This window comes from Paenibacillus sp. LC231 (genome assembly GCF_001860525.1).
Taxonomy (GTDB): Bacteria; Bacillota; Bacilli; order Paenibacillales; family Paenibacillaceae; genus Paenibacillus_AQ.
Window position 1 is genome coordinate 690079 of sequence record NZ_JFOM01000015.1, and the last position, 57671, is coordinate 747749.

At 50.1% G+C, this 57671-nt stretch carries 48 protein-coding genes and 1 riboswitch (2 of these 49 only partly in view); of the genes, 34 read left to right on the forward strand and 14 right to left on the reverse strand.

Annotated features, from left to right (window positions below; all coding sequences use genetic code 11):
- From AK95_RS13150 to AK95_RS13165, 4 genes are all read left to right on the forward strand, one after another.
- A protein-coding gene (locus AK95_RS13150; protein WP_071220390.1) for a protoporphyrinogen oxidase crosses the window boundary here: on the forward strand, positions 1-342 show its final stretch. The gene continues 1056 nt to the left of window position 1, outside the view; the window shows 342 of its 1398 coding nt (coding positions 1057-1398); its start codon lies beyond the left edge, outside the window; the stop codon is at positions 340-342.
- Positions 339-902, forward strand: a complete 564-nt coding sequence (locus AK95_RS13155) for a DUF1697 domain-containing protein (RefSeq protein ID WP_071220391.1) — start codon at positions 339-341, stop codon at positions 900-902. The genes AK95_RS13150 and AK95_RS13155 overlap by 4 nt, the downstream gene beginning before the upstream one ends.
- Positions 903-1470: 568 nt before the next feature.
- Positions 1471-2649, forward strand: a complete 1179-nt coding sequence (locus AK95_RS13160; RefSeq protein ID WP_071220392.1) for an IS110 family RNA-guided transposase — start codon at positions 1471-1473, stop codon at positions 2647-2649.
- A gap of 588 nt (positions 2650-3237) precedes the next feature.
- On the forward strand, positions 3238-8460 hold the full coding sequence (locus tag AK95_RS13165; protein WP_071220393.1) for an S-layer homology domain-containing protein: 5223 nt from the start codon (positions 3238-3240) through the stop codon (positions 8458-8460).
- A 102-nt stretch (positions 8461-8562) separates the two neighbouring features.
- Here the strand turns inward: AK95_RS13165 and abnA are convergent, their stop codons facing one another.
- From abnA to AK95_RS13180, 3 genes are all read right to left on the reverse strand, one after another.
- Complete coding sequence (gene abnA / locus AK95_RS13170; RefSeq protein WP_201259386.1) at positions 8563-9513, reverse strand: arabinan endo-1,5-alpha-L-arabinosidase AbnA; 951 nt, start codon at positions 9511-9513, stop codon at positions 8563-8565.
- Positions 9514-9802: 289 nt separating this feature from the next.
- A complete protein-coding gene (locus tag AK95_RS13175; protein WP_071220395.1) occupies positions 9803-11032 on the reverse strand; it encodes an aminopeptidase in 1230 nt (409 codons plus the stop codon).
- Positions 11033-11158: 126 nt separating this feature from the next.
- Positions 11159-11530 (reverse strand): MerR family transcriptional regulator, encoded by a 372-nt coding sequence (locus AK95_RS13180; protein WP_071220396.1) that lies wholly within the window; start codon positions 11528-11530, stop codon positions 11159-11161.
- Positions 11531-11736: 206 nt separating this feature from the next.
- On the opposite strand from AK95_RS13180, the gene AK95_RS13185 reads away from it, so the two are divergent.
- A complete protein-coding gene (locus AK95_RS13185; protein WP_162487572.1) occupies positions 11737-13323 on the forward strand; it encodes an MDR family MFS transporter in 1587 nt (528 codons plus the stop codon).
- 110 nt (positions 13324-13433) lie between these two features.
- Here AK95_RS13185 and AK95_RS13190 read toward each other — a convergent pair whose 3' ends face one another.
- The 3 genes from AK95_RS13190 to AK95_RS13200 form a co-directional block, all read right to left on the reverse strand.
- Positions 13434-14255, reverse strand: a complete 822-nt coding sequence (locus AK95_RS13190; RefSeq protein ID WP_071220398.1) for a carbohydrate ABC transporter permease — start codon at positions 14253-14255, stop codon at positions 13434-13436.
- A gap of 16 nt (positions 14256-14271) precedes the next feature.
- Entirely contained in the window at positions 14272-15231 is a 960-nt protein-coding gene (locus tag AK95_RS13195; RefSeq protein ID WP_071220399.1) for a carbohydrate ABC transporter permease, read from the reverse strand.
- 81 nt (positions 15232-15312) lie between these two features.
- A complete protein-coding gene (locus tag AK95_RS13200) occupies positions 15313-16569 on the reverse strand; it encodes an ABC transporter substrate-binding protein (RefSeq protein WP_071220400.1) in 1257 nt (418 codons plus the stop codon).
- Between the two features lie 439 nt (positions 16570-17008).
- Between AK95_RS13200 and yqeK the strand changes: the two genes are divergently transcribed.
- From yqeK to AK95_RS13235, 7 genes are all read left to right on the forward strand, one after another.
- Complete coding sequence (gene yqeK / locus AK95_RS13205; protein ID WP_162487575.1) at positions 17009-17644, forward strand: bis(5'-nucleosyl)-tetraphosphatase (symmetrical) YqeK; 636 nt, start codon at positions 17009-17011, stop codon at positions 17642-17644.
- A 22-nt stretch (positions 17645-17666) separates the two neighbouring features.
- Positions 17667-18398, forward strand: coding sequence for a metallophosphoesterase family protein (locus tag AK95_RS13210; RefSeq protein ID WP_071220401.1), 732 nt, complete (start codon positions 17667-17669; stop codon positions 18396-18398).
- A gap of 288 nt (positions 18399-18686) precedes the next feature.
- Positions 18687-20117: an SWIM zinc finger family protein gene (locus AK95_RS13215; RefSeq protein WP_071220402.1), complete on the forward strand. Its 1431-nt coding sequence runs from the start codon at positions 18687-18689 to the stop codon at positions 20115-20117.
- A 26-nt stretch (positions 20118-20143) separates the two neighbouring features.
- Positions 20144-22006: a HEAT repeat domain-containing protein gene (locus AK95_RS13220; protein ID WP_071220403.1), complete on the forward strand. Its 1863-nt coding sequence runs from the start codon at positions 20144-20146 to the stop codon at positions 22004-22006.
- Positions 22007-22022: 16 nt separating this feature from the next.
- Positions 22023-23126: an ATP-binding protein gene (locus tag AK95_RS13225; RefSeq protein WP_071220404.1), complete on the forward strand. Its 1104-nt coding sequence runs from the start codon at positions 22023-22025 to the stop codon at positions 23124-23126.
- On the forward strand, positions 23105-25477 hold the full coding sequence (locus AK95_RS13230) for a DUF5682 family protein (RefSeq protein ID WP_201259380.1): 2373 nt from the start codon (positions 23105-23107) through the stop codon (positions 25475-25477). The genes AK95_RS13225 and AK95_RS13230 overlap by 22 nt, the downstream gene beginning before the upstream one ends.
- 3 nt (positions 25478-25480) lie before the next feature.
- Positions 25481-26692, forward strand: a complete 1212-nt coding sequence (locus tag AK95_RS13235; RefSeq protein WP_071220406.1) for a VWA domain-containing protein — start codon at positions 25481-25483, stop codon at positions 26690-26692.
- A 167-nt stretch (positions 26693-26859) separates the two neighbouring features.
- Here the strand turns inward: AK95_RS13235 and AK95_RS34515 are convergent, their stop codons facing one another.
- Complete coding sequence (locus AK95_RS34515) at positions 26860-27036, reverse strand: hypothetical protein (protein WP_201259381.1); 177 nt, start codon at positions 27034-27036, stop codon at positions 26860-26862.
- A 237-nt stretch (positions 27037-27273) separates the two neighbouring features.
- On the opposite strand from AK95_RS34515, the gene pxpB reads away from it, so the two are divergent.
- From pxpB to AK95_RS13255, 4 genes are all read left to right on the forward strand, one after another.
- Complete coding sequence (gene pxpB, locus AK95_RS13240; RefSeq protein WP_071220407.1) at positions 27274-27993, forward strand: 5-oxoprolinase subunit PxpB; 720 nt, start codon at positions 27274-27276, stop codon at positions 27991-27993.
- Positions 27990-28994 carry a 5-oxoprolinase subunit C family protein gene (locus AK95_RS13245; protein WP_071220408.1) on the forward strand — a complete coding sequence of 335 codons (1005 nt, stop codon included), beginning with the start codon at positions 27990-27992 and terminating at the stop codon, positions 28992-28994. Before pxpB ends, AK95_RS13245 begins: the two co-directional genes overlap by 4 nt.
- Before the next feature lie 6 nt (positions 28995-29000).
- Positions 29001-29759 (forward strand): LamB/YcsF family protein, encoded by a 759-nt coding sequence (locus tag AK95_RS13250; RefSeq protein ID WP_071220409.1) that lies wholly within the window; start codon positions 29001-29003, stop codon positions 29757-29759.
- A 65-nt stretch (positions 29760-29824) separates the two neighbouring features.
- Positions 29825-30463 carry a pyroglutamyl-peptidase I gene (locus tag AK95_RS13255; protein WP_071220410.1) on the forward strand — a complete coding sequence of 213 codons (639 nt, stop codon included), beginning with the start codon at positions 29825-29827 and terminating at the stop codon, positions 30461-30463.
- Positions 30464-30633: 170 nt separating this feature from the next.
- Here AK95_RS13255 and AK95_RS13260 read toward each other — a convergent pair whose 3' ends face one another.
- The 3 genes from AK95_RS13260 to AK95_RS13270 all read right to left on the reverse strand — a co-directional run bounded on the left by AK95_RS13260 (position 30634) and on the right by AK95_RS13270 (position 34489).
- Complete coding sequence (locus AK95_RS13260) at positions 30634-31035, reverse strand: immunity 7 family protein (RefSeq protein ID WP_071220411.1); 402 nt, start codon at positions 31033-31035, stop codon at positions 30634-30636.
- 19 nt (positions 31036-31054) lie between these two features.
- Entirely contained in the window at positions 31055-33163 is a 2109-nt protein-coding gene (locus tag AK95_RS13265) for a restriction endonuclease fold toxin (RefSeq protein ID WP_235613093.1), read from the reverse strand.
- A 192-nt stretch (positions 33164-33355) separates the two neighbouring features.
- Entirely contained in the window at positions 33356-34489 is a 1134-nt protein-coding gene (locus AK95_RS13270; protein ID WP_071220412.1) for a phosphodiester glycosidase family protein, read from the reverse strand.
- A gap of 234 nt (positions 34490-34723) precedes the next feature.
- Between AK95_RS13270 and AK95_RS13275 the strand changes: the two genes are divergently transcribed.
- From AK95_RS13275 to AK95_RS13285, 3 genes are read left to right on the forward strand one after another with little or no spacing between them, the layout of a single operon-like run.
- Positions 34724-35092: a GntR family transcriptional regulator gene (locus AK95_RS13275; RefSeq protein ID WP_009591066.1), complete on the forward strand. Its 369-nt coding sequence runs from the start codon at positions 34724-34726 to the stop codon at positions 35090-35092.
- Positions 35092-35982, forward strand: coding sequence for an ABC transporter ATP-binding protein (locus AK95_RS13280; RefSeq protein ID WP_071220413.1), 891 nt, complete (start codon positions 35092-35094; stop codon positions 35980-35982). Before AK95_RS13275 ends, AK95_RS13280 begins: the two co-directional genes overlap by 1 nt.
- Positions 35979-36662: a hypothetical protein gene (locus AK95_RS13285; RefSeq protein ID WP_071220414.1), complete on the forward strand. Its 684-nt coding sequence runs from the start codon at positions 35979-35981 to the stop codon at positions 36660-36662. The genes AK95_RS13280 and AK95_RS13285 overlap by 4 nt, the downstream gene beginning before the upstream one ends.
- 17 nt (positions 36663-36679) lie before the next feature.
- On the opposite strand, the gene AK95_RS13290 is transcribed toward AK95_RS13285, so the two are convergent.
- On the reverse strand, positions 36680-38005 hold the full coding sequence (locus tag AK95_RS13290) for a voltage-gated chloride channel family protein (RefSeq protein WP_071220415.1): 1326 nt from the start codon (positions 38003-38005) through the stop codon (positions 36680-36682).
- Between the two features lie 72 nt (positions 38006-38077).
- A riboswitch (Fluoride riboswitch) is annotated at positions 38078-38138 on the reverse strand.
- Positions 38139-38370: 232 nt separating this feature from the next.
- Between AK95_RS13290 and AK95_RS13295 the strand changes: the two genes are divergently transcribed.
- From AK95_RS13295 to AK95_RS13310, 4 genes are all read left to right on the forward strand, one after another.
- Positions 38371-39426 (forward strand): FecCD family ABC transporter permease, encoded by a 1056-nt coding sequence (locus AK95_RS13295; RefSeq protein WP_071220416.1) that lies wholly within the window; start codon positions 38371-38373, stop codon positions 39424-39426.
- Positions 39426-40460 carry a FecCD family ABC transporter permease gene (locus AK95_RS13300; RefSeq protein ID WP_071220417.1) on the forward strand — a complete coding sequence of 345 codons (1035 nt, stop codon included), beginning with the start codon at positions 39426-39428 and terminating at the stop codon, positions 40458-40460. The genes AK95_RS13295 and AK95_RS13300 overlap by 1 nt, the downstream gene beginning before the upstream one ends.
- Before the next feature lie 94 nt (positions 40461-40554).
- Entirely contained in the window at positions 40555-42270 is a 1716-nt protein-coding gene (locus tag AK95_RS13305; RefSeq protein ID WP_071220418.1) for an ABC transporter ATP-binding protein, read from the forward strand.
- A gap of 33 nt (positions 42271-42303) precedes the next feature.
- A complete protein-coding gene (locus AK95_RS13310; RefSeq protein WP_071220419.1) occupies positions 42304-43302 on the forward strand; it encodes an ABC transporter substrate-binding protein in 999 nt (332 codons plus the stop codon).
- A gap of 168 nt (positions 43303-43470) precedes the next feature.
- On the opposite strand, the gene AK95_RS13315 is transcribed toward AK95_RS13310, so the two are convergent.
- Complete coding sequence (locus tag AK95_RS13315) at positions 43471-43875, reverse strand: winged helix-turn-helix transcriptional regulator (protein WP_071220420.1); 405 nt, start codon at positions 43873-43875, stop codon at positions 43471-43473.
- Between the two features lie 191 nt (positions 43876-44066).
- On the opposite strand from AK95_RS13315, the gene AK95_RS13320 reads away from it, so the two are divergent.
- The 3 genes from AK95_RS13320 (at position 44067) to AK95_RS13330 (ending at position 47140) form a co-directional block, all read left to right on the forward strand.
- On the forward strand, positions 44067-45272 hold the full coding sequence (locus AK95_RS13320) for an MFS transporter (RefSeq protein WP_071220421.1): 1206 nt from the start codon (positions 44067-44069) through the stop codon (positions 45270-45272).
- A 109-nt stretch (positions 45273-45381) separates the two neighbouring features.
- Positions 45382-46227: an aldo/keto reductase gene (locus tag AK95_RS13325; RefSeq protein ID WP_071220422.1), complete on the forward strand. Its 846-nt coding sequence runs from the start codon at positions 45382-45384 to the stop codon at positions 46225-46227.
- A gap of 118 nt (positions 46228-46345) precedes the next feature.
- The gene (locus AK95_RS13330) at positions 46346-47140 is read left to right on the forward strand and encodes an SDR family NAD(P)-dependent oxidoreductase (RefSeq protein ID WP_071220423.1); all 795 of its coding nucleotides are present in this window, start codon (positions 46346-46348) and stop codon (positions 47138-47140) included.
- A gap of 26 nt (positions 47141-47166) precedes the next feature.
- Here the strand turns inward: AK95_RS13330 and AK95_RS13335 are convergent, their stop codons facing one another.
- Positions 47167-48027 (reverse strand): AraC family transcriptional regulator, encoded by an 861-nt coding sequence (locus AK95_RS13335; RefSeq protein ID WP_071220424.1) that lies wholly within the window; start codon positions 48025-48027, stop codon positions 47167-47169.
- A gap of 192 nt (positions 48028-48219) precedes the next feature.
- Between AK95_RS13335 and AK95_RS13340 the strand changes: the two genes are divergently transcribed.
- Both AK95_RS13340 and AK95_RS34770 read left to right on the forward strand, forming a co-directional pair.
- Positions 48220-49638 carry a beta-L-arabinofuranosidase domain-containing protein gene (locus AK95_RS13340; protein WP_235613094.1) on the forward strand — a complete coding sequence of 473 codons (1419 nt, stop codon included), beginning with the start codon at positions 48220-48222 and terminating at the stop codon, positions 49636-49638.
- Positions 49639-49653: 15 nt separating this feature from the next.
- A complete protein-coding gene (locus tag AK95_RS34770; protein WP_235613095.1) occupies positions 49654-50100 on the forward strand; it encodes a hypothetical protein in 447 nt (148 codons plus the stop codon).
- An 83-nt stretch (positions 50101-50183) separates the two neighbouring features.
- On the opposite strand, the gene AK95_RS13345 is transcribed toward AK95_RS34770, so the two are convergent.
- Positions 50184-51617: an MDR family MFS transporter gene (locus AK95_RS13345; protein ID WP_083397612.1), complete on the reverse strand. Its 1434-nt coding sequence runs from the start codon at positions 51615-51617 to the stop codon at positions 50184-50186.
- 238 nt (positions 51618-51855) lie between these two features.
- On the opposite strand from AK95_RS13345, the gene AK95_RS13350 reads away from it, so the two are divergent.
- The 6 genes from AK95_RS13350 to AK95_RS13375 all read left to right on the forward strand — a co-directional run.
- On the forward strand, positions 51856-52233 hold the full coding sequence (locus AK95_RS13350) for a winged helix-turn-helix transcriptional regulator (protein ID WP_071220426.1): 378 nt from the start codon (positions 51856-51858) through the stop codon (positions 52231-52233).
- 185 nt (positions 52234-52418) lie between these two features.
- Entirely contained in the window at positions 52419-52952 is a 534-nt protein-coding gene (locus AK95_RS13355; protein WP_071220427.1) for a hypothetical protein, read from the forward strand.
- A 1-nt stretch (position 52953) separates the two neighbouring features.
- Positions 52954-53823: an aminoglycoside phosphotransferase family protein gene (locus AK95_RS13360; RefSeq protein ID WP_235613096.1), complete on the forward strand. Its 870-nt coding sequence runs from the start codon at positions 52954-52956 to the stop codon at positions 53821-53823.
- A 256-nt stretch (positions 53824-54079) separates the two neighbouring features.
- Positions 54080-55087 carry a LacI family DNA-binding transcriptional regulator gene (locus AK95_RS13365; protein ID WP_071220429.1) on the forward strand — a complete coding sequence of 336 codons (1008 nt, stop codon included), beginning with the start codon at positions 54080-54082 and terminating at the stop codon, positions 55085-55087.
- 41 nt (positions 55088-55128) lie between these two features.
- Positions 55129-56925, forward strand: coding sequence for an L-fucose isomerase (locus tag AK95_RS13370; RefSeq protein ID WP_071220430.1), 1797 nt, complete (start codon positions 55129-55131; stop codon positions 56923-56925).
- Between the two features lie 12 nt (positions 56926-56937).
- Positions 56938-57671, forward strand: the 5' portion of a protein-coding gene (locus AK95_RS13375) for a ribulokinase (RefSeq protein ID WP_071220431.1). It continues 943 nt past the right edge of the window; 734 of the gene's 1677 nt are visible here — the first part of the coding sequence; the start codon lies at positions 56938-56940; the stop codon falls past the right edge of the window.

A 57671-nucleotide genomic window follows, 5' to 3' on the forward strand; every position in this document is an offset into this window, starting at 1 on the left:
CGGTTATTGATGCGATTGTTCTACAAGAGCTCCAATCCGCATTATGAGGAGCTGATCCAGTTATCCGATGAAGAATTGAAACAGATCGGGATGGGGGATATCAGCCAAAGCCTTGGCATTAAGGCTGAGCCGATCTCTTGTGAAGTCACCAAATGGCATGACAATATGCCGAATTATCATTTGAAGCACCGGCAAATCGTGGAATCATTAGAACAGAAAATGGATGACCTGTATCCAAACGTTATTTTGGCGGGATGCTCCTATTATGGAGTGGGGATACCGGATTGCATGGCGAACGGGGAGAAGACGGCAGGTCTGATTCTGGAAAGGATGCTTGGATGACAATCTATATTGCGTTGCTTAGAGGGATTAACGTAGGCGGACACAATAAAATCAAGATGGCCGATTTAAGAAAGATGCTTGAATCTATGGGACTAGCTCGCGTGCAGACCTACATCCAGAGCGGAAACGTACTCTTTGAATCCGGGGAATCCAAGGAAACGCTGCGCGTTCAAATGGAGCAGGGCATACTTGAAACGTTCGGCTTCCCGATATCGGTGATCCTTAGAACCTCCGAGGAAATCGAGGGGATCGTTCGGAACTGTCCATTTTCGGAAGAAACGCTGCGTCAAGCGGAGGCAGCATCGGAGTTTGAGAGTCTTTATGTTGCCATGCTGACGGAAGCGCCTGCTGCTGAAGATGTGGAGAAATTAAAGCTTTATGTGAACGAAAAGGAAATCTTCGAGGTGATCGGTGAAGAGGTTTACTTGCTGTTCAAGGAAAGCGTTCGGAATTCCAAGCTGGCGGTTCAGTTGTCGAAGCTCGGCGTTCCGATGACGATGCGGAATTGGAAAACGATGAACAAGCTGGTACAACTGTCCCAGACGATGATGAGTGTGTGAGCAGCCGCAATCATTTAAACAAATGAAGGGGTACATAGCTGATCTCCATATTCGAAAGAAAGTTCGGGTCAAAAGTGTTTCACTTCCCGAGAACCGGGTAAATATAGAACAAGTGGGAAGTGGTATTGTCAATCGACGGACGGAAGAACATCATGTCATTCCGAAAGGCAGTTGATTCGCCATGAACACTCGTAAAAGGAGAAGGAGAGCGAAGTTTCTTCGATTCTTTTCTGGTAAGGCACCCTAGCAATTGGAAAATTGCTGCATAATGAGTAACAAAATCGCTTCCCACTGATAAGGATCCTGCGATATCATTCGCGGGGTCTTTTTCGTATTATTAGGTCAGCCAGAGATTTCTGGTTGGCCTTTTTTCTTAGGTGCATTAAGATGGCGGTAGCCGGGAGAACGTGGGTCTTTTAGGGGCGTAGACCCCGTCAAAAAAACTGTTTTCCTACTACCCCAATGACCATGTTTGAGCTGGTAGAGGCTTTGACCTCGCATCACAAGCGAAGCTATGGGTTTGGAACCATCGTAGGAAGTGCCGGTGAATACGAATTGGGAGGTTATTATGGAACCTGTTGTCGGCGTTGACGTAGCCAAGGGATTCAGTGTGGTACAAGCGTTTTTAAAGCGAAATGAGCCGTATGGGAAGATGATTAGCATCTCGCATGGAGAGGGTGGATTTAAGTATTTGGGGGAGGTACTTGCAGAGCTGCAGACAAAGACAATGCAGCCTCCGGTCGTTATTCTTGAAGCGACAGGTCATTACCACCGCGGACTTGCCACCTATCTAGAGCGCAACGGATGGACATATTTCATCGTCAACCCATTACAAGCAAAACGAGCGAAAGGAACACAGTTGCGCAAGGTAAAGACAGATGCTGCAGATGCCTGGCATTTAGCCGAGATGTATTATCGGGGAGACGTTACCGCGCATCGAACTTGGGATGAGGCATTTAGAGAGCTTCAACATGTCACCAGGCAACATGAGTTTGTGACGGGGATGTATGTGCAAGCGAAGTTAAACATGAGGGCCTTGCTGGATCAAGTTTTTCCAGCGTATGAGAAGGTATTTCGCGATCTATTTTCTGTGACATCTCTCAACGTGCTGGCCCGTTGTCTGGAAGGTCAAGTCGAGAATCTGCATGAGGTCATTCAAAAAGGCGTAGGAAGGTCACATTCACGAAAATGGATGGAAGCTAAGGTGGAACAACTCGAGGAAGCACTGTCTGATTGGAGCGAACAGCCAAGAAGTCATTCTCAAACTTTCGTTTTACGCGGGATGGTTGACTTACTGCTTGCATTTTCAGAGCAACTGAGCGAACTGGAGAAGCAGATCAATGAAATGGCAACGAGTCTTCCAGAGGTCGAATTGGTGAAAAGTATACCGGGAATAGGAGATAGACTTGCAGCCGCGATTGTCGCTGAAATTGGAGACGTTAGGCAGTTTAAAGAAGCGAAACAACTTGTTGCTTTTGCTGGATTGGATCCTGGGATATTCAGTTCGGGGAAATTCACGGCAAGTAGTTCAAAAATTACGAAGCGTGGCTCAAAGAGGCTTCGTCGTGCTTTATATTTAGCCGTACAGTGCGGTATTCGTGGAAGAACTAATCCCAAAATATGGGATTATTACGATAAAAAACGAAAAGAGGGCAAACCCTACAAGGTGGTCGTGATCGCTTGCGCCAACAAGCTTCTCCATCACGTATACGCCATCCTTAGTAAGAGCCAGCCCTATCAATCCTAATATTCCAATATCCAAATTTATCCGAAACCTTCACGCCAATGAAGGTTTTTTGTCTTGCTTAAAAATAGTATATCAAGAAGATCGCCAATCACCAACACCAAATCCTTGACAAGTATTAGCTGGTTTTTGTGCAGAATAAGCACAAACTGCATCCTATGAGATAGGATGATGACCAATGCTTGCTCAAAGATGAAACGGATAAGAAATGAATAGACCGGAAGTAATGATCTTTAAACGCCATGCTGGTTCCGTTTGTGGATCTTGAGATATGGATGCTTACTTAAGATATAGTGATGAAGGTCTGTTCGGATATTATCCTATTTTACTAGAAGGCTAGCTGATTTCCGGGACTTGCGTATCATTTATCAGATTTTACATAAAGTGGTTTAAAAAACGAAGGGAATATGCAATTATTGATCTTAGGAGGTGACGTGCTAAATGGATCTCTCAAGGGAATAGCCTAAATCTGGTAGAGTGAGGGATTTGATATTGAAAGCGCTTTAATTAAAATTTGGAGATCCCATGGAGACCTGGAGAATTGGGAAACTGAATTGATTGTTCAAAAAATCATTTCTAGGAGGTTTTCCATTGTCTAAGATCGTCCTGAATCGATGTATATCCTGCTTCTTGATCCTCTGTATCGTGTTGTCGGCCTCGTTTACCGGATTTGCAGGACAGGCTTCAGCCCAGTCATCCACCGCGTCTACCAACGTGCCTGAACTCCTGATCACCGAGCTTGTTCCTGATTCCACGAATGTAGGAACCGCCGACGGATATGAATTTATTGAAGTATATAACAATACCGATCAAGACATCGATTTCAGCCATTACAAAATTCGTTATCGTTACTTGGAGAGTGATACCCTTTGGGCTCATGTACCCGATGAGGTGATGATTCCATCCAGAGGCACGCTGGTGTTCTGGATCATTAATGCTCAGAACAGCAAATCCACGATTGCTGATTTTAATAAAAACTACGGCACCAACCTGATTGAAAACACCGATGTTGTCAAAATATTCTCAGGCGGCATGTCCAATTCACGCATGCGGGAGCTCGTGGTTGTGACAAATACCGGCCGTCCCATCGTGTCCGCATTTTACAATGACGGGGAGGTTCATAACGCCGCCGATCAGGGGATCTTCTATAAGTATCCCGAAGATGGCAGCCTGAAGATGCAGCGGATCTCCCAGCTGGAGCATAAGGCTACGCCGGGTTCGCTGCAGCATTCCGAGGTGCCTGCGGAGCCGGTACATATTGATGTGGCCAAGGAACCGACGGTCACTAACCGGACGACAACAACCAATGTGGAGCCGGGAGAAAATCTGGAGATTACGGCAGAAGCGCACGATGATCGTATGGTTACTTCACTTGCGCTATCTTATCGAGTCGATGGACAGAACGATTACAAGGTTGTACAGCTTCAGGAAGGGAAGCAAGGCCTTCGTCATACGATTTCTTATCTGGAGCTGCTGGGACACACCAAGCTGGAGTACTTTTTCACGGTGTCCAACACCTTTAAGAAAGTAGAGAGTCCTAAATATGAAGTCGACCTCACGGGGGACGGGGCCAGCGCCAGCCTGAATGTTGACGATCAACAGACCGTCACCGGGATAACGTATATTCGGGGTGCGGCTGACGGGGCAGCGCCTGCGGATCTCGAGCTTCATATCGACGGGCAGCCGGTTCAAGGTACAGCCGTTATGGAGCATTCCGCTTATTTTGTTTTTGAAGGCGATGGTATTGACGATGGGATCAACACGGTGACCGTAGGCAAGAACGTTCTGTTCAAGACCGAGCCTAATATTGACGGTTATCAAACCATCGTTGTCCCCATCGAACCGCAATGGCTGACAAGCGGCACAAACGAAATTACCCTGCGGGCCGGCGATAATGAGAAGACCTATTTCGAGGATGACAAGCCGACGGGAAACATGGATGATTTTAATGTCCGCAATGTGCGGCTGTTGTTAGGAGACGGAACAGAAATTCGGGATCCGCAATTTAGCGATCCTGCGCTTATCCACGACCTAGGTGACGATGGACGGTTTCTGCCATTTGTAACGTTTCAATTTGATATTTCTCCCGATAAGGCAAAAGCCCTGTCTTACGCATGGGATACCACGACGGTTACAGACGGGCAGCACAAGGTTGATTTGATTGTAAAGGGTAAGTCTGAAGTAATTGCCAACATACAGGTAGATAACAATGGACCCGAAATTAACGTGACTGTTGAAAAAGGCAAGAGCTATAAGGGAAGTATTCCCATTGATGTGACTGCACAGGACAGCGTATCCGGCGTTGAACAAGTGGAGGCACTGCTAGATGGTCGAGCCATCCAGGTGCCATACGATACTTCATCGTCCGAGCTTGAACCAGGCGTCCATAAGCTGGACATTCGGGCAGTGGACAAGATTGGCAACATCTCGGAACGTACGGTAACGTTTAACACCGCACCGGAGCATCCGAATGCACCCGAATTGGTCTCACCTGCAGATATGGAGAGCGGAACCGGGTTATCGCCGGAGCTTAAGGTTCAAGTCAGCGATCCATCGGATGACGAGCTTGAGGTCTCCTTCCATCAGGCATATCCGTATCATGCATTAAGTGGCGATCGGGTAAAATTATCCAAGAACGCCTCGGATGAAGAGCCTCCTAAGGATAGATTCCCGACTGGCGAAACCGCGCTGACCGAAGAGGAATTGAAGCTGGTAGCTGAATCCAACGATCAATATGTCACGGTGGATTCCACGTCCCAGTTCCCTTATATCCGGTTTGAGGTAGAGCTGGAGCATGCCGTGGAGCCGGGTGACCGTGTTGAAGTTACTTGGGAAGGACATACGGTGTCGGGCCGCAAGGTCACAATGTATGCGTGGAACCACAACCTGAACAAGTGGACGGAGATCACCAAACATATTGCCCAGTCTGAAGATGATTTTACCCTTCGAGGCGAACTGTCGGCAGCAGACTACGTACAAAGCAGCAAAGTGGATGTCATTGTACAGGATGAAATCCCTTCACGTGAGGATTATGATTACACTTTTGTATGGGTATCGGATACCCAATTCTTAACGGAGCTGTACCCGCATATTCAGCAGAAGCAATTCAAATGGATTGTCGATTCCATCGATGATATGAACATCAAATATTTGTTCCATACCGGTGATATCGTGAACGACCCGACAGCTGAGTATCAATGGAAACGTGCCGATGATTACATGAAGATGCTGGAGGATGCAAATCTGCCGCATGGCGTGCTCGCCGGGAATCATGATGTGGGAAGCTACGATTGGGACTACACGACCTACAGTCAATATTTCGGGGAGAACCGTTACAAGAATCAGCCATATTACGGAGGTTCCTACAAGGACAATCGCGGACATTATGACCTTGTGTCCGTTGAAGGCAACGACTTTATCATGATGTATATGGGATGGGGCGTTGAAGACGAGGACATCCAATGGATGAACGAGGTTCTCGCAGAATATCCGGACCGTATCGCATTTCTGAATTTCCACGATTACATGCTCGCGAACGGAACTCGTTCCGGTATAGGCAACAAATTGTACAAGGAAGTTGTCGTACCGAATCCCAACGTGGTTGCCGTTCTAAGCGGCCATTACACGGGAGCCAGTCTGCTTAAAAATGAATTGGATGATAATGGTGACGGCAATGTGGACAGAACCGTCTATCAGATGCTGGCAGACTATCAAGGACATGCCGATGGCGGCAGTGGTTACTTGAGACTGCTGCATTTTGATAAGGAAAGCAATCAGATTTATGTGAATACGTATTCGCCATACTTGGATAAGTACAATTATTATACGAATGGCTCGGATGAATTCATGATGAACCTGGATCTTGAACCGAAATTAAAGCGGGTAGCAACGGATTCAATCCAAGTGAATCATCTAAGAGGTGAGTCCATAGGTACACCGCAGAACGTAGTTAGCGGCACTGAGGTTGTTCAGCAATGGGCAGGACTGCAATCCGATGGAACCTATTCGTGGTATGTAGTCGCACAAGACAAATTCGGAGGTAAAACCCTTTCGGATGTGTGGACATTCACGACAGATGGCGGGAATCTCAATGCTCCGACCAACCTGAAAGCACTGGATGTGACATCGTCAACGGTGCAAATCGGTTGGGATCCCGTGAACAGTCAAGACCAACAAGCCATGAAATATAATGTATATCAGGACGGGGAGCGCGTAGCAACTGTCACGGATAGCGTATATGAAGCGAGAGGGCTGACCCCGGACACGGTGTATGAATTCAAAGTAACCGCCGTGGATAAGGAAGGCATGGAATCGGCTCCGAGTGAGATTTTAACGGTCATCACTCAAGCCGTAGAAATTCCGGGAGCACCAGTGTGGACAGCCGGGGAGCTTGAATTTTCGGACATCACCTCAAACGGTGTATCCATGAGCTGGCCGGAGGCGACCGCAGATGATGGCGTGGATGGATATCGTGTATATCTGAAAGGGCGGAATGAACCGGTTGTTACCGTGACAAATGATGTGTATTCGCATACCGCTTCCGGTTTGGAGCCGGACACCCGATATCATTTTACCGTAAAAGCCTATAACGCTGCGGGAGAGAGCGCCGGACTTCATAAGTCGGTTACAACACCGGCAGCAGCAGTAGACAAGAACGAGTTAATCGGATTAATCACATCGGCACAGCAAAGGCTGGACGAAACACGGGAAGGCACATCGCCGGGGCAGTATCCAGCTGAAGCAAGGTCAACACTCCGTGCTGCCATTGAAAGAGCGAGCGCCATAGCGCAGCAGGGTCAGGCAACTGCCAAGGAAGTACAGGACGCGATCAGTGCTCTGCAAGCCGCGATCCGTACCTATAACGCTTCGGTGGTACCTTCAACGGAGAACCCGCCATCATCGGGATCAGAGTCGGGATCGGGATCCTCTGGAGGCCATGTATTATCTGGAGACAACCGTCTAAAAGGACTTGAAGTGATCATCGGCGGCAAAGCAGCGGAACTCACCCCTGCATTTAATGAGAACACGACAGAGTACCGACTTGAGACGGAAGCCGAATCTGTGCAGCTCCGTGTGGATGCGGCGCATAACAAGGCAACAGTCCTTCTGGGGGAAGAATCCCTGAAGAAGGATCAGGTTATCGAGCTGAAGGAAGGGGATAACCTGTTGAAGCTGGTGATTCGGGCTGAGAACGGTACGACCCGAACTTACCAGATCACCATTCATCGTAAGGCGAAGCCGGAGACCGAAGAACCGAAGCCGGAGCCAAAGCCAGTGATGTTAACCGACATCGCGGGACATTGGGCTTCGTCGGCGATAGAGGAAGCCGTTCAGCTCGGTATCGTTGACGGCTATCCGGATCATACCTTTAAGCCGGACCGGCAAGTAACACGCGCTGAATTCATGGTAATGATGGCCAAAGCATTAAATGGACAAGGGGATGCTGGGAAGTTGAATTTCAAAGACAGTTCCCTCATCGGATCCTGGGCGCTTAATGCGATTCAATGGGCTGTATCCGAGAGTATTGTGAAGGGATATCAAGACGGCACATTCAGACCGAATCAACCTGTCAACCGTTCTGAAATGGCTGTCCTGATCACACGTTACCTGGGCCTTGCCTTACCAGAAGCAGAAACGGAATTCCTTGATCAGCAAGCCATTCCGGCTTGGGCAGAGAAGGAAATCGCTGCCGCCACCGCGGCTGGCATCGTGAATGGGCGCTTAGGTAACCGGTTCGCCCCACGGGAATCCGCGACCCGGGCGGAAGCCGTCATGATGATTCTTCGTATGTTGGATAACATGGAGAAGAAGTAAGAAATAAGAACGGATAAGAGGCTGACACTAGAGCTGGAGCTTTAGTGTCAGCCTCTTTCGGGTGGATGTCTAAGGAAGATTCATATTATGGGTATGGAGCAGTCAATAAGTTGGCCAGCCCTGGGAATCCCAGTTCAAATCATTGATGAGCAGCTTCGGCGTGCCGTTATCGGTTGCGTCATACGCATGTCTAATAATGAGGTTATTATAGACATCCTGATGTCCGGGACCCTTCCAGACTGCATTCCCGCTGTCCATAATCGTGCCACCGCCATTCATCATGCTGGTACCGTTCTTGTCCACGTATGGACCTGTTATGCTGGTGGAACGGCCATAAGCGATTTTGTAGGTGCTGTTGACCCCCTGGCAGCAGGAATCGAAGGAGGCGAACAGATAATAGTAACCGTTTCTATAAACGATGGTAGGCGCTTCAACGGCCCCTCCGTTGTTCGGGCGTGAGGCAATGGAATACAGGTTTCCGGTCGGTTTCATTGTATTTGCATCAAGCCTGGTCAGCTTGAGTCCGCTCCAGAATGAGCCGTAGGCCAGCCACGGATTGCCGTCCTTATCAATGGTCAGCGTCGGATCAATCGCATTGTAATTATTGGTGGAGGTCGTTCGCGTGACGAGACCGTCATCTCGCCAATTGCCGGAGGAGATGCTGCTCGTGGAAGCCAGGCCGATAGCGGATGTGTTGGAACCGAAGGAGGAGATCGAATAATAGAGCCAGTAGCGGCCGTTGAAATATTCAATATCGGGCGCCCATAGATCGTTGGTGCTTTGGTTTGGCACATAGGTTTTCCACCAGGACAGCGGGGAAGCAAATACCTGGTTCGATCTGGTCCAGTTCGTGCCGTTGGTCGATTTCAGCAGTTGGATGCCCTGACCGGTAGAGAAAGTGTACCATGTGTTTCCTTCCTTAATGATGGTTGGGTCATGTACAACAATATCGCCGCTCAGGTTCCAGAATGCACCAAAAGCGGACTGCGTGCCTGCTGTGCATAAACTGATGGCAAGCAAAAGCGAGGTAAGCCATTTCCCTTTTTGTTTCATCATTGTTCTCTTCCCTTCATTGTGAAATGGGCATTGCTAATCTGTGCAGCGCCTATCTTTTCCCGGATCACCTCCTGCATCTTGTGATATTGATTCATAATTATGTGAAATGATTTATGTTATATTAAATTATAAAAGCGCTTCCAATATAAGTAAAGTAAAAAATCGACTTCGTTTATTTCTTTTTAAATCAGCACAAAGAGCTACGGATATTAGTAAAGCCCCGCGATTTCCCGCAGGGCTTTGTTTCAAGTATACAGCTGTGTATCTGAACGGGTCTAGAGTGTAGTTAAACCCATCGTCCACCGCGAAATACAGGTTCAATCGTGCCGTCAGCCAGCACGCCATCAATGTCCAGCTCGGCCGATCCGATCATGAAATCAACATGCGTCAGACTGACATTGGCTCCGCGAGCGAGAAGTTCTTCCTTGCTCATTTTGGTACCGCCCTCGATATTGACAGGGTAGGCGCTGCCCAGCGCAAAATGGCACGACGCATTCTCATCGATACCGGTGTTATAGAAGACACGGTTCAGCTGGGAAATTGGCGAATCATGCGGTACGAGTGCCATTTCTCCCAGATAAGACGCGCCTTCGTCCGTTTCCAGCAGTGTTGTGAGATGCTCCCGCCCGGATTCGGCTTCATACTCGACAACCTTGCCGTCCTTGAATGTGAGCTTCATGCCCTCCACCAGGCGGCCGTTTAGATTAAGCGGCAGCGTACTTGTTACGGTCCCGTTCACGCCTGTACGGTGGGGCATCGTGTAGATTTCTTCGGTCGGCATGTTTGCCACAAAATATACGCCGGCTTCATTCTCGTCGCCGCCGCCGAGCCAGAGATACCCTTCCGGCATGTCCACGCGCAGATCCGTTCCAGGCGCACGATAGTGGAAGCCTTTATAGCGTTTGGCATTCATGTGGTTCTGGCGCAGCTTCAGCTGAGCTATATGATCCCGCCAAGCGGCAACCGGATCTTCGCTGCCCACCCGGTTCATCTGGAATACCGCATCCCACATGGCTTGAATCCGATCCTCTTCGGGAAGATCCGCGAATACCTTATCGGCCCAGGCACGGGTAGGGGCTTTAATGAGCGACCAGCTGATTTTATTGTTGCGCACGTAAACCTGGTATTTCTCGTTGGCTACGGCAGCGGCTTTTACGGCTGTAGATACTTTGGCCGAATCAATGCCGCGGAACAGCTCCGGATCCGGGACTTTAATGCGCAGAATGGCGCCTCCGCCTTCAGCAAGCTGCTGCATGGCGTCGGCCTGCCACTGCGGATAATAACCGAAGGAGTCAGTGGGTGCTTTCTCGTAGCGAATGCGGGTGATTCTCTCATCATCCCAGTCGACTTGCACATATTTGGCACCTGCATCGTATGCCTTGGCCACGATGCGGCGTGTCAACTCTACGGTTTCGATTGGAGCATTGACGATCAGCACTTGGCCTGGCTGAATGTTTACGCCTACCTTAACGACCAGCTCCGCGTATTTCTCCAAATTTTTCTCGAAATTGTCCATATGTAGATTTCCTCCATTTCAGATGTACACCTTTATTTTAACATGTTAAGGAGGCATGCAGATAACGGATCTCATCATCGAATAGAACGGCCCCGAGCATCATGACGCTCGGGGCCGCGTATGTCGTCAGACGGGGACCTGGTTTTTTTTCTTCAACGTAAGGGAAATTTGCCGCTCAAGCAGCCTTTTCAACTCATGGAGAGCAGCGATCTGACCATCCACATGACTTAACTTCTCTTGGTAAATGGACAGCATTTCCTCGCAGTACTCGTAATCATCGGGAGAAGTAATTTCACCTTTGAATAAAGCTCTGATTTGATCCGTCGTTAATCCCAGCTTCAAATACAATTGAATCATTTTGACCCGCTCGATGGCAGATCTGTCGAAATGACGGTAATCATTCTCAAGCCTGTGGGCTTCAAGCAGGCCTTTTTGTTCATAATGCCGGATGGAGCGTGCACTGACCTGGCTGATTTGCGATAATTCACTGATCTTCATTCCACTTGAACCTCCTTGCATGAGTTGGATATCCCGATTATACGCTACCAGGGATGAGTGCATAAAGTGTCTGGGCTTTATTTATATGTATTTTGAAAAAAAGAGGAATCGGGGATAAAAGTGTGACAGTCACCTGTCATACTTTCTGAATTACAATGACGACAGTAAAGAAGAAGGAAACCTACTTAGAAGGAGTGTATGAGAACTTGAAGACACATTCAACCAACAAATTACCCATCGTGCTTGCCGGCCTGCTGCTCGGCATATTAATGGCCTCCATGGACAATACGATCGTAGCGACCGCTATGGGGAATATCGTCGGGGAGCTGGGAGGACTTGATCATTTTGTATGGGTGACCTCCGCTTATATGGTCGCTGAGCTTGCGGGAATGCCGATCTTCGGCAAGCTGTCCGACATGTATGGCCGCAAAAAGTTCTTTGTATTCGGGATGATTGTATTTATGCTGGGCTCCGTGATGTGCGGTACGGCGAACTCCATTACGGAACTGGCGCTGTATCGTGCCGTGCAAGGTATTGGTGGCGGTGCGCTCATCCCGATTGCATTCGCGATTATGTTCGATACGGTCCCCCTCGAAAAGCGGGGTAAGCTTACCGGGTTATTCGGAGCCGTGTTCGGATTATCCAGCATATTCGGACCGCTCGCAGGTGCGTATATTACCGATCAGATTACTTGGCAGTGGATATTCTATATTAATTTGCCAATCGGCATCGTGGCTTTCATGATGGTGACGCTGTTCTATAAAGAATCGCATGAGCGCTCCAAACAGCCGATTGATTGGATGGGCGCCACTACGCTCCTGACTGGCGTCATCTGTTTCATGTTTGCTTTAGAGCTTGGCGGCAAGCAGTTGGCGTGGAATTCCTGGATTATCCTGGCGTTGTTTGCTGCGGCGTTTGTCATGCTGGTCCTCTTCGTGCTTGCAGAGAGAAGGGCGGAAGAACCGATCATTTCGTTTCGATTGTTCAAGAATAAACTCTATACTTCCAGTGTGCTGTGCGGCTTATTCAGCGGAGGATCCTTCATCGTGGCTTCCGTGTATATTCCAATCTTCATTCAAGGCGTACTCGGCGGAAGCGCAACGAACTCGGGGCTCGTCCTGCTGCCAATGATGGTGGGTTCGGTCATCACGGCTACGGTGAGCGGTTTTCTGATGAGTAAAATATCGTATCGTAACATCATGATCCCGACGCTTGTCCTGTTTACGGGAGGGATGGTGCTCGCTTCGACGCTAACGGCGGAATCCAGCAGGTTCATCGTAACCCTGTACATGGTTCTGATCGGGCTTGGCATCGGCGGGTCGTTCTCCGTGCTGAGTACTGCCGTGATGCATGGTTTATCCTATAAGCAGCGCGGAATGGCGAGTTCTACCTTTAACTTTACGCGGTCGCTTGGGATGACGATTGGGATTACGGTGTTCGGGTTGATACAGAGCCGATCCTTTGCCGGTTCCTTATCCTCGGGATCGAGCGTGATGAACACCGAGGCGCTGCCTGAAGGCTTCGATCTCAAGGACCCTCACATCTTGTTGGCGCCGGAGACGAGGTCGCTGATCCCGGCCGAGCTGCTCAAGCCGATCTCGGACTCGCTTGCTTCCTCCATTGCGGCTACGTTTGCTTGGGCTATCGTTCCTGCGGCGTTAGCGCTTGCGGCAGCAACGGTAATGGGGCGCAAAAAGTTGGATGAAACAGCGGAGTTAAAGCGGGAGACCGTCGTTCGTTCAGAAGAGGAGAGTGAAACTCCGGACAATGAGAAGCTGGCGATGGTGCCGTAATGGTTGCGGTATGGCGGTATGATCTGGGGTAAAATAAAAGAAAAGGCTGCTTACAACAAATAAGAGGGTATCCCAATAGATCTATGATCTTTTGGGATACCCTTTTACCGTTAACTCTTAATGGCACCTGCTGCAATATCGGAAATGAATTGCTTGCTGATGAACAGGAACAAAACGATCAGCGGAATGACAGCGAGCAGCGTACCGGCAATGACCATCGAATAGTCGGTCGTGTATATTCCGTTCAATGAGGAAAGCGCAACCTGCAGGGTGAATTTGTTCTCATCATTTAGAATAATTAGCGGCCACAGGTAGTCATTCCATACGCCGATGAACGTGAAGGCAGCCAGGAACGATAGGGCGGGGCGCAGAATCGGCAGCGATATATTCCAGTAGAGGCGGAAGAATCCGCAGCCGTCGATTTTGCCTGCATCCAGCAGCTCCGAGGGCACCGACTCCTGTGCATATTGCCTGATCCAGAAGATCCCGAAGGCGTTTACCATTCCGGGAATGATCAGCGCCTTATAAGTTCCTACCCATCCGAACTCTGCCATAATGACAAAGGAGGGCACCAGGGACAGTTGGGCGGGCGCCATCATGGTAGCCAGCAGCAGCACAAACAGCCATTTTTTGCCCGGAAAATGGGATTTGGCAAACGTGAATCCGGCCAGGGAATCAAAGAATAAGACTAACAGCGTACAAGCGGAAGCCACGAACAGAGTATTCCAGAAGGCGCCGAAGAAATCAATGCTGCTCAGCACCCTCGACACGTTATCAAGCAAGTGAGGACCGAACCATAGTTTCGGAGGAAAGCTGTAAATATCCGAAGTGGTTCGGGTTGCCATGACAAGCAGCCAATAGAAGGGGAAAATCGACAGCAGCAGTCCGGCGATTAACCCGATGTGAAGGAATATGGATTTCCATTTGAACATACGATTCACCCCCATTTCAGTCATTGGACGGACTGCCCTGCACCATTTTCCAGTTCACGATGGAAAAGATCGCTATGAGCAGGAACATTCCCCAGCCGACGGCAGCGCCATATCCGAAATAGTTATTCACGAAGGCTTCACGGTACAGGTAGAGGACGATGGTCATACCGCCGCCGCTGACGCCGCCATCATTGCCAACAAGCACCTGCGGCTCGGTGAAGATCTGCATGCCGCCGATGGTCGAGGTAATGACCGTGAAGAGAATGATGGGCCTAAGATTGGGAATGGTGATTTTGAAAAAGGATTGTATGCCGGAGGCTCCGTCGATCTTGGCTGCTTCGTACAGGACGGTCGGGATGCTCTGCAGTCCGGCAAGATAGATAATGGCGTTATACCCTGCCCATCTCCATATGACCATGACCGAAATGGCGAGCTGTATGCCCCATGTCTTATTCAACCACTCGATGGAGTTCAGGCCGAGCAGGGACAGCATATAGTTGAGAAGGCCGTAATTGTTCGAGAATACGGTGCCGAACACGATGGCAACCGCCACGAGTGAGGTGACGTTCGGCAGGAAATAGCCGATCCGGAAGAACGTGCGGAACCGGACAAATGATGCATTAAGCAGGAAGGCAACGACCAGCGCGATAAACAGCATCGGTATCGTGGAGTAGATCCAGATGAGCAGCGTGTTGCCGACGGCTCTCCAGAATTCCGGATCGGTGAGCATGAATTGGTAGTTGCCCAGCCCGTTATAGGTCATCTCCCCGATGCCGTCCCATTTCTGAAAGGACAGGAACATCGAGAAGGCAATCGGGAAAAGGCCGAATATGGCAAATAGAATGTAAAAAGGGGAGATGGCCAAATATTCTTTGCGGTGTTTCCATATCTGTGCAGACAGTCGGTCTTGAGATTTCGGATGTTTAGGAACAGGCTTCTGTTCCACGGGCGTGCGATTCAGCATTGGATTATCCATCGTACTGTACCTCCTGTAGCGGTTGGTATTTAAGTACTCCTAACAATCGGAAAGCCATACCTCGCAAAACAAGAACCTTGGTCAGCGCAGCAGTTCTTTTTTGACTCTGGCCAGCGCGTCTTCCCAGGCTTTATCAGGATTTTTGCCTTGGAGCGCAACGGATGACAGCTCTCGATTGACAATGCCGTTTACATTAGCGAATTTACCGCCGAAATAAGCAGGTTTGACGTTACGCGCAGATTCCGAGAACACCTCGCCAGTTGCCTGATTCCCGAAAAATTCCTCGGGCTCCTTCATCACGGAAGCATCCAGTGCGTCTTTGGCGGAAGGGAAGAGGTTGATCTTCTTAAAGGATTGAACCTGATTTTCCGGACTCTGAATATATTTCATCACTTCAAATGCTTCTTGCGGATATTTACTCGTCTTCATAATGGCCAGGAAGGAGCCGCCATTGTTGCCGTCCCCGCCAGGGGCGCGTGCTACTCTCCACTTGCCGCTGGTATCCGGCGCCGCCTGCATCAATATTTCCTTCATCCACACCGCACCGACAAAGGAAGCGACCCGTCCATTGTTCATGGCGGCATTCCATTCGGAGGAGGACGTATTGGCGTTGGCGCTTAGCTTCATCTGGGAAGCCTTCACCGCCGTATCCCACGCCGTTTTCATGGAGGACTCGGGAGTTTCGCCGATAAACGTATTGTCCTCGGCAAAATATATGCGTTCAGACTGAGCATTCATTTGCGTGTAAATGTTGGTGATGTTGTCGAGCATTTTCACTTTTTGATCAAAATGCTCCTGCAGCTTCTGCCCGGCTTCGAAATATTGATCCCACGTGCCAAGCTGCGCGTGGACCTCTTCCGGTTCGGTCGGCAGCCCGGCTTCCCCGAACAAATCGGCCCTGTAATATAGGGCAGTTGGCCCCGTATCGATCGGAAGAGCAATCATGGTGCCTTCCGGGGTAACGCCAAGCTTCCATTTCCAATCCAGGAAATCCGGCTCAATATCCTTGGCGCCCAGCTCATACAGATCGTAGAAACGGTCCGAGCTCGTAAACAGCTCTGCCACCCAGTCGTTAAAAGCGACGATGTCCGGTCCTCCGGAACCGGCCGCCAGCGTTGTCTTTAGCTTCGATTTGAAGTCGCCACCGATTTTTTGCGCATCAATTCGAATCCCCGGGAATTCCTTTTCAACAGACTTAATCAGCTCATCGTCCAGGCTTCGGTTCCAGTACCAAAGTGTAAGCGTTTTCGTTTTTTCGGTGGAAGCATTTCCCGTGCAACCACTGATGATCATAACAAGAATCAGTAACCCCAAGCTAACCATCCTGCGTGTATTCACTATCGTCAGCCTCCTAACGTGGTGAAGTCGGTGATGCTTAAATCTTATTCAGTTACCAAGCTCGCGTGAGTAAAATATATGATTACGTTAATAAACATTAGACTAAAAATCGAAACATTCCATATTAAGGAATAATAAATGGACAAACCGGGGGCCATATCACGGATCGATCAAAGTCTTTCCTTATATATCATTGCTTCCTCCTTCAAATAGGTTCGTTATGTCTTACGCAACGTTGATATCCCGCATCATCTGCACGAATGGGTTTGGTCGATGATGCGTAGAATCGGATGACCTCCTTTCTTTGACTTTCTTGTATAATAGCTTCAAACTATTCTCAGTATAAGTTAATATTGTATGGAAAATGAAGTGCTAGATTGGTAAATTCAAGGAATTGGGTGAGGTGAAACGAGTGAACGACCCGCGTAAGCATCGCTTGATGATCAGCTCCTACCGTGAGCTTGGGGGACACGATCTCACCGGAAATCTTAGGAATGACGTGGTCCGCTTTCTGCAGAAACACCAATGCCCAAAAACAGCAGAGCATGTGCTTAAAGTGGGGGAGGAAGCCCGCAGAATTGCAATTCTCTATGGTACCGATCCGAACGCTGCTGAATATGCCGGGTATCTGCATGATATTAGTGCCGTTTTTCCGAATCATGTCCGCATTCAAGTATCCCGTGAGATCGGTTTGGAAGTATTGCCCGAAGAAGAGTTATTTCCCATGATCATCCATCAGAAAATATCGGCATATATGGCTGAGGATTTGTTCAAGATTACAGAACCGGAAATATTGAGCGCTGTTGGTTGCCATACGACGTTGAGATCCAAGGCTTCCTTGTTAGACAAGGTACTGTTCGTCGCTGACAAATTGGAATGGGATCAAACGGGAATCCCCCCGTATTTAAAGGAGGTAACGGACCAGCTGCAAATCTCGCTGGATCATGCGGCATTCGAATATATTCAATACTTATGGAATCGACGTGAATTGCTGAAGGTAGTCCATCCCTGGCTTCGAGACGCATATGATGAATTAAGGGATTCACTAAGCCATAACCACAGCAATTCGAAATAAACGAAGCTTGGAGGCGGGTTCATTGACGCAAATTGCATTGATCTCCGACATACACGGAAACATCCCTGCGCTGGAAGCCGTTCTGAAGGATATCAAACAGCGCAGAATCGAAACCATCTATTGCCTGGGCGACTTGATTGGCAAGGGCCCGCACGGAGATATCGCGGTTGATATGGTGAGAACCCATTGCCAGCATGTCATCAAGGGGAATTGGGACGACTTTATAGGTAAGGAAACCGATGATCCGGTCCTCCTATGGCACCAGCATAGACTCGGAAGCGAGAGGCTTCAATATCTTGCCGATCTTCCGTATATCCTTGAGTTCATGATGAGCGGTAAATGGATCCGGTTGTTTCATGCATCGCCCCGCAGCGTGTACGAACGAATACAACCATGGGATGGCCAAGAGAAGCTTGAAACCTTGTTTCACAGTTCCCCGCTGGGCGGGGATCCGAGAATCGCGGACGTTGCTGGTTACGGGGATATTCATAATGCATATCACCAGCATCTGGACGGGAGAACGCTATTTAATACCGGCAGCGTTGGCAATCCCCTTGAAATGCCTGAGGCCTCCTATGTCATTTTGGATGGAATCTATGACAGCGAAGATCCGGCTCCTCTCAACATTCAATTTATTCGCGTGCCTTACCCTATTGAACAAGCCGTACAGGATGCCCTGGAATCCGGCATGCCTTTCCCTGAAGAATATATTCTCGAGGTTAGAACAGGGCGGTATCAAGTAAGGAAAGATTAATGATGGTATCGATTTCTGAAGAGCCGGTTATGCCGGCTCTTTTTTTTAGAGATAAGAAAGCATAAACTTCCAAGGCTTAGCATCCTTATCTCGCATGAAAAACTTCCGCTTAATGCAGTTTCCTTTATTACCCAATAAAGGATGAGGATGATTGAATAAATAGGAATGAGTGTTCTTAAATAGGTCTTAAGAAGGGTAGGGAGTCAGGCCCAGATTCGATATGATTATAAGTAATGGATAATTTTGCTGTGCATGACCGGCAGCGACTTGATTTAGGAGGGTATGAGTTTGGTTGAGATTACAGAGTCATGGATCGATTCGCAGGCACCGAATAGCGCGGCCATAAAGAATGGACAGGGTCTTGTCAAAAAAGGACGGTTTCTGCAGCTCCATCATACGGTGGATCATGCCGTACTTTTCGGCACATGTGCTGGCAGCGGAAGTTCCGATTACCAGCCGTCCGCCGATTTTGCGGTACCGGAGAAGCCGGTTATGCGGTGTACTTGCCCGAGTCGGCAGTTTCCGTGCAAGCATGTGCTTGGTCTGCTCTATGCGTATGCAGGCGGAGCATCGTTTACACCCGCTGAGGTGCCGGAGGATTTGGCCGCCAAACGGGAGAAAGCGGAGAAGCGGGAAGAGCGTAAGCTCAAAGAAACAACCGAAGGGGCAGCGCCCAAACCGAAGAAGGTCAACAAATCGGCATTAAAAAAGAAAATCAATGCGCAGCTGGAAGGTCTGGACGTATTAGAGAGGCTGGTCCACTCGTTGATCCGGAACGGATTAGGAACATTGGATAAAAAGGAACAAAAGCTGATCCAGGAACATGTAAAGCAGATGGGCAACTATTATTTATCGGGTGCTCAGTCGGAACTTCGCCGCCTGGCGTTGGTGCTGTCAGACAAAGACAAGGAGAAAGCTTATACATATGCGGTGGAGCAGCTTGCTGTTATGAACGCAATCATTAAAAAAGGCAGACCATACCTGACTTCAAAGCTTGAGGATCCGGATATGGCGCTGGACCATGAGTCGACGATTGAGGAATGGCTGGGGCACGCCTGGCAGCTGACGGAGCTGCAAAGCTTCGGACTCGCAAGCGAAGAGGCGGAGTTGATACAGCTTTCCTTTCTGAGTTATGCCGACGATGCACGGCTGGAGCATGTGGATATCGGATACTGGATTCAGAAGGACAGCGGCGAAATTCACCGAACGATTCAGTACCGTCCCTATAAGGCCGCCAAGCTGATGCGTGAGGAAGACAGCTTTTTCGAAAAAGCGCGAGTCCCAGTGCTTTATCGTTATCCGGGGGATATGAACCGACGGGTCCGCTTTGAAGAGATGGCTTCAACTCCGTTGACAGCGGAGGATTTCGTTTGGATTCACGAATATGCGGCGGACTCTTATGCTGACGCAGTTAAAAAGGTGAAGAACCAGCTGAAAAATCCGCTCGCGGACAACCATCCCGTGATGCTGCTGCATGTTTCCCGGATCAGCCGGAACGACGAAGGTCAGTATGCCATCACGGATGAAGCCGGACAGTCGATTGCCCTTGGCGACGTGTTTTTACAGTCGACGGTCCCGATGCTGCGGTATTTGCCGGAGGAGAAGCTGAGCGGCGTTTCCATGCTGGTTATGTTTGAGCACAGCCTGACGACGGGCCGTCTCTTGGCGCAGCCGCTGACCCTTGTTACGAATAACGAAATCATCCGGCTGTTGTACTGAGCAGGGATAACGAAGGAGGAAAGACCATGAGTACGGCATTACTGCAGGAGCTTAACCAGGAGGTTAGGCGTTTATATATTGCCGGCAGCGAACTCGCAGCCGGCGACTTTCGCCTCAAGAGGCTGCTGCCGCAGTTTCAGCAGCTGGGAGAGCGCGCTCCCGTGTTCAAGAGATTGGGTGAAGGGATCAGCGCTTTAATCGAACCGGAATCCGGGAAGGAGACTCCATCGGCTCAGCTGCTTCAGGATTTGAACCAGCTGCTGAGCTCCGTGCTGCATACACAAGGAACAACAGCCCCTGAAGGAGAGCTCCATCCGGTAGACCATCATCCGGTTTCACTGTCATCCCGTTTATCCTTCCGCAAGCTTTCCGCTGTACAGACAGCGCTGACTACAACGGGCGGCGGCCGTTACGAGATCATAGAAGAAGCATGGAAGGAGGGCTTGTTCCGTGATTTCCGGCTGGTATACCTTGCGATTGAAGCGTTGAATGACCCTTATGTGGAGATTGGCGAGCTAGCGGCCAATGAGATCTTGCCGTCGTATGGACCGGAAATCCTTCCATTTCTGATGGAAAGCTTTAATCCCGCGGGCGGAAAGTCGGAGTCGCGCAAGCTGAAGGTGATGGCCCAAACTGGCGGCAGGGAAATAGCGGAGCTGATCCGACAAGCGGCCGAGATCGGCAGCGACGAGGTGAGGTGCATGGCGATCAAATTGCTTGCCCGCTACGAAGAGTATGAAGCTGATCTGATGGAATGGAGTAAGAGTAAGAAGAAAGTTATCCGCGAAGCCGCATACGATGCGCTTGCCGAGAACGGTTCGGAGCAGGCTGTGGAGCGATTGTATGAAGCGGCTCAAGGAAAAGACCAAGAGCTGGTTAACCCTGCCCTTGGCAAATGCCGCTCCGCCTTGTTGACGGATTGGCTTGTACGAGACATGTCCGCCGAGCTTCAAGCGGTTTCCGGATTTTCGGATGACAAGTCAAAGCTGGAGGAGAGCTGGAGCAAGGTGAAGCGCTGCTTGTGGGCACTGCACGATAAACAAAGTTCTGCTCTTGAAGAGCTGTACCGGAACGTCCTTCAGAAGTATTCCTTATATATCAAGTCTTTGGGCTGGGCGTACCTTATGAATGAAGCGGTCATTTACATGAATCGTGTAGATTCCGAGGAAGCCAGGGAACTGCTTCGCCAAAACGCGGAGAACGATTTGGAGCAATACAGACATAGCAGCTCATATGTCCGCGAGGTATTCCAAAAAGCCGCGCGTGTGCTGCCGCCGGACCGCGTATATGAACAATACAAGGACGTTCTGCTGCAAGGCTTCGCCTCTTCGTCGCTTGGCAACACGGCCAAAGAACGAAAAAGGCTTCTGGACACCCTGTCAGATATGGTTATCCATAGGCAGTATAAACCGTATGAGGAAGTTATGCCGTTTACGGGGAAGGAGAGTTACACGTATTACGTGGAAATGCTTCCGCAGGAGCAGCTGCAAGCAAGCTGGGATGACCGATGGCTTGAGCTGTTTATCGAACAGGATGAGCTTGCGCTGGTAAGCGCGTTCGCCCGCCGGGGACATCACGGAGCAGAGTCGTATTTACTGACGAAGCTGAAGAATTCGCCGGAATTCCGCAACCGTTTTGCCAATTTGATCATGATGGGGCTTGTTCGTTCCGGCATGAAGGACGAAGCGTTATTTGAAGCGATCGTGGTCGCACTGGAGGATAAGCGCAATCAGGACTGCTACATGATTGAACCTTTTATATTCAAGCAGCTTTGCCGATTACCGGCAACGTATTATGACCGTGTTCTTGCGGTGCAAGGCAACTTTCGGGACAACGCCGAGGATCAGCTTCGTTACATCCTCCGGATGATGAAGGAGCAAGAAATTTAAAGGAGTGAATAAGCCCATGGCAGCAGGACAAGAGCAATTACAAGATATCATGCGGCAGCCCGCGGAATTACTGTTCCGTCACGAGCTGGAAGCACTGCGTAAGGAGGATTCGGGAAACATTCCAGCCGGATGGCAGATGTCGCCTCAATCCGTACTCAAATTCATTGTCGGCGGCAAGGCAGGCAAAACGGATATCACGCCTAAATATATCGGGAACAAGCGGCTGATCGAGATGGCGGTTGCTACCTTGGTAACCGACCGTGCTCTATTATTGATCGGGGAACCAGGCACGGCCAAATCCTGGCTGTCCGAAAATTTGGCCGCAGCGATCTACGGGAATTCCGGTCTGGTCGTTCAGGGAACGGCGGGAACGAGCGAAGAGCATGTCCGTTATTCCTGGAACTATGCCATGCTGCTCGCTCAAGGCCCGACTCCCGAGGCGTTGGTGCAGAGTCCGATCATGCGGGCGATGGAAGCGGGAGGGATAGCCCGCTTCGAAGAGATATCCCGCTGCGCCTCCGAGGTACAGGATGCACTGATCTCCATTTTGTCGGAAAAGACGATATCGGTGCCTGAGCTTGGTAAAGAAATGAACGCACGGAAAGGATTCTCTATTATCGCCACTGCAAATACAAGAGACCGCGGCGTCAATGAGATGTCCACTGCGCTCAAGCGCCGTTTCAATATTATCGTTCTTCCCGCTCCAGCGGATCTGAATACCGAAATCGAAATCGTAAAGAAACGGGTGTCGGAGATTGCCTCCTCGTATGATCTGCAGGCTGCTGCTCCCGCAGATGAAGCACTGCTCAAGGTCGTGACGATCTTTCGTGAGCTGCGCAGCGGCATGACGCTGGATAAAAAGGAAAAGGTGAAGTCCCCGGCCGGAGTGATCTCGACGGCTGAAGCGATATCGCTCCTGACGAACAGCATGGCGCTGGCAGCGAGCTTTGGCAGCGGTGAGCTGACTGACGAGGACTTGGCAGCGGGACTTCAAGGGGCGATTGTGAAGGACGATGATAAAGACCGGCTCGTATGGAAGGAATATCTTGATAACATTATGAAAAAACGCGGAGCGGAGTGGCGGGGCTTATATAACGCATGCAAGGAGATCAACCAGTGAATGCTGCCGGCATACATGTTTTTGGAGTTCGGCATTTGTCGCCCGCCGGTGCGAAGCATGTACTGGACTTTCTGGATGAGATCAATCCTACGGCCGTGCTCATCGAAGGGCCGTCGGATGCAAGCGGGGAAATACGTCATCTGACTCAGGCAACAACCAATCCGCCGGTAGCCATATTGGCTTTTACCGAAGAACTGCCCGTACGAACGATTTTGTGGCCTTTTGCGGTATATTCCCCTGAATATCAGGCCATGAGGTGGGCGCAGAAGCACGGAGCTTATGCCGCATTTATCGACCTGCCCTCATCTGCTGCCGTCTGTCTGCAGGATCTGCGCCGCAGCTCGGATGACGAAGCGCGCGTGAAAGAACTTGAAGACGAGGAACTTGGTTCCGACTCGGTACCAGCTGGACCGATGGACGAAAGTCGGCCGGACGAAAAATCCATATATGAGCGGATTGCCGAGCTTGCCGGCGAATACGATTACGATATGTACTGGGAGCGGAGCTACGAGCATAATTTGAGCGAAGGATCTTACCGGCAATCCATATCAGCTTTTTCCATGGAGATGCGAGAGCTGTCGGAGGAGAAAGAGCGGCGGGAGGATAGTGTGAAATACGCCTACAATGCCGTCCGGGAGTCGTATATGCGCCGCCAGATTGTTGAAGCGATTGCGGCGGGGCATGACCCCGAGCGCATCGTAGTCGTGTGCGGGGCTTACCATGCCTCGGCCCTTCGCGATTTGTCCAGCCCGATGAGCGACGAGGAATTGAATCAGCTTCCTTCCCGGATAACCAAGCTGACGCTTATGCCATATTCCTATTATAAGCTGTCGTCCATTTCCGGTTATGGTGCCGGGAATATCGCTCCCCATTATTTTGAGATGATGTGGGAACGAATGCAGGAGGGTTCTCTGGCGGAATTGCCGCATCATTATTTATCCATGGTGGCGGGCTCGATGAGAAAGAACGGCACCCACCGCTCCACGGCGGAGGTGATCGAAGCCGTCCGGCTGGCGGAGTCGCTGGCAGCGCTCCACGGGGGCGGTCTCCCGACCCTTCGGGATTTGCGGGATGCGGCCCAGACACTGCTTGGGCGCGGCGAACTTGCGGTCGTGGCTGAGGAGCTTGCACGTGTGGAGATCGGCACGGCGATCGGCGAGCTGGCGGAAGGCGTCAGCCAAACCCCGATCCAGGACGACCTGAACCGCCAGCTGAAGAGGCTGAAGCTGGAGAAGTATAAATCGGTTGTAGCCAACGATTTAATATTGGATTTGCGCGAGAACCGGAGGGTAACCTCGAAAGAGTCCGCGTATCTCGATTTGAACCGGTCTTTTTTGTTTCATCGCCTGAAGCTGCTGGAGATTGAATTTGTTAAGGCCAGACCCAGCGGGCAGGAGCAAGGGGCATGGGCGGAGCACTGGGTTGTGCAATGGACGCCGGAGGTTGAAATTCAGGTCGTTGAATCGACGCTGCTGGGGGAGACGGTAGAGGTGGCTGCCGCTTATATGCTCCAGCAAAAGCTGGCAGGCTGCACCTCGATTGCCGAAGCTTCTACGCTGATCCGTATCGCGTATGAATGCGGGATGATTCATCAGATGGAAGCGGGGCGGCAGACCCTGCAAAAGCTTGCTGTGGACAGCCGCGATGTCGTTCAGATTGCGGCAGCTTCCCGGGAGTTATCCGTGCTGATCCGTTATGGCGGGATCAGGCGGATGGATACAGAGCCCCTTGTACCGCTGCTGCAGCAGCTCTTTATGCGCGCTTGCTTGTTTCTGCTCGATGGCAGTCAGTGCAGCGACGAGGTATCAGGCTCGATGATAACCGCCATGAATGAGCTGAACAGCGTCGCCTTGGAGCATGCGGAGCAGGTGGACGAGGCACTTTGGCTGCAAGAGCTCGGGCATTTGTCCGAAAGAGATGACCTGAACGCCCGTTTGTCGGGATATGCATGTGCGGTATTGATGGAGCGGAATGCGATTTCCGCCCGGCAGTGTGCCGAAGAAGTGTCGCGGAGATTATCCCCCGGCATTCCGGCCGATTTGGGAGCAGGATGGTTTGAAGGCTTATCGATGCGAAACCGATATGCTCTTCTCTCGCGGTTAAGTCTGTGGGAGCAGCTGAATGAATACATCCAGTCCCTGGAGGATGATGAATTCACTCGTGCGCTTGTTTTTCTGCGCCGGGCGTTCAGCAGCTTTTCGGCGAAGGAGAAGACGATGATTGCCGAGCTGCTTGGTGAGCTATGGGGTGTGAATGCAGAGCAGGCTGCCGAGATTTTGACCGGCGATCTGAAGGAGGAAGAAGCGAAGATGATTGACGACTTGAATGATTTTGACTTTGAGGACTTTTAGGCGATGAGCTGCATACCGGAACCCAACCAAATATCGCGTTGGCGGCTCATTCTGGGCCAGTCGGCTGAACCTCAGCTAGCGGGCTATAGCCCCGGGGGAAGCATACAGCTGTCGGAGGAAGAGATGATTATGGACCGCGCGCTGGCCGCGATTTATGATAATACGGACGGCGGGGCGGAAGCCGGAAGCGCGGTCGTGGGGCAGCGGGCAGCCGGGCAAGGAAAGTCGGCTCCCCGGCTTGCGCAGTGGCTGGGGGATGTCCGCTCCTTTTTCCCCGAAGACGTGGTGTCCATCATCCAGAATGATGCCATGGAACGAAAGGGCTGGAAGCAGCTGCTGTTTGAACCGGAGGTTCTGGCTACGGTCAAGCCGGATATACAGCTGGTTGGCACGCTGCTGTCCCTGAAAGGGAAGATTCCCGAGAAAACCAAGGATACGGCGCGCCTGCTGGTGAAGGCGGTTGTGGATGAGCTTGTCCAGCGTCTGCAGGAGGATATTCGCCGGGCTGTGACAGGGGCCTTAAACCGCAGACAGCATACCCCGCTTCCTTCGCTCAGCGGTATTGACTGGAAGCGGACGATACAGCGAAATCTGAAAAATTATGATGCGGACCGCAAGCAGATCGTGCCAGAGCGTTTTTATTATTTTGACAGGGCAAGACGGAGCAAAGAATGGACCGTTATTGTGGATATCGATCAGAGCGGTTCCATGGCGGAATCCGTCATCTGGGCTTCCGTTATCGGATCCATATTTGCAAGCATCCCCTCGCTAGACACCCGTGTGGTCGTATTCGATACGGAGGTCGTTGACCTGACGGAGCAGTGTGCCAATGATCCGGTGGATATGTTATTTGGCATCCAGCTTGGCGGCGGAACGGATATTCATAAATCGGTCGCTTATTGCGAGCAGTTTATTGAAGAACCGAAAAAAACGCTGTTTATCATCATTTCGGACCTGTATGAAGGCGGCAATCAAGCCGGGCTGATCCGGCGAATGCGTGAACTGCGGGAAGCGGGAGTCAAGACGATGTGTCTCCTCGCATTATCCGACGAGGGAAAACCGTTCTATGATGAGCAGGTAGCCAAGCTGCTGTCCAGGGACGGAACACCTTGCTTTGCTTGCACCCCTGCTCTTCTCCCGCAGCTGGTCGAAGGCGCCCTCAAAGGGCATGATCTGGCCGAACTAGCGAAGCGGTTAGGCACCAAGGGGATATAAACGGAAGAATACGGGGCTCGGCTGGGTGTTCTTCTATCTTAAATGAAGTCTCGTGGTTGGTTCATTTAAACCACAAACCCGAATGACTTGTAAAATAATACACCTAAAAAGACCTCACGGACGATCCTGTGAAAACAACGGATCTTCCGTGAGGTCTTCAACTTGTATTATTGTTGGTTCTCGGAGCTATGACCAGCGTTTGGCTGCTGCTGTTTAAATACCTCGGCTGCTTCTTCGGCAGAGATCTCGGTGTCGAATTCACCTGGAATCGGCATTTTGTTCAATTTCGTGGTTTGAACTTCTGCTTTTGTCGGTTCGTTACTGTTCTGGTTTTGTGGGCTCATGTTGGTGGCACCTCCTTATCAAAGTACGTCTTCTGTATTTTGCCAACCATTCCCTGAAATTATACAGATATACAGCATGGACGCTTGGCCTGATCCGTCAGAGTCAGCTGTTCCTGATCCCATCGACAAATAATAAAACTTCATATTCAACGGATGCCTGTTTCTCTGCTATCATAGGAATAATCATTCAATGATTGACGATAATCAGCAGTACATATGGAATGGAGAATGTCCTATATGAGCAAGTCTTATTCATTCTTCCCTTTAGGGGATTCGGCTGTTCACATTCAATTCGAAAATATCGTGAGTGAGAAGGTGCATCGCCAGGTCACGGCTATGACGAGACGAATAGAGCAGAACCCTTTTCCAGGCTGGATCGAATGCATCCCTTCGTATACGAGCGTAGCGGTATACTATGATTATGATAAGATCGGCAAACCGGACGGATTCGATACCGTGTTTGCTTACGTCTGTTCAATGCTCGAGCAGCGGATGGAGGCGGTAACTGTTGAGATGAACATCACGAAATATGAGGTTGTTGACATTCCGGTTTGTTATGGGGGCGACTATGGGCCGGATCTGGAGGAAGTAGCTCAGCAGAACCACCTTACCCCCAGGGATGTCATTCGTATTCATTCCGGGCAGGATTATTTGGTATACGCCATCGGATTCGCGCCCGGCTTCCCTTATGTTGGAGGTATTCCGGAACAGATTGCGACACCGAGGAAACAGACTCCCCGGCTGCAAATTCCGGCTGGATCCGTAGGAATCGCCGGCACGCAAACCGGCATATATCCGATCGAGACGCCGGGCGGGTGGCAGATTATCGGCCGGACGCCGCTCGGTTTATTTCGTCCCGAAGCGGAGCCTCCAACGCTGTTGAAGAGCGGGCAATATATCCGGTTTCGGCCTATTCAAGCGGAGGAATTCGAACAATTAAGGGAAGTGGGCCTATGAGTATAACCGTTATGAAGCCGGGACTTCTTGTGACTCTTCAGGATGCGGGAAGACGGGGTTACGGCAGATACGGTATTATCACGGCAGGAGCAATGGATCATTCCGCTTATCGGATCGCCAATCGACTGGTTGGCAATGAGGATGAAAAGGCCGTTCTGGAAATTACATGGTCAGGATTCGCGGTTGAATTTCTTAGGGATCGGTGGGTTGCCATTACCGGCGGGGATTTATCACCCTCGATAGAAGGCCTGAAGGTTCCGATGTGGCGTCCCGTGCTGATCAAAGCAGGCCGTGTGCTGAGGTTTCAACAGCCGGTAACGGGTTGCCGTGCTTATATGGCGGTGTCGGGCGGATTTGATGTCTATCAGGTAATGGGCAGCAGCAGTACGTATTTAAGGGCCGGAATCGGCGGGTATGAAGGGAGGCCGTTGAAGACGGGGGATACGCTTCATACCCATCCTTCTATGCTTCCTGTGGTCTCGTCTGAACGATACCTTGATGATTATGGCGGTTTCCTTACCGTAAAATGGGCCGTCTTCTCTCCTGAAAGGTATCCTGGTCCAGGACAGGAGAAGGTGGTACGTGTGCTGAAAGGGCGTCAATATGATGACTTTGATGACAGCAGCAAGCACGCGCTGTTCGGAGAACGGTTCACTGTAACTCCGCAATCGGACCGTATGGGCTACAGGTTGTCCGGTCCGCTGCTTCAATTAAGCCATGCTAAGGAATATATATCCGAGCCGGTAGCCCTTGGAACGGTACAGGTACCCGCAGATGGCCAGCCTATCATTCTAATGGCAGATCGGCAGACGCTTGGAGGCTATCCCAAAATTGCGCAAGTGGCAACCGTCGATATTTCGCTGATCGCTCAGCTGTCGCCTGGAGCAACGATTCGCTTTGCGGGTATTTCGTTGGCTGAAGCAGAACAGCTCTACTCGGCTCATGTTCAAGAGTTTCGAATGTTGGAGGCCATGATCAAGCTTAAATTAAAGGAGTGGTGAGTCAGCATGGTTCGAGTGGACCTGAACTGTGATATGGGAGAGAGCTACGGTGCTTACAAATTAGGCAATGATACTGAGCTTCTTCGCAGTATAACTTCGGCCAACATCGCTTGCGGATTTCATGCAGGCGATCCGGCGGTCATGCGGGCAACGGTCCGTCAAGCGATCGAGAGCGGTGCCGCAATCGGCGCGCACCCGGGCTTGCCTGATCTGGCCGGCTTTGGAAGAAGAAGAATGGAGATTACGCCTGCCGAAGCTTATGATATGGTAACCTATCAGATTGGAGCCTTGATGGCTTTTGCAATACAGGAAGGGTCCGGGCTGCAGCATGTAAAACCTCACGGTGCCCTGTATAATATGGCTGCGACCTCCAGACCCCTTGCGGATGCGATTGCATCGGCAATCAAGGATATCGATCCGACACTCATTCTGTATGGGTTGGCAGGCAGCGAGTTAATCGCAGCGGGGGAGAAGGCAGGGCTTCGCACAGCAAGTGAAGTGTTTGCGGATCGTACCTACCAGGATGACGGCACACTCACGCCGAGACATCTGCCGGATGCCATTATAACCGATCCCGAGGCTGCGGTCACGCAAGTAGTCCGGATGGTGAAAGACAGAGTGGTAGTTACCCTGTGCGGCAAGGTGATCCCCATTACGGCAGAAACCGTCTGCATTCATGGAGATGGACCGCATGCAACGTTATTCGCGAGTGCCTTGCGATCACGGCTCGAGGCAGAAGGCGTAAGCGTTCAAGCACTGCTATAATAAAAGCTGGTATGCGATTTTCGTGACCAGGCAGCTTACATAAACGAGTACAGGAGATATGATACATGCTAAAAATATTAATTTCAGGCTTTGAACCTTTTGGCGGGAGCTCTGTAAATCCAACGGAGAGACTGGTTGAGGAGATTAAGCACGACTCCTTCCCCGGCGCAGAGATCAGAACGCTGCTTCTTCCCGTACATTATGATGAGTGTGCGGAGATTCTGCTGAAAGAGATGAAGGCATACGAGCCAGATGCAGTCATTGCTTGTGGCGTGGCGGGTGGGCGGACCGCCATTACACCGGAACGAATCGCCATTAATATCAAGGACATACCGCCGGAATCGACGATTTCGGATAATCGGGGAGTTAGACCTCAAGACGAGCCCATAGACGCTGACGGACCGGACGGACTGTTTTCAACCCTTCCCATCCGTTTGATGGTCAACCGGCTGAAGGAAGCGGGAATTCCAGCTGCGGTATCCAATACAGCCGGAACGTATATTTGCAATAATACGATGTATGCGATTTTGAACGATATTCGCCTAAAGCAAAAGTCTACTATTGGTGGCTTTGTGCATTTTCCGGCATCGACGGAGATGGCCGTGGAGAAGCCATCCTTGCCGACGTTATCCCATGAAACGATGTTGAATGGCCTGCGGATCATCATACAGACAACGATGGATGAATTGAATGGACGAGCTTAAGTCACAGTGGCAATCACATTCTATTTGTGCAAAGAGTATGTAGTTACATCATTGAATAGATGATCCATATCCAGATAAACCATAAATCCCGTAACCCGCCATCCATGAGAACATCATGACATAGCGAGTAACGGGATTTCTTTTATTATCTAACTTTAGTTATCATGTCATTAATCGACTTCGTCTTCGATCACCGGGACGCAAGGGGAGAGAAACGGATCGCTTTGTTCCTTCAACTGCCCGCGTGCCAGCACCTTGACCCGGAACTCGTTATCATAGCCTTCCAGATTCTCATCATCTCTGGTATACAGAAGACCGTATGAACCGGGAGCGATTTCGCCGATCAATTGGTACAGCGCCTCGATCTCGGCAGCCTCGGCTCCCTTGCGGTTCGTAACACCTCCGACATGAAGGTAATAGGAGCCGTTAGCCGCATTTAAGGATAACAAGCCGCTTCCCCATGCAAATTCGGTTATCTTCAGCTGTATTTTCTGAATGATCATGTCGAGCTGCCCGGCATCCGCCTCCGCAGGATTCTCCTGAATGGCAGCCCAGCCGTGAAATTCATACATGAATGCTCACTCCTTGTCGTTATAATGGATCGGTATCAATGTGGACTTCTATTCCATATCTTTGGCTGTATTCATGTAATTTGTCAATAACCGATTGGGCGGGCTCCCCTTCAAAATGATAATAGACCTTTCTGCCGGTCTGCTCCGCAGCTTCGAAGGTCGCTTTCATTTGATCGCGGACCTTTTTGTTAACCTGCTGCAGGGCAGGCTTGGTCTGGGCAACATACTCATCGCTAATGGCGTCGAATTCCCTGCCGATCGGGTCGGAATCAAACTTCATTCTCGATTCGCCGCCAAGTCGCTCCGCAAGCGCATCCGCGGCAGCATCCGGCTTGTTAACCTTCTGCAGCTCTCCGGAATATCTCGGTACCTCTTGCGGGGTTCCTTCCGTTTCGTCAGGTTTTTCTTCATCCGGTTTATCATTCGGCTTATGCTCACGGTCATCGTCCGGCTTTCTCGGACCCTCTTCCGGCTGTTCATTCGTAGTGTCCGGTTTCGGATCGCGCGTTCCGCCAGTGGGAGCATCCGGCTCATTGCGCGTTTTCAAACCTAGCTTCTCGGAAAGCGTATCCAGCCACCTTCTCGCAGTGGGACCCAGCTTATTGGACAGCCAAGATACTCCTTTACCTATCGGAATGCGGCTGAGGATGACGGCTAACACGGCAGCTGCCGCATTTTGAGGAGAAAGCAGCTTCTTCGGATCGCGGATGTATCCGGCAATCTCGTGTCCGCCACCCGCAATGCCTGCGCCGGTCAAGGCAATGCCAAGAGCAGGCCAGAAGCTGACAAACAGCAGGGAAAGGGCAAAGGCTCCCAGTATGATACCCGCTTGTTCCCAGCCGCTAAGCCGGTCCCACCAATTCTGGAGTGAGTCGAACAAGCATGAAAAACAGGAGGAGTCAGCAGCGATCATCGAAGTGCCGATACCGGAGAGAATCCCTGCAGCAAGCATGAGGATGCCGATAGCTCCCAGAACGGCAGTATACTGTCTAACCTTCTCCTGAATCTGATCCCTTTGGCTTGCTGCTTCAAGATTGCCATATAATAACGAATATCCGAGCTCGCGCCGTTCTCGGTAGAATGCCATCAGGTAACCTAGGCGTTTCCGGTCTGTTAAGAGAGCCCGCGCCATCTGCCAACACTCCGTTAATGGATTGATAAGGCCCTCACCCTTCAGAACCGGGAGACGGTCACGGATTCGATGCAAATCGAAGTAGTCGATGAACAAACCTGCAACCAGCAGGAGCAGGAAGAAGCCTTCGGTTCGGTAGCCTTCACCGGTCCAGTCATGAAGAGTCAGTATCCACTCCGGAAGCCGATTCTGCCCATTCCAGGCCGCATGATTCAGGATAGCCCAGAGGAGAAGGACAGCCGGAAAAGCATAGGTCCAGCGAGAGAGACGCTTGGCGTACCGGAAAGCGATGCCGATTCCAAGGGCGATCATGGCACTATGTACAGGATGCGTAACATTCATCATGGTCGGAATAAAACTTTCCTCGAAGTAGCCCGGAAATAAATCAAAGAACTCCCAATGCAGCGTTTTACCGCCGAGAAACGACACCCCGTAATTGCTTTGGACCAGGCGCCTCGACAGCTCCTCCATAAATTGAAAGCCAATGCCGGGAGCAGCCCCTAACAATACATAATCGCTCAGGCTTAACGTCGTGGCTCTTCTTGAAAAAAACAAATACAGTCCGAGAGGCAATAGCTTATAAATTTCCTCAACAATCGGGGTCATGACGGCAAATGACCATGTATCGGTAGTCCGTCCTCCAAAAATCAAATGAAGTCCCTGCATGGTCCCATTGGTCAAGGGAATGACCAAAAGAACCCCTGAGAGAACAAACAAGCTGACCTGCTTCCAGGCAACGGTTTTGCTTCGGCTGAGCAGCCAAAATTGCAGCAATACGTAGAAAGACCACAAATATTGAACTAGCATGGTCCGTGATTCTTCGATCAGCACCAGACTAATAACGAGCACAAGTAGGGAAAGCCAGGAAAACAAGTGATACACCTTGGCAATGAAAGGGTATCTCCTAATCCATTCCCTCCAAACCCGATATATCCCCTCGATCATGTCCCTGATTTTCGTCCGAATGACCGCGATAGACGATGTAATGGAATCCACCCCCCGCTGAATGAACCACCAGCCTACGAATCGTTCACAAAAGACAGTTTGCTATATATTTACACAATTGGTGCTCATGGTGAAACATTTTCTTGATCAGCATATGCAGCTCGAAGCGGAGGTAGTGCTGCTTATGAAGAAAACCCCTGATCAGCCGGTAGAAGAACCGGATAAACAGGGGAGAGTAGGTAACTATTTATATTTTACGACAATGGCATTACTAATCTGCCGCCCAGGCGTCGTTAAGTACGATCCATTATAATACAAGCCGCTGGAGGCACCGCCATCCAGGTTCATTGCTTGGTATGCCCCGGCTTGCTTCATGATGTCCGCAAGCTGTGGAATGGTTGCTCCGCCAGTCGTTAACATGATCAGTTTATGATCCTTCGTGATACCTAGCGCGCTCCGTGCGCCGCCGCCTGTTAGAATCTTCGGATCTTTGAAGCCTTCCTTCTTGACGTCCAGGGTGACCTTGCCGTTAGTCAGCAGACGCGGGCCAGCTTGAAGGGCTCCTTCCATATGTCCGGCATCATATACGGATTTGAAATCAAGTCCTGGAATCATGGCGGCCAGATTGTTGCTGTCATAGGTGAAGATCGTTCGATTATCCCCCGAGGCCTTGTGCAAAATATTGCCATTGCTGACCAAATAGCCGTAAGGCGCTTTGTATGCACCGGAGGTGTAGGCATCAAAGAATGTGCCGTTAATAGCTACTACGGCTTTGCTGCGCTTGGCTATACTGCGCAAATCCTCGACTTTCCCTGCTTTATTGCCTGCCAGAACAACGTCCAGTTCCACCTTCGGATGGAGAAGTGAAACGGTGACCACCTGTGCGCTGAAGGAACGGGAGCCAACCTTGAAGGTTTTCCTAGTCGACGTCACGGGCTTGGTTTGGCTGGATATGAATGTTCCAGATAGAACAGGAAGCGTGTGTGCTACATTCCCGTCCGTAATTTTCAGGGTGGATCTATTATGGCCCCAGGATAGCTTTAAGCCCAGATGTTGACTGACGAATTGCAGGGGTACATAGGTAGAGCCGTTTTCGGAGAACGGGATTGCTTTAGCCTGAACCCTTTTGCCATTTACGTAGGCATTCCGACTGCCCAGGTATAGGGTGAGAGCTGTATCTTCGCGTGTGATATGGAGTTTTTTTTCAGCAGCTGTATACGCCACTTTTACACCATCGTAGGTCTTGAGTACCCCGACCGAAATATAGGACTGGCCGTTCTTGTCCACATAAGCTAAATTCTTGGCAGCGGATGCGGCATACAGCGGCGTTATTACCGTCAGCATGGCTAGTACAACGATTGCAATGATTCTTTTCATGTTCCTCTCAAGCTCCTTCTTCTCTTTATCTGTAGTGGGCAACGCTGGATTTGCGCCTATACTTTATCGGAAGTTAAGGACTATTTGTTTAGGACAAAAGTCTGATGTTTGTTTAATTTTTGTAAATATATTCCGACAACCCATTGACAAGGGGCTTCATCTCTTATATGGTTAATTACATGAGTAACTAACCAATGATGCAATGAAGGTTATAAACGAAAGTTGGTGAGGTAAATGGCATTTCAGATTGATGACAGCAGACCGATATTCATGCAAATTGCCGACAAAATTGAAGACGACATCATCGAAGCACGACTGCCTGAGGAGACACAGGTTCCGTCAACGAATCAGTTTGCAGCCTTTTACCAGATCAATCCGGCAACGGCTGCTAAAGGCGTAAATCTGCTGGTGGATCAAGGGATTTTGTACAAGAAACGGGGGATTGGCATGTTTGTAGCCTCAGGGGCTCGTGAATTGCTGATGGAGAAGCGCAAGACGGAGTTTTATGAGCAGTACGTTGTCGCCATGGTTAAGGAAGCGGCGAAGCTTGGGATTACCAAAGATCAATTATCGGAAATGATCCGCAGAGGGGAGCAAGACTGATGAGCCAAACCGTGATTGAAGTCAAGAATTTGAGTAAGAAATATAAGGATACTATGGCCGTCGATAATGTGAGCTTTAAGGTAGAAGCCAACAAGATCTACGGATTGCTGGGAAGGAACGGAGCCGGCAAAACGACCATCATGCAGATGATCACAGCGCAACTATTCGCAACCCAGGGTGAGATCCGCGTATTTGGTGAGCATCCTTATGAAAATCTAAAGGTCATCCAGCAGGTATGCTTTATTAAGGAAGGCCAGAAGTATCCGGATCTGTTCACGGTCAGGGATGTGATGGAAACCGCAGCGAGCGTATATCCGAACTGGGATGCGGAATATGCCAAGGAACTGATCGAGGTATTTCGATTGCCCATGAAGCGACTCGTGAAAAGATTGTCCCGCGGTATGCTATCGTCGGTTGGCATCATTGTCGGACTCGCCAGCCGCGCACCCATTACGATCTTTGATGAGCCTTATCTGGGTCTGGATGCCGTGGCCAGAGAGCTGTTCTATGATCAATTGATCGAGGATTACACCGATCATCCGCGTACGATAATTCTGTCCACGCATTTGATCGACGAGGTTAGCAGACTGCTGGAGCATATCATTGTCATTGATGACGGGAAAATATTGCTGGACGACGCCACGGATGATTTGCGGGGACGCGCTTATACGATCGTCGCTCCCTCCGGGATGGTCGAATCGTTCATCCAGGGGCAGGAAGTGATCCATCGGGAGTCTTTCGCTTCCATGTTGTCCGTTACGTTAATGGGAAGCGCATCAACGAAGTTAAAAAAAGAGGCGGAAGAATTGGGTTTGGAAACAGCCCCGGTCTCCCTTCAGCAGTTAATCGTATATCTGACTAAGCGTGAAAAGGTGGGGGGCCAACTATGAACGGAATTCCTGGCGTACTGCGTATTTATACGAAACAGAAATTATCCTGGATTTACTTGCCTTGGGCAATCACAGCATTCAGTTTTCTGACTAACTATTTTATCAGCCTAATGGTTAATGGAGATTCATTCTACGCCGGTGGCTTGGCTACGATTTTTATCTATGTCTTTGTCGGGGCTTTGGTTTCGGTGCTGCAGCTGTTTCCATTCGCCCTAGGGTTCAGTATTCGAAGAACGGACTTCTTTGCAGGATCTGTTCTTATGTTGGTTTTGTACAGCATCTTTACGTCAATCATTTTATTGGTATTAGCTGAAGTTGAACGGTCAACGGGTTCTTGGGGAAATCGGGTATCTTTTTTTAAACTGCCGTATTTAAATGACGGCACGTTGCTAGAACAATTTATGATCTATTTCATAGTACTGATTTCATTTGCCTTTATCGGGATGGGAATCGGTGTCTTCTATCTTCGGCATCGTGGTATTAAAACCTTTGTCATGCTTGCGGCCTATTTCATTCTATTATCGGGGCTCAGCGTACTAATTACCCAATATGGCTGGTGGGGACATGTAATTGACTGGGTTGTGAAAAACACTGCTTTTGAATTGTCGCTGTGGTTCATTCCGATCACGCTTATCCTTGCTCTCTTTAGTTACCGTTCGATTCGCAAAAGCTCGGTGTAAAGGCAAAAGACGTCCGATTACTCGGACGTCTTTTGTTTGTGCTTCTGTTTATTTAACGTCTTCGCACCCGCAAGCGTTGTGCCCAGCGGAAACGAGAGGAGCGGGTGTTTGGATATGCCGATTTGTTGGGAGGTATAGATGCCGGAGTGCCCGGAGAACAGGTAGCTGATAACGCAGGCCATCAACATATACACGGCGCCTTCCCCGCCGAACAGTTCGATTCCCATAATAAAGCAAGCAATCGGGGTGTTCGTCGCTCCGCAGAAGACGGCAATAAATCCTAATGCAGCCAGGAACGGAGCGTATAATCCGATCCATTCGGATAACGCGTTGCCCAGCGTTGCCCCGATGGCGAACAGCGGAGTTACTTCCCCTCCTTGGAACCCTGCTCCGAGCGTCAGCGAGGTAAAGAGGATTTTGCCGAGAAAGGCGAGAGGTGATACCTCGTCTGTGAAGGAGGCTTCAATCAGGGGGAGTCCTAGCCCCAAATATTCGCGTGTCCCAAGCAGATAAACCAGCGCAATGATGATGATGCCGCCGACAGCGCTTTTGATCATCGGATTACGGAAGAAATAACCGTACCACTGCTTCAAGGAATGGGTTAGCTCACTGAACAGCCGGCTTGTCAGACCAAAGAGAATCGAGGCGAAAATCACCTTTAGGATCACCAGGAAACTCAAAGCCGGAATTTCTCCGATCGGATAATGCAGATGGCTGACGCCCCATAGGGAGGTGGCGATCAGATTCCCGACCAAGCTGGCTACGAATGCAGGTAATAGGGCTTGATGCGAGATCAGTCCGATGGCAAGCACTTCAAGTCCAAATAACGTTCCTGCCAGCGGCGTGCCGAAGATGGATCCGAAGCCGCCGCTAATTCCGCAGATTAGCAGTATTTTTCGATCCGCCGGCGTAACGCGGATAAGCTTACCGAACCACTCCGATAAACTTCCTCCCATCTGAACGGCAGTGCCCTCACGCCCTGCAGATCCCCCAAACAGATGCGTGATCAATGTCCCGATTAGCACTAAAGGCGCCATGCGCAATGGAACGGATTCCGTACCGCCATGGATTTGTTCAAGGATGAGATTATTTCCTTTGGTGCTGCTCTTGCCAAACTTGTAATATAGGAAGCTGACCCCGGCCCCTCCCAAGGGAAGAAAGAACAGCAGCCAAGGATTCTCCATGCGAAGGGAGGTAACATAGTCCAGACTGTAAAGAAAGAAGGCGGAGGCGCTGCCCGTCATCAATCCTACAAAACTTCCCAGAACCATCCATTTGATGAAGTAACCGGACAACAAGGCGTATGGCCATTTTTCGGCAGCGTTAAACCATTTTTTAATCATGAAATTTCACCCGTTTCTATATATTCGCCGCTAACCCTTCAATACACAAACAGACTCCTACCAGGAAAGCGACCTCTGGTAGGAGTCATTAGCTGTCGAAGCGGTTACGGCGAACTCCATCGCCTCATTCAATTAGCATTAATTGTAATGGAATAGAGGTTTCTGTGTCAATGGCACAATCCGTTAGGCGCAAGGCATTTAGTTAAGCCCAAAGAGTATCGCTTATATTTGGAAAAAAACGCTTGACTTGGGCATGGACTTTTTTCAGGTGGGAAATTCAAGATGTCCATGGACGCAGGAAAGACCTATATTTTATAGTTACAGATGATAATGAGAATCAATATCATAGTATTGAGGGGAAAATGATGTCAGCAAACACGTCCAATCCAAGTCTTACAGATTCCAAGACTCACGTTGCACTCAAGGGGCGACCATGGGCTGCGACCCTGATTCTTACGGGCGGCGTTGCAGCGCTGGTGCTTGGCATAGCTTTATCGATATCGCTCGGAGCGGCCGATATTGATCTGCGAAATGTATGGGAAGCGGTGTTCTTCTTTAATCCCGATGTGACGGAGCATCAGATCATACAGGAACTGCGCTTGCCGAGAGTCCTCGGCGGGGCGATGGTGGGCGCCTGCTTTGCCGTATCCGGCGCCATCATGCAGGGGATGACCCGCAATCCGCTCGCTGATTCCGGTTTGCTCGGATTAAATGCGGGAGCTGGTTTTGCCATTGCCCTCTGTTTTTCCTTTTTTCCGGGGCTGCCTTATATGTACCTGATACTGTTCTCATTCCTTGGAGCAGGATTAGGTGCGGTTCTCGTGTATGGGGTCAGTTCCATGGCAAAAGGGGGGCTAACGCCGGTACGTCTCGTTCTTGCGGGTGCTGCCCTTAGTGCTTTGTTAAGTGCGCTTAGTGAAGGCATCGCATTGTATTTTCAGGTCGGACAGGATATGGCGTTCTGGTATGCCGGCGGAACCGCGGGGATTAAGTGGGTCCATCTGAAGATTATGCTGCCGTGGATCGTCGCTGCTATATTGGGAGCTATTGCATTGTCACGCTCTATTACCATGCTCAGCCTCGGCGATGAGATCGCCCGCGGGCTCGGGCAGCGAACGGGTCTCGTCAAGCTGGCCGGAACGGTGATCGTGCTGGTGCTGGCAGGGGCTGCCGTCTCGGTTGTCGGTGCGGTAGGCTTTGTCGGTCTCATGATTCCGCACGTCACCCGCAAGCTGGTCGGTGTGGATTACCGCCTCATCATTCCTTGCTCGGCCGTTCTTGGGAGCTTGCTGGTCGTCATTGCCGACTTAGCTGCAAGAATGGTGAACCCTCCTTACGAGACACCGGTGGGCGCGATCATCGCATTGATCGGGGTGCCCTTCTTCCTCTACTTGGCACGCAAAGTAAGGAGGGAGCTGTAATGCAGACCATCACGAATACCATGCATGGGCGAAAAGTCAAGAAGCGCAAAATCATCACCCTGTCTGTGCTGGCTGCCCTGATCGTTCTAGTATTTCTAATCAGTATGAACACGGGGGTCATTCGTTTGTCGCCGCTTGAGGTCATAAAAACACTGTTTGGCGGCGGGACGGATAAGCAGGAGCTGGTGCTGTTCGAATTCCGCTTGCCGCGTATCGTCATCTCGCTGCTGATTGGGGCAGGCTTAGCAATATCGGGATGTGTGATGCAGGGAATATCCCGTAATGAGCTGGCGGATCCGGGTATCTTGGGGATTAATGCAGGTGCAGGCTTGATGGTGATGCTGTTCATTTCATTTTTTCCAAGTACGACTGCGGCTCCTGTCTATCTATTGCCGGTGCTTGCATTGATTGGGGCGAGTTTAACCGCTGCATTAATATGTGTGCTGGCCTATAAGAAGAATCAGGGCTTTAAGCCGACGGGGCTGCTCTTAACAGGGATTGCCGTTGCGGCTGGCATTAGTGCGGCAATGATTGTGCTAACGCTGCGCTTGAGTCCTGAAAAATATCAGTTTGTTGCCACTTGGCTGGCGGGCAGCATTTGGGGTTCGAGCTGGAAGTTTGTATTGGCATTGCTCCCATGGATCCTTGTGCTTTTGCCCTTCGTCATGTATAAAGCGCAGGTGATGAACGTTCTCAATCTTGGAGAACCGATGGCGACCGGACTCGGTGCTTCCGTCACGAAGGAGCAGCTGAAGCTGTTGGCAGCGGCGGTTGGCTTGGCAGCCTCGTGCGTGGCGGTAAGCGGCGGAATTGGATTTGTCGGACTTATCGCACCCCACCTGTCCAGACGCTTTGTCGGTGCGAAGCATCAGCTGCTGCTGCCGGTAACGGCACTGGTTGGTGCACTGCTGGTTATCACAGCCGATACCCTTGGACGTTGGATCATCCAACCATCTGAGATTCCGACGGGGATCGTAGTTGCGGTGATCGGTGCTCCTTATTTCCTGTACCTGTTATCCAGATCGAGAGCATAAAAGGATAAGTTCGTCACGGATCTAAATGGGGCAATTGTTAAAAAGAAAGGACTTGCTCATTTCTATAGCGGAATATCGGATTAAGGAGGTCCTTATGCTGCGTCGATTTTTTTCCTATTACAAGCCTTATAAAGGGCTGTTTATCCTGGATTTTTGCTGCGCTATCTTTGCGGCTTTACTTGAATTGATATTCCCGGTTGCCGTCAACCGCGTGATTGACGACTTGCTGCCAAGCGGCAACTGGAAGTGGATCTTATACGCTTGTCTGGGTCTTCTCGGCATTTATGTTGTCAGTTCCTTCTTGCATTACGTTGTTACCTATTGGGGGCATAAACTCGGCATCAACATTGAGACGGATATGCGCAAAAAACTGTTTGATCGGGTTCAGAAGCAATCCTTCCGTTTTTTTGACAACAACAAGACGGGACATCTAGTCTCGCGGATGACAAACGATTTGATGGATATCGGAGAAATTGCCCACCACGGTCCGGAAGATCTGTTCATCGCCGTCATGACGCTTGCCGGAGCTTTGGGCATCATGCTCGGACTTAACTGGGAGCTCGCGGTGATGACGTTTGTGATTGTTCCATTGATGGTCTATCTATCGCTGTATTTCAGCGGGAAAATGTCGGCTGCGTTCAAGCGCATGTTCTCCGATATTGCCGATTACAACGCACGGGTGGAGAACAACGTCAGCGGTATCCGAGTGGTACAAGCCTTCTCGAATGAGGAGCATGAAATGGCTCGTTTCGCGGAGAACAACAACCGCTTCCGCTTAACGAAGCTGGTAGCTTACCGCATCATGGCTTGGAACTCTTCGATCAGCTTTATCCTGATGAAATTCATCTCCCTGTTCGTTTTGGTGTGCGGTACTTGGTTCGTGATCGAAGGGCGGATGACCAACGGGGAATTTATCGCTTTTGTCATGCTGTCCAACGTGTTCCTCGGGCCGATTAAACAGATCAATGCGGTGATTGAGATGTATCCGAAGGGAATCGCCGGTTTTAAGCGGTATTTGGAGCTGCTTGAGAGCGAACCGGACGTTGCGGATTCGCCGGGTGCCAAGCCAGTTAACCATTTGCGGGGAGACATTGCCTTTCACGGGATATCCTTCGGTTACGAGAACAAGGATCAAGTGCTGCAGGATGTTAATTTATCGATTCGAGCTGGTGAAACTGTTGCGCTTGTGGGTCCGTCCGGAGCGGGCAAGACCACCCTGTGCTCTCTGCTGCCGCGTTTCTATGATACAGCTGCTGGCCGGATTACGATTGACGGAATCGATATCCGGGACATGACGCTGCAATCCCTACGTTCCCATATTGGCATCGTGCAGCAGGATGTATTCCTGTTTGATGGCAGTATTCGCGAAAACATTGCTTATGGCCGACTGGATGCTGCAGATAGCGACATTATGAAAGCTGTGAGCCGTGCCCAGCTTGAGGATCTGGTCGCTTCGCTTCCGGATGGGCTGGACACCTTAATTGGCGAGAGAGGCGTTAAGCTGTCCGGCGGACAGAAACAGCGCCTGTCGATCGCCCGGATGTTCCTCAAGAATCCGCCGATTCTTATTCTGGACGAAGCAACGTCTGCATTGGATGCGGAGACCGAAGCGGCGATTCAGCAGGCGCTGGCCGAACTGTCGGAGGGACGTACGACCCTGGTGATTGCACACCGACTAGCAACGATCAAGAATGCAGACCGCATTGTGGTTGTTGCAGACAAAGGTATCGCCGAACAAGGTATCCATGAAGATCTGCTCGCAGCTCATGGTATATACAGCCGATTGCATCGGGCTCAATTCGGTGCTTGATCCAAGCTTAAACTTTATGAGGAGGATGAAACTATGTTCACATCTAAATTTCGGGTAACTCTCTCCATGCTCATCCTATGTTCGTTCTTGATTTCCGCATGTGGCGGGAATGGAAATACCACCAACGAAGCGGGTTCTTCAGGCGAAACAGCTGCAGGCGCGGACAAGCCCCAGACTGAAGCCGCAGCTCCTACGACTAGAAAGATGGATACGATTCATGGTCCGATCGAGTATCCCGCCGATCCACAGCGAATTGTAGTCGATGCATATTTACCTACCTTATTGCTGCTCGGAGAAAAACCGGTCGGCGCAACAGCGAAAGATCTTGAGAATGTCCACATCCAGGACAGGATTGCAGGAATAGAGAGCACAGGGGAAAACTCGACGGAAAAGATTTTGGAACTGAACCCCGACCTGATTATCAGCGCTAACTCCGATCCGGAAGTTTTCGAGAAGCTGTCTAAAATCGCGCCGACGGTCATTTTGCCTTATGAAACCTATCGAAGCGTGCACGAAGAAGTAGAGGGATTGGGTGCTATTCTTGGCAAAGAAGTAGAAGCGAAGGAATGGCTCGCTGATTTTGATAAGAAAATAGAAGGACTGCGCGCGAAAGTGAATGGCGTTATTGAAGAGGGTGAAACCTTTTCCATCTTTGGCGCTTTCGGCAAAACCTTCTACCTGTACGGTGACGGCATTTATCGAGGAGGATTGGCGATCTACAAGGAGCTTCAGTTAACGCCTCCGGCAACGATTCAAAAAGAATTGATTGATGCCAACGTGACTTACAAAGAGGTTTCCCTGGAAGTTCTGAATGATTACGCAGGCGATTATATCTTCTTTGATGAGTCTAACGGTGCCGAGATGGATAAGAAGGACAAGGTGTGGACTTCGATTGAGGCCGTCAAACAGGATCGCGTGTTTTATCTCGATGCCAAACGGTTCTGGCCGTTCGATCCCATTGCTGTCCTGGCCCAGGCTGAGGAAGTGACGGAAATGATCGTCAGTCAAAAAGAGAAAGAGAACGCGAAATAACCACGGGTCTCGGCGCTTACGCATGGAATGTGCCGGAGGGTATTACATTTCTTTCATTCCCTGAATTGATCTTATGATTTGATAGCATAGAGAGAATATGAAAAGGGCAAGGTCCGTGATCACGGACCTTGCCCTTGCTGTTGTATCAGGAGTGCTTATAAATCGGGTCTAGCGTGCATCTGTGGCTGTGGGCTCGTCCGAGACTTTCAGTTTATCATTCAGGATACTGTCCTCAAGCACGCTGAATTTGTCCCCGTATACCTTCGTGATATGTTTTTCGCCCCATGCGCAGAGCATATCCAGAATTCCGCTCAAACTCATGCCGTACTCGCTCAGCTCATATTCCACTTTAGGCGGTACTTGATTATGAATAATCCGATTGATCACTCCGTCGTCCTCCAGCTCCCGCAGCTGCTGCGTCAACATTTTTTGGGTGATGTGCGGCATGAGACGCTTCAGCTCGTTCGTTCTTTTACGGCCATGGGTCAGATGGCAGAGGATCACGCATTTCCATTTGCCCCCGATCACTTCCAATGTCGCTTCGACGGCGATGTTGTATTTCTTCGTTTGCATATTCATCCTCCTATTCTTCATAGGGACTAAAAAGTACCTAGGGTACTGTCAGGTACCTACATTACAAAAAAGTACGTTCTTCACACAAGAAATGATATAGATCATAATAGCATTTGCCAGCTGGATTACACCATACTCAATATTTTTACAATATACAAGCAAGAGAATAGGAAAGGGGAAATATTAACATCATGATGATCGATAAAAAAAGAAGTATGCTGGCTCTTATTGCGCTTGCCGTCAGTGCCTTCGCCATCGGAACTACGGAATTTATCAGTGTAGGGCTGCTGCCGTTGATTGCGGAGGATATGAATATATCCGTCACGACCGCCGGATTAACCGTCTCGATGTATGCGCTTGGTGTTACCTTCGGTGCGCCGATCCTTACGTCGCTGACATCAAGGATGTCCAGGAAGACTTTGCTGCTCTGGATTATGATCATTTTTATAATTGGTAACAGCTTGGCAGCGGGCGCATCTTCTATTGGTATCCTGCTTGCAGCTCGTGTGTTTTCGGCCTTTTCGCATGGCGTATTTATGTCGATCGGCTCGATCATTGCCGCAAGCGTGGTGCCTGAGAACCGCAGGGCATCCGCGATCTCCATCATGTTTACGGGGCTGACGGTAGCGACGGTTACCGGCGTTCCGCTTGGTACGTTTATAGGTCAACAGTGGGGCTGGAGACTTGCTTTTGTCGCCATAGTCGTGGTCGGTATTGTTGCGTTGATCGCGAACAGTATCCTGGTCCCTTCCGACCTGCCTAAGGGAGAACGCACTTCATTCCGTGACCAGGCTAAATTGCTGACGAATGGAAGACTGCTGCTTATGCTCCTGATAACGGCCCTCGGTTATGGGGGGACCTTCGTCGTCTTCACTTATTTATCCCCATTGCTGCAGGATATAACAGGCTTCAAGGAAAATACGGTGGCCATCATCCTGCTAGTATACGGGATCGCCATTGCAGTCGGTAATGTGATCGGCGGGAAGGCAGCCAATCGCAACCCGCTTCGTGCACTCTTCTATATGTTCATCGCCCAAGCGCTGGTGCTGATCACGCTTACGTTTACCGCACCGTTTCAAGTGGCAGGACTGATCACGATTATTCTTATGGGATTTCTGGCTTTCATGAATGTGCCGGGACTACAGGTTTATGTCGTCATGCTGGCTGAGCGGTTTGCACCGGGGGCTGTGAATATGGCTTCCGCGCTGAACATTGCAGCATTTAATGCCGGTATCGCTATCGGCGCATTTCTTGGCGGCTTAATCACGAATTCCATGGGCCTGATTCATACGGCATGGATCGGGGCGCTGATGGTGCTCGGCGCGGTCGCTCTTACCGGATGGAGCTTGAAGCTGGAACGGAAGGAAACGGAGAAGCCGAGTAAGCAGGCGGCCTGAATGATCATTTTATGAAGGGTGGTGATGTCTAAGCGTATTATCGGGGATACTGCAGTATAGGCTAACTTTTTTACAACAAAAACAAAAAAATGTTCGGAGGTTTATCAACATGACAGCACAACACTTACAAGATACAACCACTTTATATAATGGAGTTAACATGCCTTGGTTTGGACTTGGCGTATTTAAAGTAGAAGAAGGACCGGAGCTGGTGAATGCCGTTCGCACGGCCATCCAGCATGGATATCGGAGCATAGACACTGCCGCCATATACGGCAATGAAGAAGGCGTTGGACAAGGCATTCGCGAGGGCTTGGAAGCTGCCGGAATCAAACGGGAAGATCTGTTTGTCACATCTAAAGTATGGAATGCCGATCTCGGTTATGAATCGACATTGAAGGCATACGATGAAAGTCTGCGAAAGCTGGGTCTGGAATATTTGGATTTGTACCTTATACACTGGCCGGTTGAAGGGAAATATATAGATGCGTGGAAGGCGTTAGAAACGTTGTACAAGGAAGGACGCGTCAAAGCCATTGGCGTGAGCAATTTTCAGATCCATCATCTGGAGCATTTAATGAAAGAAACGGAAATTAAACCGATGGTGAACCAGGTGGAATATCATCCAAGACTAACGCAAAAAGAACTGCAGGCGTACTGCCAGGCGAATAGAATTCAGCTTGAAGCATGGTCTCCATTAATGCAAGGACAGCTGCTGGATCAAGAGGATCTTCAGCACATTGCAGAGAAGCATCATAAATCGATCGCGCAGATTATTCTTCGTTGGGATTTACAAAACGGCGTTGTCACGATTCCGAAATCGACCAAAGAACATCGGATCGCCGAGAATGCGGATATCTTTGATTTTGAATTGTCCGCTGAGGATATGCAGCGCATCGATAGCTTGAATCAAAATCACAGGGTGGGACCGGATCCGGACAATTTTGATTTCTAAGAAATCTGCTTTTATGTAAGGACAGAAGTTTAATGAATATTGTGGCTCTCCTGAACCTCGGGCGGTAACGACGGGAATGGGGAGAGTCATTCCTACATAACGGAAGGAGAGATGTTTAATGAATTTGGATCTAAAGGGAAAAGTCGCATTGGTAACAGGTTCGACGTCCGGCATTGGCAAAGCGATTGCCATGTCGCTGGCAGCCGAGGGAGCGTCCGTCATTATAAATGGAAGACATGAGGACAAAGTAAAACAGACGATCCATGATATTCACGCTGTGCATCCTGATGCCGAACTGCGTATTGCCGTGGCGGATCTCGGAACGGAGGAGGGTTGTCATCAGGTCAGGGAAGCTGCTCCAGTCGTTGATATTCTGATCAATAATTTGGGGATATTTGAGCCTGCCGAATTTTTCGATATCCCTGATGCGGATTGGTTCAGATTCTTCGAGACCAATATCATGAGCGGAGTTCGGTTAACCCGGCACTATTTGAAGAATATGATCAATCGCAATGAAGGTCGAATTATATTTATCGCGAGTGAAGCGGCGATCATGCCGTCCCAGGAGATGGCACATTACAGCGCAACCAAGACGATGCAGCTGTCCCTTTCCAGAAGCTTGGCTGAGCTGACGACAGGGACCCGCGTCACGGTGAATACCGTCATGCCTGGCTCCACGCTTACGGAAGGCGTTGAAACGATGCTGAATACGCTGTATCCGGATGAGGATCTTTCGATCGAAGAAGCAGAGCAGCGGTTTATGAAGGAGAATCGGCCGACTTCCATCATTCAGCGATTGATTCGACCGGAAGAGATTGCGGATTTTGTTACGTATCTCAGCAGTCCCAAATCCTCGGCGATTAACGGTTCAGCGCTTCGAATCGACGGGGGCTTGGTACGAAGCGTATTCTAAGCAATCGTGGTGTTGTGAACGCTTTGTTAGGAACGGTATTTCTGCCTAAAGGATTTGGGTTTAAAGCCTGTATACCGAATAAAGCAGCGAATGAAATACGGAAAAGAACCGAATCCGGATTCTTCGGCAATGCGTCCGATCGGATCGTTGGTGTGGATCAATAATCGCTTGGCTTGTTCGATCCGATGCCGCGTTAGAAATTCCAGGGGCGTGCAGCCGAACGTTTTTTTCATGCAGATCGACAGATAGTTCTGATGGAAGTGCATGGCATCGGATAATCTCTGATAGCTAACCGGTTCTTTGTAATGTTGTCTTAAATAGTTGGCGGTTCGTTCGGCTATGGCATACTGAGGATTCTGATGCTGGATCCCGTCCTCTTCGGCTTGAAGCAGCAGGAGCAGCTCATGCAGCAGCTGCTGCTGTTTCCAGCGTGCCGCGGAAGAAGACGATGGCTGAAGGTTCTGCATTTGCTCTAACAGGAGTTTCGCCTGCTCTATCGACGGCAGCTCTCCGTACTTGGGTATATAAAAAGAGAAACGCTCGATCTGCACATAAGGCAGATCGGTTTGCGATAAGGCAAAAAGGGTCAGCTCCTCTGTTTCAATCCAAGACCCTAGCGTCTGAAAATGCAGCCAATAAAAGTGCGTTTCCTCCTGACAGGGCTCAAATGTCCGGTGGGCTGCATCCGGTCTTAGAATCAAGTAGCATCCGGCCCTCACCCTGTAAGCAGCACCGTTCTCCTCCAGGAAAAGCGCCCCTTTTGTCACCAGAATCAGATCAAAGACCCCAATGTTATAGCGATCCGGATGTTTGTCTCCTACCTGATAGGTATCTTCTCCACAAATGATATAGTGGGGCAACGGCGGCGCCGTGAACTGGAAGATCATCTGCGACCAGGCCTCCTCCTCAAAACGGACTTTTCTCTATGATAATCGCTTTGCCGGTCCGGATTCAATACGCCAGCATGTTGCAATCGGATAAAAAGATGTTGTTTCTGTGTATAGGGCACCGCCCGGGTAAGATGGTATATTTCTACCAGAGTGCACCTACTAAAACAGAAACAAGGAGTGTGGAAGTTGATGCTGCATGAGACTGCGTTTAACAGTTTGCCGCTTCGAGCGATTAAACCGTCCGGATGGCTTAAGAGTCAGTTGGAGATTCAAGCAAGCGGTTTTACCGGACATTTGGAAGAACAGTGGAAAGACGTAGGGGATGAGAACGGGTGGCTGGGCGGCCAGGGAGAGAGCTGGGAACGGGGACCTTATTATGTTGACGGTTTGCTTCCGCTAGCTCATTTGCTCGAAGACGAGACTTTGATTGCCAAAGCGAATCGCTGGATTGAGTGGTCGCTTGCGAGCCAGCAGGAGAATGGCATGTTCGGTCCGGCTCGCATAACCTCCGTCAATCAGGATATCGACAAGGAGCAGGACTGGTGGCATTACATGATCATGCTGAAAGTGATGATGCAGCATGAAGAAGCAACGGGCGATGAACGGATCATTCCTTTTCTGACGAAGTTTTTTACTTATGTCCATTCGGTTATCGAGGAACAGCCGCTGCGGGGCTGGGCGCAAACCAGGGGTGCTGAGATGCTGCTGTGCATCGTGTGGTTATATCGACGTACGAAGCAACCTTTTCTGTTAGAGCTTGCCGATATCGTTGCTGCACAAACAACGGACTGGAGCGATATCTTTCATGATTTTCCGTTCTGGCGAAAGGTCGAAGAGTGGGATTGGACAACCCATGTCGTGAATGTAGCGATGGGAATTAAAACGCCGGGCGTATTGTTTGAATTGAGTGGCAATCCGGTGGAGCGGGACAGCGTGCATCGGGGCATCGATTCCCTGATGACGTATCACGGTCAAGCGCATGGCATGTTCTCCGGAGACGAATGGTTATCCGGCACCCATCCGAGTCAAGGCGTAGAATTATGTGCCGTCGTGGAGTATATGTTCTCGATGGAGCAGCTGACGCGTATTTTCGGGGATGGACGTTTCGGGGATATTTTGGAGAAGGTCGCATTTAATGCGCTGCCCGCCGCCATCTCCCCGGATTGGACCTCGCATCAGTATGATCAGCAAGTGAACCAGATGATCTGCAATGTCGCTCCGCGGGCATGGAGCAACAGTCCGGATGCCAACGTCTTCGGCCTGGAGCCGAACTTCGGATGCTGCACGGCCAATATGCATCAGGGCTGGCCCAAGCTGACGTCGCACCTGTGGATGAAGGACCGGGAGGACGGGCTTGTTGCCGTTTCCTATGCCCCATGCACGGTGAGAACGACGGTCGGTCTTCAAGGTGTTCCGGCTGTCGTCGAGGTAACCGGGGAATATCCGTTCAAGGATCGCGTTCAAATCCATTTGTCGCTGGAATACGAGGCATCGTTTCCTCTATCGCTGCGCATCCCGGCCTGGTGCGACGATCCCGTCATTACTCTGAATGGGCGCGAATTGCCATTCCAGGTGCAGTCCGGTTATGCACGAATCGTACAGAACTAGCAGAACGGCGACCGATTGGATATTCATTTGCCGATGGAAGTGAAGACTGTTACGCGCAGCATGTACGCTACCAGCATTGAAAGAGGGCCGCTGGTGTATGTGCTGCCAGTGAAAGAGAACTGGCAGATGATCCGGCAGCGCGACATGTTCCACGATTGGGAGATTTACCCTGCATCTCCATGGAAATACGGTTTGGTCGCCGATACGTCATTCGAGGTGCTTGAGCAGGATATGGTCCGCCAGCCGTTCCTGGCGAAGGATGCACCTGTCAGGGTGAAGGTGAAAGGCCAGCTGATTCGGGATTGGAAGATGGAAGGCAACAACGCCGGAAACCCTCCGCTTCATCCGAATACGGACGGACAGCCCATTACGGAATTGGAATTGGTACCATACGGAAGCGCCAGGCTTCGGATCGGTGAATTCCCTCTGATTGGAGAGCGGAAAAGAGCCGCTAAGAAATAAGTGAAAGTAAGCATGTTTTAATTGGTTATAATGAAGAATCCCCCTGTTGAGGGGGATTCTTGTTTTATCCATCCTTCATCTTATCATGCTGTTGGCTGATCGATGGGTTTATCCACTTGTTCCGACGGCTTACTGAGCAATAATCCCATGACGACCCCAAGAGCGGCCACAGCCATCACAACAAGGAATGTAGACGAGAACGCATCAGCCCAAGCATCGATTTTCGGTACGGAATGAGAAGAAGCCGAAATACGGGTTGTCAACAATGTTGAGAAGACAGCCACGGCAAAGGAGCCCACCACTTGCTGTGAGGCATTGTTTAGGGATGTAACACGGTTGATTAATCCTTGCGGTGCAGCGTTCATAACGAAGGCGTTCAAAGACATAGCATATAATGCATGGCCGGATCCGGCTAAGGTCATTGCGACAATTATGATTCCCTTTCCTCTGCCAAATGAATCCGTAAAGAGCAAGAATGCTCCCAGACCTAGAAGTGCAGTACCGATAATAACAAGCAGCTTTACACTACGAAACCGATCATACATACGTCCACCAATCTGCATGAGTACGATACTGGCAATGGCAGGTGATATCATGAGAAGCCCAGTATCAAAAGCATTAAGTCCTTTCACCTGCTGGAGATAAACGGGAACCAGAAAGAAGTTTCCATAGAATGCGGCAGCAGTTATCCATAGAATTAACATAGCACTTGTAAAAGACTTGGAGCGGAACACTCGCAGCTCAAGGAGCGGCTCGCTCTTGCCAAGTTCAATCAGGATGAATAGTAGAAGCGCCGCAACACCAACCGCAAGGCCGATAACGGTCTGTATGGAGCCCCATCCGACATCGCCCGCTTGATTCACGCCATATACGAGGGCGGCAAAAGCGATTGGACCAAAAATCATTCCGAGTTTATCCAGCTTAGCTTGAGTCTGACTCTTCAGTTTAGGAAGATAGCGTAGTCCAAACCAGATTCCTAATAAGCCTACAGGTACATTCACCCAGAATAAAAAGGGCCAGCTAACGCTATCCACCAACCACCCGGCAAACACGGGTCCGATGGCTGGTGCAATAAGAATGGGAACACCCAAGTACGATCCCATTACGGTCCCTACCTTGTCCGGAGGACTGATCTGAAAGACAATGGCATAACCAATCGGCATGACTATGCCTCCTCCTAAGCCTTGAAGTACACGAAATAGTATAAATTGCTCTGCGTTGACCGAGAGTGCGCACAGAATCGAGCAGATTGTAAAAATGAAGATTGCCAGGATAAACATGCGCCTGCTGCCAAAACGGTCAGCCAGCCAGCCAGCTACAGGAATGATGGCCGCTTCAGCAAGAATATAACCCGTGGTCGCCCATTGCATAAATGATAATGAGCTTTGAAAGGAATTCATTAGATTAGGAATGGCCACATTCATGGCTGTCATATTAAGCAGGACCATAAACATGCCAATGATGATAGCGAATAAGGGTGCGCGAATTTCTTTTATGGTAGTAATGGTGGTCGACATGTATTGTCTCCTCCTGTTATATTTTTTTGTTCGAAGCCACATCTCCGGATATGTGACCCCATTCAGAAAGAGAATCGCGCGATTCCAGGTGATACGTGATGCAGTATTCAAGTTTGCACCTTGATCACAGCTATGTGCCAAATTATAATGACTCTAAATCAACAATAACAGTAGGCAATATTTATTGATTAGATCATTTAATATAGACCAACTTACTTTACGTTAGGGTGGCGATGACTTGAGCGATCGTTCAGAGCATAGCGAAGATTATGAAGAATGTACGGAGGTTATTGGCGAGGTTTTAAAAATAGTCGCAGTGAAACGCGCAGTTCACGTAATTGGTGAACTGCATGATGGTCCTCAGCGTTTTAACCGCTTGCGTCGGAGTTTGGGCAATATCAGCACGCAATCATTGACAGTGATCCTGAGGCATCTGGAGCAAAACGGCATCATTAACCGTCAGGTATTGCCGACTATGCCGGTTACCGTGGAATATTCATTGACAGACCAAGGTAGAGAATTTGAAGAGGTCCTAAATGTGATACATGATTGGGGAGCATCTAGGAGAATGCATCGGACTTCATTAGGAAAAGCAAGCTTCTCAGCAGAGAAATAGTAAACGGAAGTTCAAAAAAATCGCGAAACGCGTTTTTTTTGATGTGGAGATTTGCATTCAAGGTGAGATAAGTGTTTACGAAGCTTAAAAATACACATAATATGGAGTTATTGGAAAGGTGATTAATGGGATAAGAGACATGGAATGCGCTGGTGAGTAAGGGAAATTTGCCGAAGGAGATTTTCATGAAGAGAAGAATGATAGTGGTCCTATTACTCGTATTGGTTATTCTGATCAATGGCAATGCTCAACGAGATTCGATGGATACGCCCCTATATGAAGGTAGAAGCCTCGTCATTGGTGTGATCGGAGAAACACCGCAAGTCAGGGAGAAGGGGCATGTGGGTTTTAAAGAAGTTACGTTTCAGCAGCTAGAGGATCTAGACCTTTCCGCGGAGCTTGACGCCATATTCATAACAAAAGAACATCTGGTGGAAGCTTCTGAGCCCAAATATACAGAAGTGTATAATAAGGCTGAAGTTCCCTTTTTCTATATTGAGTCTAAAAAATCTCATGTCCCCTTCACGATCGAAGAATTGTCTTACGATGAGGTTCCGGATCTTTCATCGGATATGTATGCAACCGGATATTACGGTAAGGCTGCGGAGCATTGGGGTTACGGTTTGTACAACGGTGTAATGAATGAGACCAATGTCCAGGCTGTTTATTCCCATATTTTCGCAACGATCGAGTCGTTGCATCATGACGGAGGTACGTAATTTGCGGGAAATCATTTGGTTGGAGAAAAGCCAGACGCTTGAGCTATTGTTGGAACATGAACCTGCAATGCAAGTCATCCCGTTAGATTCCGGTCTGGAAGCAGAGGTGGCGAAGATCGTCACGCCATCGGCAGACTACGTACTGAAGGTTTGGAATAAAGCGTCCAAGCCCGATGTTCTAATCCAGTATCAAATATTGAATGCATTGTATTCGCATGGAAGAGATGTATCGAAGCCCTTGGGCTGGGGGACAGACCGGTATAGCAATCCAGTAATGCTGACCAGTTACGACGGCACGCCCGTACTAAAAGTCAATCAGTCCAGACTAGTAAAGCTTGCGAAGATGCTAATGGATATACATAAGTTGCCCCTGGATAGTCTGAACGGCTCCAGGCTGCCGAGTTATGACTTCGTCTCTTATTTTTATCCTCGAATTGATGAGTTCCCGGATATCCAACATCCATTGATGGAGCTTGTTCAGCGTGCGAACATGAAACAAGAATGTATCATCCATGGCGATTATCACCTTGGCAATATTCTTGAGCATGAAGACGAACTGACCGTGATCGATTGGACGAATGTCCAAATGGGCGATCCCCGATATGATATCGCATGGTCGATTATCTTAATGTGGATATATGTAAGCGAGAAGCAAGCGTCCTTTTACCGAGCTGCGTTTTGTGCCGAGAACCGTTACGAAGCCGTTGAGCTTGAGCTGTTTGAAGCCATTGCGTGTCTGCGCTGGGTTTTGCTTAGCAGAGTGGACCACCCTCCCATTAGAAAGGATACGATCGCTAGGGTAAGGTCGATATTGATGAGCAACACGTATTTAAATATCAGGTTTCCTAACAAGAGGGAGATAGATTCGTGAAATATTACAGCTGTACACGGAGCCCCCTGAAGCCACCTTGCGTAAAGGTAAGGGGCTTTTTTCTATAGCGTGATAAGCCATCCACTCGCCCAAGAATGAGATCAGTTAGAGCTATGCAAAAAGTCGAGTACAATTCTCTTCTGAAGTTTTAAAAAATAGGGTTGACATAAGCATGTCCCTTCTTGTAATCTGTGATTGTAATCGTTTACGTAATCGATTACATAGCGGAATCATGACGTTTTGAGGTGAACAATGTTTGGCAAAAGCAACGATTAAACAAGTAGCAGCGGCAGCAGAAGTATCCACGGCAACCGTTTCAAGAGTACTGAACGACAGCGATTATGTAAGCGATGAAATTAAAGAGCGAGTGATGGCGGCGGTGAACCAATTGAATTATCGTCCAAGCGCCATCGCCCGCAGTCTGAAGCAGGACCGGACCTATATGATCGGGGTCATCGTTCCCGATATTTCCAACCCTTATTTTATGGGGATCTCCAGAGGTATTGAGGACATTGTAGGCAAAGAAGGCTTTCAGCTTATATTCTGCAGCTCGGATGAGAATCCGGACAAGGAAAGACGACTGCTAAAGCTTATGCAGGAAAAGCGCGTGGACGCCGTCGTACTGGCGACATCTGGGGGCAATGATCCAGCGATCAAGCAGTTGGCGGATTCCAAAATGCCGATTGTTCTCGTAGACCGGAAGCCGGACTCGCCGGAAGCGGGTTTGACTCTCGATCTGGTAGCCGAGGACAATACCGAGGGCGCATCCCGCCTGACCCGGAAGCTGCTTGAGGATGGTCATAATGCAATTGGAGTAGTAAATGGACCGACGAGATCCAGCACGGGCAGGGAACGTCTTGACGGTGTCCGGAAAGCGATGAAGGAATACGGCCTGAACGAGGAACCCATGGTGTATAATGGAGACTTTTCTACGGAGGACGGAATCCGCGCGATACAGCATTTTCTGGCAGCGGAAAGAAGGCCAACTGCGGTTATATCCCTGAATAACCGCATGAGTCTCGGTGTTTTGCTTGAGATTGTGCGTTGCGGTCTAAAGATTCCGGCCGATATGGCCGTAGCTTCTTTCGGTGAAGTAGAGGCCGGTCCATTACTCAAGGAATCGGGACTCTATTATATGGAGCAGCATCCCTATGACATGGGGATCAAAGCCGGCGAGATTCTTCTGCGTCGAATTCGCGATGAGGTCCCGCTGTCTGAACCTGAAATAGCGATTTACAGCAATGAAGTGAAACAGCTGGATTGATTCTATATGCTGCCGCTCTAAAAACAGAGAGGATGATGACGATGCAATATCAAACTCACAACTGCAATCGATTGCAGAGGGAGCTGCCGAGGATTGGTATTCGACCTGTTGTAGATGGTCGGAGGGGAGGCATTCGGGAATCGCTGGAGGACGTAACGATGGATATGGCGAAGCGAACGGCGCGTCTGCTTACCGAACGGCTAAGGCACAGCAACGGGCTGCCGGTAGAATGCGTGATGGCTGACACCTGCATTGGAGGCGTAGCCGAAGCCGCTCGTACGGAGGAGAAATTTTCCAGGGAGAATGTCGGTCTTACCATTTCGGTGACTCCCTCCTGGTGTTATCCAACGGAAACGATGGATACGCATCCGACAAGGCCGAAAGCCATTTGGGGATTTAACGGAACGGAGCGCCCCGGTGCCGTGTATCTGGCAGCAGCTCTTGGCGCGCATAATCAGAAGGGACTTCCGGCTTTCTCTATCTATGGTCGGGATGTGCAGGATATCGGCGATACCGAAATTACGGCTGACGTTGAGGAGAAACTTCTACAATTTGCAAAGGCTGGCCTTGCCGTAGCGACCATGAAGGGTACTTCGTATCTGTCGATGGGCACGGTATCTATGGGAATCGCGGGCTGTATCGTCGACGAGGATTTTTTCCAGAAGTATCTTGGGATGCGAAATGAATATGTGGATATGACGGAATTCGTAAGACGAATCGAGCTGGAAATTTACGATCATGACGAATATGAGCGGGCGCTTACCTGGATTAAAGAAAATTGCAAGCCTGGGGCGGACGTCAATCCGGAGCATTTGAAGCGAACCGATGAGCAGAAGCAGCAGGACTGGGAGACCGTCGCGAAGATGGCGTTGATTGCGCGCGATTTGATGGTGGGTAATCCGAAGCTGGCGGAAATGGGATACGGAGAGGAAGCGCTCGGGCGAAATGCGCTGGCTGCAGGTTTTCAAGGACAACGTGCCTGGACGGATTATTTTCCGACCGGGGATTTCATGGAGGCTATACTGAACTCCTCCTTTGATTGGAATGGTCTGAGAGAGCCCTACATGGTCGCAACGGAGAACGACAATCTGAATGGGATTACGATGCTGTTCGGACATCTTCTCACGGATGCAGCCCAGGTATTTGCGGATGTTCGTACATACTGGAGCCCGGAAGCCGTAAAGCGTGTAACCGGGTATCGGCTTGAGGGAATTGCGGCGCAGGGCGTGATCCACCTGATCAATTCCGGGCCTGCTGCCCTTGACGGAACGGGAAGGCAGACGAAGGACGGCAGACCGGCGATGAAGCCGTTCTGGGAAATCACGCAGGAGGAAGTTCAGGACTGCCTCGATGCGGTTAAATGGTGTCCGGCTATTGATTTCTTTCGCGGGGGAGGCTTCTCGACTGACTTTACGACCCGGGAAGGAATGCCGATTACGATCGCGAGAATTAATAGGGTTGCGGGTGTTGGACCTGTCCTTCATATAGCCGAGGGGATGACCGTTGAGCTGCCGGACGCGGTACACGATATATTGGATCAGCGAAGTGATCCTACATGGCCGACGACCTGGTTCGTGCCGAATCTGACCGGTCATGGCCTGTTCAGGGATGTTTATACCGTGATGAGCAATTGGGGATCCAACCATGCCGCCATGAGTTATGGTCATATCGGCGGGGAACTGATCACCTTGGCATCAATGCTCCGCATTCCGGTATGCATGCACAACGTTCCGGAGGAACGGATATTCCGACCAAGCGCCTGGACCGCCTTTGGCGGACTGGAGCCGGTCTCGGCCGATTACCGGGCATGCGCAGCTTACGGTCCTTTGTACAAATAGGAGGCAGATAACATGAAGCAGTTATACACCATTGGCGTGGATTTTGGTACGGAATCGGGCAGAGCTCTGTTGGTTGATATCACGACCGGTCGAGAAGTTGCTACCCATGTGACGCCATACACGCATGGAGTCATGGACGAGGTGCTGGTCCACTCGGGTTTGAAGCTGGAGCAGGATTGGGCGCTGCAGCATCCAGATGATTACATAGAGGTGCTTCGGCAATCCATCCCGCGCGTGCTCTCGGAGGCTAACGTATCTCCGGATCAAGTCATCGGGATCGGCATCGACTTCACGGCATGCACGATGATGCCGCTGGATGCCGGGGGGACTCCGCTGTGCATGCTCGAGGAATGGAGGGACAATCCGCATAGCTGGGTAAAGCTGTGGAAGCATCACGCGGCTCAGGATGAAGCGAACCTGATCAATGAGGCCGCTAAGCGGCGAGGGGAGAAATTTCTTGCACGCTACGGAGGGAAGCTGTCCTCGGAGTGGATGCTTGCGAAGTCTTTACAGATTCTGAATGAAGCTCCCGAGCTGTATGAGCACGCTGTACTGTTTATGGAGGCTGCCGATTGGGTGGTCATGCAATTGACCGGTCAGCTCGCACGGAGCAGCTGCACCGCAGGCTATAAAGCCAATTGGCATAAACGGGATGGATATCCGTCCAAGGAGTTCCTTCAGTCGCTTGACCCGAGGTTCGGGACCCTTGTGGAGGCGAAGCTGCGAGGCCCGATCAAGCCACTGGG

Bases quoted from the DNA above. Each gene is read 5' to 3' on its own strand.
- AK95_RS13155 (WP_071220391.1), top strand. From the start codon at position 339: ATGACAATCTATATTGCGTTGCTTAGAGGGATTAACGTAGGCGGACAC.
- AK95_RS13160 (WP_071220392.1), top strand. From the start codon at position 1,471: ATGGAACCTGTTGTCGGCGTTGACGTAGCCAAGGGATTCAGTGTGGTA.
- abnA (WP_201259386.1), bottom strand. From the start codon at position 9,513: ATGAAACAAAAAGGGAAATGGCTTACCTCGCTTTTGCTTGCCATCAGT.
- AK95_RS13175 (WP_071220395.1), bottom strand. From the start codon at position 11,032: ATGGACAATTTCGAGAAAAATTTGGAGAAATACGCGGAGCTGGTCGTT.
- AK95_RS13180 (WP_071220396.1), bottom strand. From the start codon at position 11,530: ATGAAGATCAGTGAATTATCGCAAATCAGCCAGGTCAGTGCACGCTCC.
- AK95_RS13190 (WP_071220398.1), bottom strand. From the start codon at position 14,255: ATGTTCAAATGGAAATCCATATTCCTTCACATCGGGTTAATCGCCGGA.
- AK95_RS13195 (WP_071220399.1), bottom strand. From the start codon at position 15,231: ATGGATAATCCAATGCTGAATCGCACGCCCGTGGAACAGAAGCCTGTT.
- yqeK (WP_162487575.1), top strand. From the start codon at position 17,009: ATGATCAGCTCCTACCGTGAGCTTGGGGGACACGATCTCACCGGAAAT.
- AK95_RS13220 (WP_071220403.1), top strand. From the start codon at position 20,144: ATGAGTACGGCATTACTGCAGGAGCTTAACCAGGAGGTTAGGCGTTTA.
- AK95_RS13225 (WP_071220404.1), top strand. From the start codon at position 22,023: ATGGCAGCAGGACAAGAGCAATTACAAGATATCATGCGGCAGCCCGCG.
- AK95_RS13230 (WP_201259380.1), top strand. From the start codon at position 23,105: ATGCAAGGAGATCAACCAGTGAATGCTGCCGGCATACATGTTTTTGGA.
- AK95_RS13235 (WP_071220406.1), top strand. From the start codon at position 25,481: ATGAGCTGCATACCGGAACCCAACCAAATATCGCGTTGGCGGCTCATT.
- AK95_RS34515 (WP_201259381.1), bottom strand. From the start codon at position 27,036: ATGAGCCCACAAAACCAGAACAGTAACGAACCGACAAAAGCAGAAGTT.
- pxpB (WP_071220407.1), top strand. From the start codon at position 27,274: ATGAGCAAGTCTTATTCATTCTTCCCTTTAGGGGATTCGGCTGTTCAC.
- AK95_RS13245 (WP_071220408.1), top strand. From the start codon at position 27,990: ATGAGTATAACCGTTATGAAGCCGGGACTTCTTGTGACTCTTCAGGAT.
- AK95_RS13250 (WP_071220409.1), top strand. From the start codon at position 29,001: ATGGTTCGAGTGGACCTGAACTGTGATATGGGAGAGAGCTACGGTGCT.
- AK95_RS13255 (WP_071220410.1), top strand. From the start codon at position 29,825: ATGCTAAAAATATTAATTTCAGGCTTTGAACCTTTTGGCGGGAGCTCT.
- AK95_RS13260 (WP_071220411.1), bottom strand. From the start codon at position 31,035: ATGTATGAATTTCACGGCTGGGCTGCCATTCAGGAGAATCCTGCGGAG.
- AK95_RS13270 (WP_071220412.1), bottom strand. From the start codon at position 34,489: ATGAAAAGAATCATTGCAATCGTTGTACTAGCCATGCTGACGGTAATA.
- AK95_RS13275 (WP_009591066.1), top strand. From the start codon at position 34,724: ATGGCATTTCAGATTGATGACAGCAGACCGATATTCATGCAAATTGCC.
- AK95_RS13280 (WP_071220413.1), top strand. From the start codon at position 35,092: ATGAGCCAAACCGTGATTGAAGTCAAGAATTTGAGTAAGAAATATAAG.
- AK95_RS13285 (WP_071220414.1), top strand. From the start codon at position 35,979: ATGAACGGAATTCCTGGCGTACTGCGTATTTATACGAAACAGAAATTA.
- AK95_RS13290 (WP_071220415.1), bottom strand. From the start codon at position 38,005: ATGATTAAAAAATGGTTTAACGCTGCCGAAAAATGGCCATACGCCTTG.
- AK95_RS13295 (WP_071220416.1), top strand. From the start codon at position 38,371: ATGTCAGCAAACACGTCCAATCCAAGTCTTACAGATTCCAAGACTCAC.
- AK95_RS13300 (WP_071220417.1), top strand. From the start codon at position 39,426: ATGCAGACCATCACGAATACCATGCATGGGCGAAAAGTCAAGAAGCGC.
- AK95_RS13305 (WP_071220418.1), top strand. From the start codon at position 40,555: ATGCTGCGTCGATTTTTTTCCTATTACAAGCCTTATAAAGGGCTGTTT.
- AK95_RS13310 (WP_071220419.1), top strand. From the start codon at position 42,304: ATGTTCACATCTAAATTTCGGGTAACTCTCTCCATGCTCATCCTATGT.
- AK95_RS13315 (WP_071220420.1), bottom strand. From the start codon at position 43,875: ATGCAAACGAAGAAATACAACATCGCCGTCGAAGCGACATTGGAAGTG.
- AK95_RS13320 (WP_071220421.1), top strand. From the start codon at position 44,067: ATGATGATCGATAAAAAAAGAAGTATGCTGGCTCTTATTGCGCTTGCC.
- AK95_RS13325 (WP_071220422.1), top strand. From the start codon at position 45,382: ATGACAGCACAACACTTACAAGATACAACCACTTTATATAATGGAGTT.
- AK95_RS13330 (WP_071220423.1), top strand. From the start codon at position 46,346: ATGAATTTGGATCTAAAGGGAAAAGTCGCATTGGTAACAGGTTCGACG.
- AK95_RS13335 (WP_071220424.1), bottom strand. From the start codon at position 48,027: ATGATCTTCCAGTTCACGGCGCCGCCGTTGCCCCACTATATCATTTGT.
- AK95_RS13340 (WP_235613094.1), top strand. From the start codon at position 48,220: ATGCTGCATGAGACTGCGTTTAACAGTTTGCCGCTTCGAGCGATTAAA.
- AK95_RS13345 (WP_083397612.1), bottom strand. From the start codon at position 51,617: ATGTCGACCACCATTACTACCATAAAAGAAATTCGCGCACCCTTATTC.
- AK95_RS13355 (WP_071220427.1), top strand. From the start codon at position 52,419: ATGAAGAGAAGAATGATAGTGGTCCTATTACTCGTATTGGTTATTCTG.
- AK95_RS13370 (WP_071220430.1), top strand. From the start codon at position 55,129: ATGCAATATCAAACTCACAACTGCAATCGATTGCAGAGGGAGCTGCCG.